Source organism: Paractinoplanes polyasparticus (assembly GCF_019710575.1).
Lineage (GTDB): Bacteria > Actinomycetota > Actinomycetes > Mycobacteriales > Micromonosporaceae > Actinoplanes > Actinoplanes polyasparticus.
The window spans coordinates 1-54863 of sequence record NZ_JAHWFK010000030.1 but is presented as its reverse complement, the minus strand read 5'-3'; the positions used below and the strand labels follow the sequence as shown (position 1 = coordinate 54863).

Sequence of the window (54863 nt, the reverse complement as noted above, 5' to 3'; positions counted from 1 at the left end):
CCATGCCCGCTGCTATACCCCGCGACGCAACATCGCCACCATGCGTCGCTCCCGGCGCAGCAGCACAGCCGGATCCCGCACGCCGAAGAAGCAGACCCGGGCGGCCGCTCGCACGCCGTACTCGAAGACGCCGCCCCTGGGCAGGCCGGCCGCCGGCACGTCGACGAGCGCGGCGCCCCGCAGCCCGAGCACCTTGCCGGCCAGGAACCGGGCCCGCGGCAGATGCCAGGCGTGCGTGACCAGCCCGAGCGGGCGCCCCGGACCCAGCCGGAGCCCGTCGAGCAACCCGTCCGCCGCCACGTGCAGCAGGTTCTCGAGTGTGCTGCGCGACCGGCACTCGATCCGGACGACACCGGGATCCAGCCCCAGCTCGACCGCGGTCGCCCGCATCAGGTCGGCCTCGCGGCAGCCCGGCGGCGGCTCCACGGCGCCCGATCGAGCCTGCTCCCAGCCACCGGAGAACACGACCCGTTCGACGTACGGATAGGAAACCGCAGCCCGCACCCGGGCCAGACTGCCGGCGGAGAGACCGGAGCCGTCCAGCCCGTTGCCGAGAACCAGCAGCGCGGCCGCTACGCGATCTGCTGCCACCAGCCGTCCACCGCGGGTGGGTTGTCGACGTCGACGCGCTCGCCCGGGCGCGGCACCGCGAGGCGGACGTCGCGCGCCTTGGCCTCACGCCAGGTGCGGTCGGCCGGCTCGGGCCAGTCGTGCAGGGCCAGGTTGAACGTCGCCCAGTGGACCGGGATCATCAGCCCACCGCGTACGTCGACGTGGGTGGCCACGCCGTCCTCGGGGAACATGTGGATGTCGGGCCAGTTCTCGCTGTACGCGCCGATCTGCACCAGCGAGACGTCGAACGGGCCGTGCTGCCGGCCGATCTCGGCGAAGCCGGGGAAGTAGCCGGTGTCGCCCGAGTAGAAGACCTTGCGGGTCGGCCCGTTGATGACCCAGCTCGCCCAGAGCGTGCCGTCGCGGCCGAACCCGCGCCCGCTGAAGTGCCGGGCCGCGGTGGCCACGAACTCGAGGCCTGCCACGCGGTGGGTGTCGTTCCAGTCCAGCTCGACGATGCGGGTGGCCGGCACGCCCCAGCGCTCGAGGTGGGCGCCCACGCCCAGCGGCACCAGGAACGGGGCGGCCTGCAGGTCGACCAGGTTCTGGATGGTCTGCATGTCGAGGTGGTCGTAGTGGTCGTGCGAGATCAGCACGGCGTCGAGCGGCGGCAGGTCGCGCAGCGCGACGGGCGGCTCGTGCAGGCGCTTGGGGCCGGAGATCTGCGACGGCGAACACCGCTCGCTCCACACCGGGTCGAGCAGGACGCGCTTGCCCTCGATCTCGACCAGCGCCGACGAGTGGCCATACCAGGTGACGTGCAGGCCGTCGGCCGTTGCCCCGGGGTCGGGAGTGACCACCGGGATGGGCAGGCGCGGGTGGCGGCGCTCCCGGTCGCGCAGCGTCTCGGCGAAGATCCTGGGCATCGACGAGGCGGCGAGCATCGTGGCCGGGACCGTGTTGCGGAACTTGCCCTCGGCGAACTGGGGCGAGGCCTGCATGCGGGCGAGCCGCTCACCCTTGGCCCGGGCCCCCATCTGGCGCGGGATGTCCCGCGCGACCCACACCGCCGCCGCGCCCAGGGCCAGCGCGATCAATGATCCCGTACGTCCTCGCTTCGCCATCCGCCCAGTCTGACGGGCCGGGCTGGGGTCCCGCCAGCGGATGCCAGGTGTGACACACTGCTCAGCCGTGACTGTCGACACCCTTCAGAGCCAGCAGCAGCTGATCATCCGTCAGCGCGTGCGGCTCATGGTCAACCAATACGAGATCCACGCCGTCAACCAGGACGGCCAGGAAGCCGGCATCCTCGCCTTCGCGCAGCAGAAGCGCATGGCGTTCAAGGAGCAGGTCACCCTCTACACCGACGACACCAAGCAGGTGCCGGTCTTCGGCTTCAAGGCCCGTCAGCGCATCGATCTGGGCGCAACCTACGACGTGACCGACGCCAACGGCGCCCCGATCGGCCAGTTCAAGAAGATTTTCAAGGAGTCGCTGATCCGCTCCACCTGGCGTCTGGAGCAGCCCGGCTTCGGCGAGATGGTCGGCCGCGAGACCAACCAGCTGGTTGCGATCCTGCGCCGCTTCGTCGAGTCGCTGTCCTGGCTGCCCTACCACTTCGACTTCGTGCTGGCCGACCGTCCGGTCTTCTCGGTCGTCAAGAAGTGGGGCCTGCGCGACCGCTACGTGGTCACGATCCACGACCCGCGCGTCGACCGTCGCCTGGTCGCGGCGATGTCCGTCGCGCTGGACGCCCTCCAGGCCCGGTAACCTTCCGGGGATGGACGATCCCCGGGCTCAGCGCCTCTTCGGCGACCGGCTGGTCGCCCCCGGCGACCTCGCCTCCAGCCCGTTCCGCGTCGACCGCGACCGCATCGTCGCGTCGCCGTTCTTCGCCCGGCTCGCCGGCGTCACCCAGGTCATCAGCCCCGGGGGCGCCGGTCTGCTGGTGCACAACCGCATGACCCACAGCCTCAAGGTCGCCCAGGTCGCCCGGGCCATCGCCGAGCGCGTCGACCCCGGCCTGGCCGACAAGCTGGGCGGCTGCGACCCCGACGTCGTCGAGGCGGCGTCCCTGGCCCACGACCTGGGCCACCCGCCGTTCGGCCACCTCGGCGAGCGGGTGCTCGACCGGGTCGCCCGCCAGCGGCTGAAGCTGCGCGACGGCTTCGAGGGCAACGCCCAGTCGTACCGCATAGTCACCAGCACCGAGAGCCGCGGCCAGGCCACGCTCGGGCTCAACCTGACCAACGCCGTGCGCGCCGCCATCCTGAAATACCCGTGGACCCGCCGCGACCCGCAGCGCTTCATGGATCCACCCCCGCGGGGCGCCGCGCCGCCGCCCGACGATCCCGACGGCGGTTCGCTGAAGTTCGGGGCCTACTCGACCGAGTCCGACGACATGCGCGCCGCCCGCGCTCCCTTCGCGGGCCGGGTCGCCGACTGGCAGCAGACCGTCGAGGCCTCGGTCATGGACACGGCCGACGACATCGCGTACGCCATCCACGACCTCGAGGACGTGCACCGGGTCGGCGTGCTCCAGCAGGGCGCCGTCGCCACCGAGCTGATGGCCTGGCAGCGCTGGGGCGCCCGGACGGATCTGACCCGGGCCGGCGGGGCCATCGAGTCACTGCGCCGCCAGCTGCACCGCAAGGACGCCTGGATGGCCGACGACGACGCCTTCGCGGCCGCCGTCGAGCTGGTGCGGGCCGAACTCGTCGACGGCCTGCTGGCCCGCCCGTTCGACGGCTCGCTCGACGCCGAGTCCCAGGTGGCGGCGTTCTCGGCCACGTGGACCAGGCGGCTGGTCGAATCGGTCGAGACGATCGCCGACCCCGCCGTCCGCTCCGGCCACGTCCAGCTGGCCACGGCCCAGTGGCACGAGGTGCAGATCCTCAAGTTCGTGCAGAACCGCTTCGTGCTGGCCCGCCCCGATCTGGCCCTGCACCAACGCGGTCAGGGAAGGCTGGTTGCGTCTTTGGTTGACGCCCTGATGGCCTGGCTCGTCGATCCGGACGAGGAAGAACGCATCCCCAGCCGCCTCCGCGATCTCGTCGAACTGGCCGAGGCAGAGCTGCCGGCGGGCACTCCTGAGCGCATGGACCGCGCGCGCGGCCGCGCCGTCGTCGACTTTGTAGCAGGCCTCACGGACAACCAAGCGGTCGGGTTGATGCAGGCGCTCTCGGGCAAGAGCCGCCAGCTCTGGACAGACGCGTTCGTTCTTTGAAAAGCAAGATGTCGTAGCGGGGTGGTGGGTGCGGACCGTCACTCCCGTCGAGGGCCCGGCCGAGCCGAGCAGGGCGCTGGCGCGCCCTGAACGCTCGGCGCGACCGGGCGACCTGAGTGAGTGGTGACGCGCGAACCGCGCGGACCAGGTGCAGCACGAGCCGGGCGGCGCAGCCCGAGTTACCTGTGGATACGCAGCCGGCCGCAGCCTGTGGACAACCGGCTTGCCGGCCGGGAAGCGGCGTAGGGTGATCCCACCCTGAGGGCGGGGGAGGCGGCGGCCGGTTGGCGTCTGTTTTGCCGATCTTGGGCAAAAGGAAAGGCCGCCCGGTCGGGCGGCCTTTCTCATGAAGTGCTTCAGGCGGTGCGGCGGCGACGGGTGTACCAGATCGACGCGGCGCCCGCGGCGACCAGCAGGCCGCCGAGGGAGATGACGGTGCCCATCGGGGCGCCGGTCACCGGGAGGGCGCCACCGGCGCTGACCCCGCCGCCGGGGGGCGACGTGGCCGGGAGCGCGCCGGTCGGGGTGCTGGGCGTGACGGACGGCGTGACAGACGGCGTGACCGTGTCGACGCTGGCGGTGGGCGTCGGGCCGTAGCCGGGGTTGCCCCGGGTCGGGGTGTCGGTGTCCGGGGTGTCCGTGTCGTCGACGTCCGGGGTGCCGGCCGGGGTGACCGTGGCCGGGGTGGTCGCGGCCGGCGTGCCGTAGCCGCCCTGCCCGCGGGTCGGCGCCTCGTCGGTGGCGTCCGGCTCCTCGCCGTAGCCGGTGGCGGCGACAACGGGGCGCGCGGCTTGGTCGATGGCGGCCTCGGAGGCCAGGGCCGGGGAGACACCCAGCGCGAGAGCGGCGGCGAGGCCGACGGCGGGCAAGCCGACGGCGACGATCCGGCTGATTGAACTCATGAGGAGTTTTCCATTCCTAGTGCGGTGTTCTCGGTCCGCAGGGGAGCTTAGCGGCAAATGCCCGATTTACCCATTAAGAACCCTCGGCGGGTCATCATCCCGAAAGACCACCGAAACGGTGACTCCGCCATAGATGGGACAAAGCGAACATTTTGCCCTCAAATTTCGGGTCGGCGGCGAACAAACCTCCGCTGTACGGAGCTCGGAGCTGCACACTCGCACCGGAGTCGAGATAGACCGACACCACCGTCCGGCCGCCCCGCCGCTCCGCCCGCAGGTCGACGACCTCGTTCCAGGTCGCGATCCCGCCGTTGAAGACCGAGACCGTACGAATCCCCCGCGCGCTGATCTGCGTGCCGGTGAACCGCCCCACGAACACCCCGATCAGACCCCCGGCCACCGTCGGCCCGGCCAGCGCGGCGACCCACACGAGGCCGGGCGAAGTCAGCACCGCCGTGACTATCAACACCCCGATCGCAGCCAGGGAGCCCAGGTAGAGACCCCGTCCGAGGGCTTGTTGCCAGGTGGGGCGGAAGGTAGCCGCCGCTGCATCTTCCATGCCCGGGTTCAACGGAGACGCGGACCACTCCGCCCGCACTTTGAGTGCGACGTACTTTTGTTGTATGGCACAGAACGAGACCACCCTGCCCACCACCGAGGAGGAGTGGCGCGTGCGCCTCTCCCCCGACGAGTTCCGCGTCCTGCGCCAGGCCGGCACCGAGGCGCCCTGGTCCGGGGAATACGTCGACACCAAGGCCGAGGGCATGTACGAGTGCCGCGCGTGCGGCGCCGCCCTCTACCCGAGCGACTACAAGTTCGACTCGCACTGCGGCTGGCCGTCGTTCGACGACGCCATCCCGGGCGCGGTCAAGGAGATCAACGACTTCTCCCACGGCATGGCCCGCACCGAGATCCGCTGCGCCCGCTGCGACTCCCACCTGGGCCACGTGTTCCGCGGCGAGCACATGACGGCGAAGAACACCCGCCACTGCGTGAACAGCCTCTCGATCAAGCTGGACCCGAAGACCGCCTGACGCCCGACCGCCACCGGCACCCCCAGAACGGTGCCGGTGCGCACCCCGAGCGCCGCGCCAGTGCGCACCGAGCGCCGTGCAAGTGCGCACCCCGAGCGCTAGCTGGCCGGCCGGCCGTCGCGGCCCTCCGCGCAGAGAGAACCGCCCGCGGCCACGTGCGGGTGCCGGTGGACAGTTCCCCTGCGAGCAGCCACCGACAGGCTTAGCGTCGGCTTCATGGACTACCAGATTTCGGTCAAGTGCGAGCAGCTCGCCGAGTGGTACGTGCGCGTCAAGGGCATCGCCGACGCCCATCACGGCCACGCCACCGGCGACCACCTGAAGGCCATCGCCGACGAGATCCACGACATGGTCCCCACGGAATGGTGGGTCAGCCAGCCCCAGCCCCTGGACAACCGCGTCCGCAGTTGACCTTGAGAGCGCAACCACTCACGCACGTCGCCGTGGCGGGGTGAGCGCTCTGGGCGCGCCAGCGCCCTGCTCGCCGCGCCGCGGCCCTCGACGTGAGTGACGGTCCGTACCGACCACCCCGCCACGACAGCCTGCTCTTGATCTTGATGTTGGCCTAGGGTCATTCGCATGCCGAAAGCCGCAGCAGAAATCCACGAAATCGCCGGCCATGAGGTACGCCTGACCAGTCCCGACAAGGTCATGTTCCCGCAGCGGAACTACACGAAGCGGGACGTCTTCGACTACTACCTCGCCGTCGGCGACGGGATCATGCGCGCGCTCCGCAACCGCCCGACGACGCTGCAACGCTTCCCCGACGGCGTCGAGGGCGAGGCGTTCTTCCAGAAGCGGATCCCCCAGCGCGGCGTGCCCGAGTGGATCCAGACGGCCCAGATCAAGTTCCCCAGCATGCGTACGGCCGTCGAGCTGTGCCCGGCCGACCTGGCCCACGTGGCCTGGGCCGCCCAGATGGGCACCGTCGTCTTCCACCCGTGGCCGGTCCGCGGCGACGCGCCCGACAACCCCGACGAGCTGCGCATCGACCTCGACCCCCAGCCCGGCAACTCGTTCGCCGACGTGGTGGCGACGGCCGGCGTGCTGCACGAGGTGCTCGACGACCTGGGCTGGACCGGTTTCCCGAAGACCTCCGGGGGCCGCGGCGTGCACGTCTACATCCGCATCGCGCCCAACTGGTCGTTCGTCGACGTCCGCCGGGCCGCGATCGCCCTGGCCCGCGAGGCCGAACGCCGCCGCCCCGACCTGATCACCACCGCCTGGTGGAAGGAGGAGCGTGGCGAAAGGGTGTTCCTCGACTTCAATCAGATGGCCCGCGACCGCACGATCACCTGCGCCTACTCGCTGCGAGCCAACGCCCGGGCCACCGCCTCGGCCCCCGTGACCTGGGCCGAGCTGCCCGACGTGGAACCGGACGACTTCGACCTGCGCACGCTCCCGAAGCGTTTCGCCGAGGTCGGCGACCCGCACGCCACCATCGACGACGTGGCCCACGACCTGACTCCCCTGCTCGAGTGGGTCGAGCGCGACGAGAAGAACGGCCACGGCGACATGCCCTATCCCCCCGACCATCCCAAGATGCCGGGCGAGCCCCCACGCGTGCAGCCCAGCCGCAAGAACGCCGCCAACTGGCAGAAAGACGAGTGACGCTCCGCCGCCGAACCGACCCCACCGCTCCCAAGGGGGAGCCCCCGCAGCCATTGTCGCGAAAAACGCGGGACCGTGCGGCGGCGCCCGGGCCCGATCTGTGGACAGCGGGCGAGTGTGGAAAACGTCCAGCGGCCGGTCGATCTACAGCGCGAGCTTCATGCCCTCGTGGGAGGCGACGAAGCCGAGGCGCTCGTAGAAGCGGTGGGCGTCGTCGCGGCGCTTGTCGGTCGTGAGCTGGGCGATGCGGCAGCCGCGTTCGCGGGCTCGGTTCAGGGCGTACGCCATGAAGTCGCTGCCCAGGCCGGAGCCGCGCCGATCGCCCCGGACGCGGACCGCTTCGATGGTCATCCGCCGGGCGCCGAGGCGGCTCAACCCCGGCGTGAACGTCAGCTGGCAGGTGGCGACAACCTCGCCCTTGTCGTCCGCGACGATCAGCTCGTTGTTCGGGTCGGCGTCGATCTCCTCGAAGGCGGCCCAGATCGCGGCGTCCACGTCCTCGGCCACAGGCGCGTTTCCGAAGCCGCGGGCCCGGCTGATGTCGTCGTCGGCCAGCAGCTGAAGCACGGCGGGCACGTCCAACCGGGTGGCGGTGCGAAACTCCATCGCGGCAGTCTCACACAGCCGATCGCCGACGCCCCACCGCGGCCACCTCTCCGCAGCCCGAACACGGCACCTCGCCCCCGCAGCCCTCCCGCAGGCACCTCGCCGCAGCTCTCCCGCAGGCACCTCGCCGCCGCAGCCCTCCCGCAACACGAACATCGGCACCTCGCCGCCGCGGCCCTCCTGCAGTCCGAACATCGGCGCCTCGCCGCCGCAGCCCACCCACAGCCCGAACATCGGCACCTCGCCGCCGCAGCCTTCCTGCAGCGGAACATCCGCGCCGATTTTCTGTCCGAGGGGACCTACGCCGGAGGGCGTTGCTCGGGCACCATGTCGCCATGAAGGTGCTGCTCAAACCGTTCCTGCCGGCCTACCGCGGGATCGTGTGGCTGGCCAACTCGCCGGGCACGCTGATCCTGGCGTACGCGATGCTGATCGTCGTCTGCGGCGTGCTCTATCACTTCTTCGAGAAGGAGGAGTCGATCGGCGACGCGATCTGGTGGGCCATCGTCACCGCGTCGACCGTCGGCTACGGCGACATCTCACCCGAGACGTGGCAGGCCCGGGTGCTGGCCGGGCTGCTCATCTCGATCATGGTGCTCCTGGTGATTCCGCTGATCACGGCACACTTCGCCAGCAAGCTGATCGTCGACTCGGACGCCTTTCACCACGAGGAGCAGGAAGAGCTGAAGGCCAACCTGCGCCACGTACGGGCGTTGCTCGAAGCCCTGGCCGAGCGCGAGGGCATCACTTTGCCGGACAGCGCAGCCCCTCCTGCGGCACCTTCAGATCGATGAGGTAGCCGTCGACCGCCTTCACGATGCACGGCGTGCTCGGGTAGGCCGTGTGGCCCTCGCCCTCCCAGGTCAGCACCTGCCCGACGCCCAGCATCGAGGCCAGGTCGGCCGTGTTCTCGTACGGCGTGGCCGGGTCACCCGTCGTGCCGACCACCACGATCGGCGGGGCGCCGGCGGCCGCGCCGGCCGGGTAGGGGTCGCGCTTGCCCGGCCAGACCGCGCACGACAGCATGCCGGTGGCCAGCGCCGCCCCGAACATCGGGTATTTCTGCCGCCACTCGCCCTGGAACCGGCGCACCTCGTCGATCGTGGGCGCGTCGTCGGTGTCGGCGCAGTTGACCGCCATGTTGGCGTCGAACAGGTTGCTGTAGGTGCCGTCGGGCTTGCGCTCGGCGTACTGGTCGGCCAGCGAGAACACGAGTTTGGGGTTGCCCTGCTTCAGCTCGTCGATCGCGTTGGCCAGCTTGGCCCAGCCCGACTCGGTGTAGAGCGACGAGATCACCGCGTAGAAGACCCAGCCCGAGGTGGCCTTGCGACCGTCGGCGCCCGCGATCGGCTTGGTGGTCGCGGTGGCCAGCGCGTCGGTCACCGCCTTGCGCGCGTCGGGCGCGATCGGGCACTTGTCGGGCGTGGCCTTGCACCAGTTGGTGAAATTGGTGAACGCGCGCTCGAAGCCCTTGGCCTGGGTCTCGGAGCCCTCGACGAAGTTCTGCTTCGGGTCGACCGCGCCGTCGAGCACCATCGCGCGGATGTTCTTCGGGAAGAGCTGGGCGTAGGTGGCACCGAGCAGCGTGCCGTAGGAGTAGCCCAGGTAGCTCAGCTTCTCGTCGCCGACGGCCTGGCGCAGCGAATCCATGTCGCGGGCGGCCTGCTCGGTGGAGAAGAAGGGCAGCTGGTCGCCGTACTTGGCGCCGCACTCGCTCGCGATCCGCTTGTTCAGCGTGACCAGCTTGTCGAACTCGGCCAGGCTCCGCGGGTCGGGCGGGGCGCCGAAGCTCGCGTCCTGGTCGGCCGGGGAGATGCACTTGACCGGGTCGGAGCGGCCGACGCCGCGCGGGTCGAACCCGATGATGTCGAACCTGTTGGTGATCTCGGTGGGCAGGCCGCCGAACGCCTCGCCGAAGGACAGGATGGCCGCCAGCTCGACACCGGAGCCGCCCGGGCCGCCCGGGTTGAGCAGCAGCGAGCCGATGCGGCCGGACTGCTTCGACGACCGGATGCGGATCATCGCGATCGAGTAGGTCTCGCCGTTGTTCTGGTCGTTCCAGTCGCGCGGCACGCTGACCTTGGCGCAGTCGTAGGTCATGCCGGGGGCGGTCTGGCCGACCAGGTCTTTCGGCACGTCAGGACAGGGCTGCCAGTCGGCCGTGCCGTTCGTGGCGGGAGCGCCCGACGAGGTGACCGGGCCGGCCTCGCTGGACCCGTTCGGTGCGAAGGTGGGCACAGTGCACCCGGCGGCGACGGTCAGGACCGCGGCCAGGACGGCGATCACCGAGCGGGAACGACGCTGCACGTTGCTGACCTTTCGACGGCTGGTTTGCTGAGGGAAAGGCTAGCCGGTCGGTCTGACAAGAGTCTGTCAGCGGCTCGTGAGCACCTCGGCCAGGTCGAACCGCACCGGACGTTCCAGCTGCTCGTAGGTGCAGCTGCGCGGGTCACGGTCGGGACGCCACCGTTCGAACTGGGCGGTGTGCCGGAACCGGACACCCTCCATGTAGTCGTAGCGCACCTCGACCACCCGCTCGGGTCGCAGCGGCGTGAAGGACAGGTCTTTGCCGTTGTTCCAGCGGCTGACCTCGTTCTTGCGCGGCGTGCGCTCGCCCTGCAGGTGGGACGCCCAGTCCCACGGGTGCCCCTCGAAGCCGGTGACCAGCGGCTGCAATTCACCGAAGAGCTCTTCGCGTACGGCGATGGGGAACGCCCCGATGACGCCGACCGACGCCAGCACGCCCCGCTCGTCGTAGAGCCCGAGCAGCAGTGAGCCGATCCGGTTGTCGGCCGACTTGTGCACCCGATAGCCGGCGACCACGCAGTCGGCCGTCCGCTTGTGCTTGATCTTGCTCATGACCCGCTTGTCCGGCTGGTACAGCAGGTCTCGCGGCTTGGCGATCAGCCCGTCGAGGCCGGCCCCCTCGAACTGCGCGAACCAGCGGGTGGCGGTCTCGAGGTCGTCGGTGGCCGGGGTGGTGTAGATCGGGGGCTTCGCGTCCTTCAGCACTTCGAGCAGGCGGGCCCGGCGCTCGCCGAACGGCGCCTCGGTCAGGTCCTCGTCGCCGATCGCGAGCAGGTCGAACGCCACGAAGCCGGCCGGGGTCTGCTCGCTGAGCAGCTTGACCCGGCTCGCCGCGGGGTGGATGCGCTGCTGCAGCGCCTCGAAGTCGAGCGTGTTGCGCGCGGTGTCGGCCACGATGACCTCGCCGTCGATCACCGCCCGGGGCGGGAAGTTGGCCCGCACGGCCTCGACGACCTCGGGGAAGTAGCGGGTCATCGGCTTCTCTTTGCGACTGCCGATCTCGACCTCGTCGCCGTCCTTGAAGATGATCGACCGGAATCCGTCCCACTTGGGCTCGTAGATCTGGCCCGGCGGGATCGTGGCGACGGGCTTGGCCAGCATCGGCTTGACCGGCGGGTTGATCGGCAGCTCCATGCCGCCAGTCTGCCGCGTTCTGCGTTCTTCGGGTGCCCCCCAAAGATGATCGGTGTGGCGACCACTCTGGAAACGGTGTAATCATGTAATCAGCCTTAGGAGGTAAGCAATGCGATTCCGCACCGCACCACCCGGACGCGTCGAGCCACCGAACGCCGAGGACGCTCCGGCCTGGGTCACCGGCGCGATCCCGGACGGCTGGTTCACCGAGCGGCCCGAGATCGTCATCGACCGCGACGAGATCATCATCTGGGGCCGCGTGGCCGCGCCTGAGCTCGGCGCCGACGCCACTGACGCCGACCGGGCCGCCGCCCACGCCGGCCGCATCAACCAGTTCCGCGAGGACACCCGCGAGGCCCGCATGCGTGTGGCGCGGCAGATCGAGCACCGCTACCAGCGCAAGGTGGCGTGGGGCGTCCGCTGCGGCGACACCAACGAGCTGTTCACCCATCTCGCCGCCCCGGTCATGACACGTCTGCGCCAGCCCGAGCGGCAGATCCTCGACACGCTGGTCGACGCGGGCGTCGCCCGTTCCCGGTCCGAGGCGCTGGCGTGGTGCGTCAAGCTGGTCGGCCAGCACACCGACCAGTGGCTGGCCGACCTGCGCCAGGCCATGACCAAGGTCGACGAACTCCGGAAGCAGGGGCCGGACGGCGTCTAGCTAGTGTTACGGGGTGCTACGTCAGGTCACCGCGATCCGGTACGTCACCCCGTTGCGTGAGGGCGGTTCGCTGCCCGGCGTGGTCGAGGCCGACGACCTCGGCACGTACGTGGTGAAATTCCGCGGCGCCGGGCAGGGCCCCCGCGCGCTGGTGGCCGAGGTGATCTCGGGCGAGCTGGCCCGCCGCCTCGGGCTGCCGGTGCCCGAGCTCACCGTCGTCCACCTCGACCCGATCGTCGCCCGGGCCGAGCCCGACGAGGAGGTCCAAGAGCTGATCAAGGCGAGCGCCGGCACCAACCTGGGCATGGACTTCCTGCCCGGCGCGCTCGGCTACGACCCGCTGGTGCACCCGGTCGAGGGCGGTCTGGCCTCCCGGGTGGTCGCCTTCGACGCCTTCGTCGAGAACGTCGACCGCAGCTGGCGCAACCCGAACCTGCTGATCTGGCACGGCGACCTGTGGCTGATCGACCACGGCGCGACGCTCTACTTCCATCACAACTGGCCGCGGGCCTCGGCTGTCGTGCACCGTCCGTACAAGTGGGACGATCACGTTCTGAAGCCGTACGCGACCGAGCTCGCCACCGAGGGCCCGGCCCTCGCCGCCCGCCTGACCCCCGGGCTGCTGGCCGAGGTGATCGCCCTGGTGCCCGAGGAGTGGCTGGAGGAGGGCGACCGCGAGGCCTACCTGCAGCATCTCTCCGCCCGCGCCGAGCAGCCGGAGGCGTGGCTGCCGTGAGAGTCCCCTACGAGTACGCGATCATCCAGGCCGTGCCGCGGATCGAGCGGGGCGAGCTGATCAACGTCGGCGTCGTCCTCTACAGCCAGCGTCTCGACTTCCTGGCCGCCCGCACCGACCTGCGCGACGACCGCCTGCTGGCCGTCGATCCCGGGGCCGACGTCGCTGCCATCCGCGCCGCGCTGGCCTCGTGGGACGCCACCTGCACGGGCGCCGGGGCCGCGGCCGGCATCAGCCAGGGTGAGCGCTTCCGCTGGCTGGTCGCCCCGCGCAGCACCATCCTGCGGGCCGGCCCGGTCCACATGGGCCTGGCCGCGGACCCGTCCGAAGAGCTCGACCGCCTGGTGAAGCTGCTGGTCAGCTAGGCGTCCGGCCGGCCGGGACGCTGGTGTCGGCCGGCGCCGGAGTGGCCGTGTCGAGGGCGACCAGGTACGGCGGCCGCTGCTGCGAAGCCATGTAGATGCGGCCAACGTACTCCCCCAGCAGGCCGAGGCAGATCAGCTGAATGCCGCCGAGCAGCAGCACGGCGATGTAGAGCGACGTCCACCCCGGCACCACCCCGCCGCTTCCCCAGGCGACCAGCGCCGTCACGATCAGCGCCACGCAGAGCAGGAAGCTGAACAACCCGAGCCAGGTCGCGAGGCGCAGCGGAGCCGCGGAGAAACCGGTCACGCTGTCGAAGGTCAACCGGACCATGCGGGACAGCGGATATTTCGTACGCCCGGCGACCCTTTCCTGCCGGGCATAGCTCACCTCACGGCTCGAGAAGCCCAGCGACGGCACCACGAGGCGATAGACGGGCCGCGGTTCCGGCAGCGAGTTCAGCACGGTCACGACAGCCCGGCTCATCAGCCGGAAGTCCCCCGCCTGGTCGCTGAGCGACGGCCCGACGAGCCGCCGCATCATCCGGTAGTAGAGGCCGGCCGAGTTCCGCTTGAACGCGGAGTCGGTGCTGCGGTCGCTGCGCACCCCGTAGACCACGTCGACCTGGTCGCGGCGGGCCAGCGCCAGCATCTCGCCGATCACCTCGGGCGGGTCCTGCAGGTCGGCGTCGATGCTGACCACGTACTCGCCCCGGACCGCCTGGAAGCCGGCCCGCAGCGCCGTCTGGTGGCCCACGTTGCGGCGCAGCGAGACGACCCGCAGCTGGGGCCAGTCGGCTCGCAGTTGCAGCAGCCGGGAGACCGTGGCGTCGGTGCTGCCGTCGTCGACCGCCACCACCTCGTACTCGGTGCCGAGCCCGTCCAGGGCGGGCCGCAGCCGGGCCACGAACTGGTCAACCGCTTCGCGCTCGTTGTACATCGGCGTGACCACCGAAAGCAGCATGACGACCTCTTCCTGACCGTCGAGTCCGATCCGCACCCCTTGATCATGAATGCATCTCGGCTTCGGCCGCTCAAGAAGCTGGGGTCAGCTCCTCGACCACGAAACGCAGACCGCCCTCAGCAGTCTGCCAGCCGGACGACGATGTGACGACCCACCGCTCGTCCAGCTCCGGCGCGAAGGTATCGCCGCCCTCGACGTCCAGGTCGATCCGGGTCCGCAGGATGTGCCCGGCCACCGGCAGGAAGGCGTGATAGACCGCCTCGCCGCCGATCACCCACACGTCGCCGCTCAGGTCGACCTCGGCGACGGAACGGGCCACCTCGGCCCCCGGCGCCGACCAGGCCTGGTCACGGGTGAGCACCACGTTGCGGCGACCTGGCAGCGGGCGGAAGCGCGCCGGCAGCGAATCCCAGGTGACCCGGCCCATGACGACGGTGGCGCCGTTCGTACGCTGCCGGAACATCTTCTGGTCCTCCGGCAGCCGCCAGGGGATCTCGCCCTTGGCGCCGACCACCCGGTCGCGGGCCTCGGCCCAGATCAGGTGGACCGTCATACGGCGACGGGGGCGCGCAGCGCCGGGTGGTGCTTGTAGTCGACCACGGTGAAGTCTTCGTACTTGTAGTCGAAGAGCGACGCCGCCGGCGCGATCTCGAGCCCCGGGAACTCGTACGCCTCGCGGGAGAGCTGCTCGTTCACCTGCTCGACGTGGTTGTTGTAGATGTGGCAGTCGCCACCGACCCAGATGAAGTCGCCCGGGAGCAGGCCGGCCTGGTCGGCCACCATCCGGGTGAGCAGCGCGTAGCTGGCGATGTTGAACGGCACGCCCAGGAACAGGTCGGCGCTGCGCTGGTAGAGCTGGCACGAGAGCCGGCCGTCGGCCACGTAGAACTGGAACATCGCGTGGCACGGCGCGAGGGCCATCTCGGGCAGGTCGGAGACGTTCCAGGCCGAGACGATCATGCGGCGCGAATCGGGGTCGCGGCGCAGCGTCTCGAGGATGCCGCTGATCTGGTCGACGTGGCCGCCGTCGGGCGTGGGCCACGAGCGCCACTGCACGCCGTAGACCGGGCCGAGCTCGCCGGTCGGTGACGCCCACTCGTCCCAGATCGTGACGCCCTGGTCGCGCAGCCAGCCGACGTTGCTCTCGCCGCGCAGGAACCAGAGCAGTTCGACGGCGAGGGACTTGAAGTGCACCCGCTTCGTGGTGATCAGCGGGAAGCCGGCCGACAGGTCGTACCGCAGCCGCTCGCCGAACAGGCTGACCGTGCCGGTGCCGGTGCGGTCGCTCTTGGGGGTGCCGGTGTTCAGGACCCGGCGCAGCAGGTCCTCGTATTGGGTGTCGACGGCCATGGCCAAGAACCTACCCGCCACGCGGCCCGGCCCCGCACAACGGCGGGCCGGGACGCGCGGCGCTGCCCGGTATGCGGCCGGCAACCGGGCTCCCGTCGCCGCCACCCCCAGGTGGCCGGGGTGGCGGCGACCGACCGGCACAGCCTGTCAGCTCGCCCAGGACTCCGACATCTGGGGGATCTGCTGGTTGAGGGCCTGCAGATCAGCTTGCTGCCCGTTCGGGGCGGCGCCGTTGCCGTGGCCGGCGACGAAACCCAGCTCGATGCCGATCTGCTGCCAGCGCTCGTAGAGCACCTGATCCTGCAGCAGGGCCCGGACGTCGTGGTGCGACGAGCGCAGTTCCTCGAGCGCCGCCTCATAACGCGCGACCCGCGTATGCAGGTCCGAAGTCTCGTACGTGGTCATGCAGCCAGATTAGCGAAAGATGAGTAGTTTTATTCGCTTTTCAGCTTCGCTGCGATGCGGATGATCCGCTGCGCCAAATGGTCGAGAGCGGCCAGCTCGGCGTCTCCGAGCGGATTGTCGTTGTTGCCCCCGGTCACGTGCGAGACGCCGTACGGGTTGCCGTCCACGAACTTCAGCGCGTCGGTGTAACCCGGGGGAACGAGAATGCCGCCGAAGTGGTAGATCGTGTTGTAGAGCGCGAGCAGCGTCGACTCCTGGCCGCCGTGCTGCGTCTGGGTCGCGGTGAAGCCCGCGTACGCCTTGTCGGCCAGCTGGCCCTGCATCCACTGCGGGCCGAGCGTGTCCAGGAACTGCTTGAGCTGGCTGGCCACATTGCCGTAGCGGGTGGGCGAGCCGAACAGCACGGCGTCGGCCCAGACCACGTCGTCGGCGGTCGCCTTGGGCTCGTCCTTGGTCCGGTCGAAGTGCTGGCTCCAGGCCGCGTTGGAGGCGATCGCCTCCGGCGGGGCGAGCTCGGCCACCTGACGCAGCCGCACGTCGGCCCCGGCCTTCTGCGCGGTCTCGGTCAGGCGCTCGGCCATCTTGTGCAGCGTCCCGGTGGACGAGTAATAGATGATCGACAGTTTCACGTCGGCCACGATGGGCCCCTCTCTGGAGATCTCCTGCCCAGTCAAGCAAGGTCCCCAGCAGGGTTGCGCCGAAACGCTAAACCCGGAGCTCGCAGCCGTGCGGGCCGACACCGTCCGCGCTCTCGTCGTCGAACCAGACGCCGTCCGTGCCCAGGTAGCGGAACCGGTAGTGGCCCGGCGGAACGGTGATGCTGATGGTGCGGGTGCCGTCGCGGCGCGGCTTGAGCTCGTGCCGGCCCGGCTCCCAGTCGTTGAACGTGCCGACCACGCTGACCGGGCCGGACGGCTGGCTGACGGGCAGGCAGAAGGTCACGCGCGTCTTGTTCCCGAAGAGTCGGTTCTTCTTGATCATCACGACCTCCACAGCTCAGGCTTCCATCTCTACAACGGCTGCCCGCGATACGGGTGACGCCGCACCGCATACTCTTTCGGCATGCAACCGGACCCTCATGACGAACTGCGCTCGGCGACGTTTCGCGATCTCGACACGACCACGCTCTACGGCCTTCTGAAGCTGCGGTCGGACGTCTTCGTCGTCGAGCAGGAATGCGTCTACGCCGATCTCGACGGCCGCGACGACGAGCCCGGCACCCGCCATCTGTGGTTCACCCGCGACGGCGAGATGCGAGCCTACGTACGCGTTCTGGACGACGGCGACGTGCAGCGCATCGGCCGCGTGGTCACCGCGAAGTCCGCCCGGGGCGCCGGGCTGGCCGGTCGCCTGATCGAGGAGGCGCTCACCGTCATCGGCAACCGAACGAGCGTCCTGGACGCCCAGTCGTACCTCGTGAAGTTCTACTCCCGCTACGGCTTCGAACCGACCGGCCCGGAATTCCTCGAGGACGGCATCCCGCACACCCCGATGCGCCGCCTGCCCAGTTAGAGCCTGTTTCGTGGCCGCGTCGAGGCCCAGCTACCAAACAGACCTCAGGCCGGTCGCCCAGCCGTCGGCCACCGAGCGTCGGCACCGGCCGCAGTCGTCGCCGTTGTCGACGAAGAGGGCGGTGAGCAGCGCCGGCCCGTGAGCCAGGGCTTCGCGGGGCAGCCGGCCGGCGGCCACAAAAGCGACCCACGCCCGTGCCCGACGATCCAGGTCCGCGTGGCCGGCGTCGACGGGTCGACGTCGAGGCGGAACCGGCCCGCCGCCCGCGCGCTCGTCGGGAGCTGCCGGCCGGCGCGTTCGACACCGGCCCGGCTCGTCGGGTCAGGCCGGTGGCGGGGCCGGTAGGGCCTCGGTCAGCTGGTCTACCAGCAGACTTATCTGCCAGTTGCGGGCGCCGAAGCCGCGCAGGGTGTCGCCCACCGTCTGGGCGGTGACCTCGTCGGGCGGGGACCAGGCCAGGCGGCGGACAAAATCGGGGCTGATCAGGTTTTCCGGGGGCAGGTTGTTGGCCTCGGCGGTGGCGACGACCACGGCCCGGCAGCGGGTCAGGCGGGCGGCGGCCACGGGGTCGCGTTCGGCCCAGCGGTGCGGCGGGGGCGGGCCCTCGACCGGCAGGTTGATCGGCAGCGCGTCGTCGGGCAGGGCCCGGGCCTCGTCGAGTGCGTCCAGCCACACGCGGGCCAGCCGGCGCACCGAGCGGCCACCGAAACCGGCGATGGCCAGCAGGCTGCGCTCGTCCTTCGGGTCGGCCTCGGCGGCGGCGACGATGGCGGCGTCGGGCAGCACCCGGCCCGGGGCGGAGTCGCGGCGGGCGGCCACGCCGTCGCGGGCGTACCAGAGCGCCCGGACCCGGGACTGCGCCCTCGCACCGCGTACGCGGTGTATTCCGGAGGTTCGCCGCCAGGGGTCGGGGCGCGTCTTGGGCGGGCGGTCGGCGCTCGCCACCAGGGCCGCGAACTCCTCGGCAGCCCAGGCGCTCTTGCCCTGGCGGTCGAGCTCGGCCGCCAGGTGGTCGCGCAGCTCGGTGAGCATCTCGACGTCGAGCGCGGCGTAGGTGAGCCACGACTCGGGCAGCGGCCGGGTCGACCAGTCGGCCGCGGAGTGGTGCTTCTCGAGCGAGTAGCCGAGCAGCTGTTCGGTCAGGGCGGCCAGGCCGACCCGCTCGAACCCGGCCAGGCGCGCGGCCAGCTCGGTGTCGAACAGGCGGCGGGGCTTCAGGCCCAGTTCGGCGAGGCAGGCCAGATCCTGGCTGGCGGCGTGCAGCACCCATTCGCTCTCGGCCAGGGCGGCGTCGAGGGTGCGCAGGTCGTCCAGGGGAAGCGGGTCGATCAGCGCGGTGCCGGCGCCGGCGCGGCGCAGCTGCACGAGGTAGGCGCGCTGGGTGTAGCGGTAGCCGGAGGCTCGTTCGGCGTCGACCGCGACCGGTCCGGAACCGGCGGCCATGCGGGCCACGACGTCGGCGAGCTCCTCGGCGGATTCCACCGGGCGTGGGGTGCCCTCACGGGGCGCGGTGAGCGGGACAGGTTCGGGACCGCCAGCCGTCGGGTCGGGCGAGTCGGCGTGCGGTCGTCCGTCCCTTTCGGGCTCCGGCGTGTCCCGACGGCGCAGGGGTGCTTCGTCGGTCACTCCGATACCGTACGGGGACACCTCCCCGGCTGCTTGCAGCCGGGTCCCGGCGCGCCGTTTCTCGATCGACATCCGACTGATCCGAGCGGCGGTTTTCTCCGTACTACTCCGCGCAGCGCCGATACCCGGGAGGCCGCGCCGGATGACCATGACCTACGAGCCGTTCACACCCGCCGGCTCCGACGAGCAGCGCCGATACGATGGCCGGCGCCGCGCGGAGCAGCCGCCGGAGGCCCCGGAACGGGGTCAGTGGGGTGAACCGGCGCGGGATCAGCGCTGGTCCGAGCCGGTTCCGGCCGACCCGTGGGCAGAGCCGGCAGCCCAGCCGGGCTGGAGCGAGCCGGCGCCTCAGCAGGCGTGGGAACCGGCTCCGCAGCAACGAGCACCCCAGCAACGAGCGCCTCAGCCCGAGCCGCGCGTGCAGCAGTGGGGCGGCGACCAGCACTGGGAGCCGGCCGCGCCGCTTCCCCGGCAGCGGCACACGGGCGAGCAGCCGGCCTGGCACACCGGCCTGACCCCGGCCGTCGAGGCCCCGGCGTACGAACCCGAACCCACCCCGCGGCGGGCCGGCGGCACCCGGCTCAAGCCGGCCATCATCGGCGTGGTCACCCTGCTTCTGCTGGTGGCGGGCTGGCAGGCGTACCGCATCGAGGGAATGAGCCGCCACAACCAGGACCTGGCGGCCGTGCTCTCGGCCGAACAGGGCCGCACCGACCAGCTCGAGAAGAAGCTGGCCGGCGTCTTCGACCCCGAGGCGGTCTCGTCCGGCGTGCTGCCCAGCGTCTTCCGGGTACGGGCGGGCGGCTTCACGGGCACCGCGTTCGCGGTGGGCAAGAAGGCCACCGGTAACCAGGCCAACCTCATCACGAACTACCACGTCGTCGCCGAGACCTGGACCGACGGCGGCCGCAAGGTGTCGCTGGAGCGCGGCAGCACCCGGATCAGCGCCACCATCGTCAAGGTCGACAAGGGCAAGGACCTGGCACTGCTGCGGGCCAACCAGAAGATCGCCGGCCTCGGCACCTCGACCAACCAGGTCAAGCCGGGCCAGCAGGTCGTGGTCGTGGGCGCCCCGCTCGGCCTGGACGACTCGGTCACCACCGGCGTGATCAGCGCCTACCGCCCGAACGACGCCGACGGCCCGACCGTCCAGTTCGACGCCCCGATCAACCCCGGCAACTCGGGCGGTCCCGTGGTCAACGCGAACGAGCAGGTCGTCGGCGTGGCCACGGCCAAGGCGAAGGACGCCGAGGGCATCGGCCTGGCCATCCCGATCAAGACAGCCTGCGACACCCTCAACGTGTGCTAGTACAACCAAGCTCGAATTTCGCCCGGCGATGACTTGGGCGCCGAAAATGGCTAGCGAAGCGAGGCCATTTTCGGTGTCCAAGTCATCGGCCTCTCGGGGCGAAATTCCCGCCGAGCGAGCAGCGAGGCCATGTATCAGCCCACGCGCTGGGCGCGGTCGCCCAGAGCGGCCACGCCCGGCGGGGGCAGGCCCGCCGTCGAGGCGAGCATCGCGCACCAGCCCTGCAGGTGGGCGCCGAAGTCGTCGCCGGTGGGGGTCCAGGACGCCCGCACCTCGAGGTCGGCCGTCGGGGCGGGACCGGCCAGCTCGCCGAAGCGGGTGGAGGTCGTCTGCGTGATCGTGCCGCCGATGGCCGTGTAGGCCGCGGCGTGCTGCTCGAGCGCGTCGGTCAGCCACGTCCAGGCCACCGCCGACAGCATCGGGTCACCCGCCAGATCGTCCTCGAGCTCGGCCGTGACCAGCGTGACCAGCCGGATGTTGCCCTGCCAGGCCTCGTGCCCGGCCGGGTCGTGCAGCAGGATCAGCCGGCCGCCGGCCACCTCGTCGCCCGCGCGCAGCACGGTGGCGCTGATCGCGAACGCGTAGGGCGCGAGCTTCTGCGGGGCGGCAACTTCTTCGAGCAGGATCTCGGGCCGTGGCGCCGCGGCCCGCAGAGCGTCGACCGCGCGGGCGAACGCCGGAGGAACAGCGGAGGGGGACGCCATGAGGAAAGACTATGCCGCCGCGCGTGCCCGTAGCCGATCGGCGCGCCGAGCGTGTCGTGGCACGATGTCGCAGTGACTTCCGTTGTGACTGATTCGCCTTTTGTCCGGGCCTGCCGCGGCCTCGACGTGCCGCACACGCCGGTCTGGTTCATGCGGCAGGCGGGCCGGTCGCTGCCCGAGTACCGCAAGATCCGCGAGGGCATCGGGATGCTCGACTCGTGCCGGCGACCCGACCTGGTCACCGAGATCACCCTGCAGCCGGTGCGGCGCCACAACGTCGACGCGGCCATCCTGTTCAGCGACATCGTGGTGCCGATCGCCGCGGCCGGCATCGATCTCGACATCGTGGCCGGCACCGGCCCGGTGGTGGCTTCACCGATTCGGACGGCGGACGACCTTCGCCGTCTCCAGCCGATCACCGCGGATGACGTCGGCTTCGTGGCCGAGGCGGTGCGTCTGCTGGTCGGCGAGCTGGGCACGACCCCGCTGATCGGGTTCGCCGGGGCGCCGTTCACGCTGGCCAGCTACCTCATCGAGGGCGGGCCGTCACGCACCTACCTCAAGACCAAGGCCATGATGTACGCGGCTCCGGAGCTCTGGAACGCGCTGCTCTCCCGCCTGGCCGACATCACACTGGCCTTCCTGCGGACGCAGATCGACGCCGGGGTCAGCGCCGTCCAGCTGTTCGACTCGTGGGCCGGCGCCCTGAGCGAGGCCGACTACCGCGAGCACGTGCTGCCGCACTCGGCCCGGGTGCTGCAGGGGCTGGCCGACGCCGGCGTGCCGCGCATCCACTTCGGAGTGGGCACGGCCGTGCTGCTGCGGGCGATGGGTGAGGCCGGCGCCGACGTGGTGGGCGTCGACTGGCGTACGCCGCTCGACCAGGCCACCGGGATCGTCGGTCCGGACCGGTCGTTGCAGGGCAACCTCGACCCGGCGATCCTCTTCGCCGGCTGGGACGTGGTGCGCCGCGAGGCCGACCGGGTGCTCGCGCAGGGCCGGGCCGCCCCGGGCCACGTCTTCAACCTCGGCCACGGCGTCATGCCCGAGACCGACCCCGACATCCTGACCCGGCTGGTGGCCCACGTCCACGAGGCGTCGGCGCGCTAGCTCACATCGGCTGACCCCGCGGGCGGCGCGGGCGTGTCGCCTGGAATGGTGGAAAGCGTGCGGAAGCGGGTTGCGGTCATCGGCGGCGGCATCGCCGGGCTGGCGGCCGCCCTGCGGCTGCGCGACCTGAACCCGCCCGACACCGAGATCATCGTGTACGAGCAGAGCGGCGCCCTCGGCGGCAAGCTGCGCACCGGTGAACTGGCCGGCGTCACCGTCGAGCGCGGCGCCGAATCCTTCCTGATGACCGGCAGCGACGGCACCGAGTCGGCCGCCGTGGCTCTGGTCCGGCGGCTGGGCCTCGAGGGCGCCCTCGTTCATCCGCTCCGGGTGCCCGCCGCGCTGGCCCTCGGTGGCCGGCTGGTTCCGATGCCGGCCGGCACTCTGGTCGGTGTTCCCGGCGACGTCAACGCGCTCGGCGAGGTCGCCCACGCGGCGCCCGGCCGCGACGCCGACAACGGCCGCCCGCTGCTCGCCGCCGGGCAGGACGTCGCGGTCGGCGCGCTGGTCCGTGAGCGCTACGGCGACGAGGTCGTCGACCGGCTGGTCGACCCGATGCTCGGCGGCGTCTACGCCGGGCGCGCCGACCGGCTCTCGCTCGATGTCGCGATGCCGCAGCTGGCGCGCACGGCCCGGGTCGAGCACACGTTGAGCGCCGCCGTCCGGGCCGCGCAGGCCGCAAGCGGGCGGGTGCCCGGAAAGCCGGTGTTCGGCGCGCTCGAAGGCGGGCTGAGCCGGCTGGTCGGCGCTACGGCCACGGCCGGCGGCGCCCGCATCAGCCTGGGCCTGCCCGTCCGCGAGCTGGCCCGCACGGCGCACGGCTGGCGCCTGCTGCTGGGGCCGGTCTCCACCCCGCCCGGGTTCTCCGCGCCGTCCGCAGGCCCGGACGCCCGTGACAGCAGAGGGCCGCAGACCGACGACGTCGACGCCGTGGTGCTGGCCGTCCCGGCCCGGCCGAGCGCCCGGCTGCTGGCGCCGGTGGCGGCGGCCGCGTCCGAGGCGGTCGGCGGGCTCGGCTACGCGAGCGTCGCGCTGGTCGCCCTCGCGTTGCCGCCGGGCACGCCGCTGCCCGAGCTGAGCGGATTCCTGGTGCCGCCGAGCGAGGGCACGCTGGTCAAGGCGGCCACCTTCGTCACCCGCAAGTGGGACCGGCCCGAGGGCGGCCCGGTGATCGTGCGGTTGTCGCTGGGCCGGGCGGGCGAAGAGGAACGTCTGCAGTTCGACGACGCGGTGCTGATCGAGCGGGCGCGGCGCGAGCTGGGGGAACTGATCGGCGGGGAGCTGCCGCCACCGGCCGCCTCATGGGTGCAGCGCTGGGGCGGCGGGCTGCCGCAGTACGCGCCGGGCCATCTCGACCGGCTGGCCGCCGCGCGGGCGGCGCTGCCTGCGGGTCTGGCGCTGGCCGGTGCGGCGTTCGACGGGGTCGGCATCCCGGCCTGCGTCGCGAGCGGCGAGCGGGCGGCCGAAGACGTGAGTAAGACGATGTCCGCATGACCGGCCGCGCCGCAGTGTGCGGCGGCCCCGGCGAGCAGGCCAACGGAGGGTGAGCGAGGCATGAGCGAGCAGACGAACGCGGCCCGGATCAACGAGCTGAACGCGACGATCCGCTACACGATGTGGTCGGTGTTCCGGGCCCAGGCGCCGCTGCCGGCGCTGCGGGACGAGCTGGCGGGCGAGGTCGACGGCCTCTTCGAGCAGCTCTCCGGTAAGGACGTGACGATCCGGGGCACCTACGACGTGTCCGGGCTGCGCGCCGACGCCGACGTGATGATCTGGTGGCACTCGGCCTCGCCGGACGCGCTGCAGGAGGCCTACTCGCTGTTCCGCCGCACGGCGCTGGGAAAGCACCTGGCTCCGGTCTGGTCGCAAATGGCCCTGCACCGCCCGGCGGAATTCAACAAGAGCCACCTGCCGGCGTTCCTGGCCGGTGAGGAAGCGCGGCCCTACATCTGCGTCTACCCGTTCGTACGCTCCTACGAGTGGTACCTGCTGCCCGATGAGGAGCGGCGCCACATGCTCGCCGAGCACGGCCGGATGGCCCGCGGCTACCCCGACGTGCGGGCCAACACGGTCGCGTCGTTCGCGCTCGGCGACTACGAGTGGATGCTGGCCTTCGAGGCCGACGAGCTGTACCGCATCGTCGACCTCATGCGTGACCTGCGCGCCTCGACCGCCCGCCGGCACGTGCGCGAGGAGGTCCCGTTCTACACGGGCCGCCGCCGCTCGATGAGCGAGATCGTGGCCGCCCTCCCCTGAGAGTGGCCGCCCTCCCCTGAGAGTGGCCGCCCTCCCTTGAGAGTGGCCGCCCTCCCTGAGTGTGGCTGCCTTGCACTGAATCCGGTGCTGCTTCGGCACCGGCGTCGCCCCGGCCCGGCCGTCCCACGCGCGGCCGGGACGGGGTCAGCCGAAGCCGCCGGCGCCCCAGTTGGACTTTCCGCGACCGTCGTCGACGCCGCAACGCTCGCACTGCGTGTAGCGGCCGCCCTCAGCGTTCGAGCGCCGCACCCACTTGTGCCACCCGACGCGGCACCTGAACGGCTTGCCCATAGCGTGAAGCTACGCTCACCCTGAGATCGTCGGTCTCACCCGAACGGGCATCACCATAAGCGTGCTGAACAGCCCAAACGCGGCTTTTAGGGTTGAGCGCAACCGCTCACGCACGTCGCCGTGGCGCGGCGAGCGCTCTGGACGCGCCAGCGGCCAGCTCGTCGCGTCGCGGCCCTCGACGGGAGTGACGGTCCGCACCACCCACCCCGCTACGACATGATCTTGATTTGCTTTGTGAAGTTTCACGGACCGGGTGGCACCCCTTAGTTACTGACGAGTAGCATTCACTCACCACCGCGCTAGGAGGTCCCGTGCCCCGTGAAGTACGTGAGGTCGTCTTCGTTGACGGCGTCCGCACCCCGTTCGGCAAGGCGGGCGGCATGTATGCCGAGACCCGCGCCGACGATCTGGTCATCCGCTGCATCCGCGAGCTGATGCGCCGCAATCCCCAGCTCCCGCCGGATCGGGTCGACGAGGTCGCGATCGCGGCCACCACCCAGATCGGCGACCAGGGCCTGACCATCGGCCGCACCGCCGCGCTGCTGTCCGGCCTGCCCAAGACCGTCCCCGGCTACGCGATCGACCGCATGTGCGCGGGCGCGATGACCGCGGTGACCAACGTGGCCGGCGGCATCGCGATGGGCGCCTACGACGTGGCGATCGCCGGCGGCGTCGAGCACATGGGCCGCCACCCGATGGGTGAGGGCGTCGACCCCAACCCGCGCATCATCGCCGAGAAGCTGGTCGACCCGTCCGCGCTGGTCATGGGCTCGACGGCGGAGAACCTGCACGACCGGCTGCCGCAGATCACCAAGGAGCGGGCCGACCGCTACGGGCTCAACTCGCAGCTCAAGACGGCCAAGGCGTACGCCGACGGCAAGCTTCAGCCCGACCTGGTGCCGGTCGCGCTGCGCAGCGCCGAGCAGGGCTGGGGCCTGGCCACGGCCGACGAGGCTCCGCGCGAGACGTCGATGGAGAAGCTGGCCACCCTGAAGACCCCGTTCCGCCCGCACGGCCGGGTGACCGCGGGCAACGCGGCCGGCCTGAACGACGGCGCCACCGCGGCCCTGCTGGCCAGTGAGGACACGGCTCGCGAGCTGGGCCTGCCGGTCGCCATGCGGATGGTCTCGTTCGGCTTCGTCGGCGTCGAGCCCGAGATCATGGGGTACGGCCCGATCCCGTCGACCGAGAAGGCGCTGAAGAAGGCCGGCCTGACGATCGACGACATCGGCCTGTTCGAGCTGAACGAGGCGTTCGCGATCCAGGTGCTGGCGTTCCTCGACCACTACGGCATCGCCGACGACGACCCGCGGGTCAACCCGTGGGGCGGCGCGATCGCCATCGGCCACCCGCTCGCCTCGTCCGGCGTCCGCCTGATGACGCAGCTGGCGCGGCACTTCGCCGAGCACCCGGAGGTCCGCTACGGCCTCACCGCCATGTGCATCGGCATCGGCATGGGCGGCACGGTCATCTGGGAGAACCCGAACTGGGACGGAGAGGCGAAGTGATCGAGCACCCGAACGAGGTCGTCACCAAGGCGCTCGTCCGTTTTGTCCAGGTCGGGGCCAAGCAGGCGGCGCTGATCACGCTCGACAACGGTTTCGATCACAAGAAGCCGAACAGCTTCGGGCCCGGTGGCCTGAGGTCGCTCGACGAGGCGATCACCGCTGCCCTCGACGCAAAGCCGGCATTTATCGCGTTGACCGGTAAGCCGTACATCTTCTGCGTCGGCGCCGACATCACCGGGATTCCCTATCTGACGTCACGGGAGCAGGCGGTGGAGCTCGGCGAGCTGGGCCACCGCGTGTTCGCCCGCCTGAAGTCGAGCACGATTCCGACATTTGCTTTTATCAACGGTGCTGCGCTCGGTGGTGGCCTCGAGGCTGCGCTGCACTGCCACTACCGCACGGTCTCCGGTGGCGCGGCGGCGCTGGGCCTGCCCGAGGTCGCGATCGGCCTGGTCCCCGGCTGGGGCGGCAGCCAGCTGCTGCCCAACCTGATCGGCGTTCCCGCCGCGGCCCAGGTCATCCTGCAGAACCCGCTCACCCAGAAGGTGCTGCGGCCCAAGCAGGCCGTCGAGCTGGGCGTGGCCGACCAGCTGTTCGAGCCGGCCGACTTCCTGGAGCGCTCGCTGGAATGGGCGGCCGCGGTCGTCGACGGCGAGCTGACCGTCCAGCGGCCCGAGGTCGACAAGGACATGTGGGAGGGCGTGCTCTTCTTCGCCAAGCAGCAGCTCGACGAGAAGCTGCACGGCGCCGTCCCGTCGGCCAACAAGGCCCTGGAACTGCTCGCGCTGGCCAAGGACGCCTCGTTCTCCGACGGCACGGCAGCCGAGACCCAGATCCTGGCTGACCTGATCATGGGCAACGAGTCCCGCGCCAGCCTGTACGCGTTCGACCTGGTGCAGCGCCGGGCCAAGCGCCCGGTCGGCGTGCCCGACAAGTCGCTCGCCCGCAAGGTCACCAAGGTCGGCATCATCGGCGCCGGTCTGATGGCGTCCCAGCTCGCGCTGCTCTTCGTGCGCCGCCTCCAGGTGCCGGTCGTGCTCACCGACCTCGACCAGACCCGGGTCGACAAGGGCGTCCAGTACGTCCACGACCAGATCGACAAGCTGGTCGGCAAGCGGCGACTCGACGAGGGCGCCGCGGCCAAACTGCGCGGCCTGGTCAGCGGCTCGGTCGACAAGTCGGTCTTCGCGGATGCCGACTTCGTGATCGAGGCCGTCTTCGAGAACCTCGACCTCAAGAAGCAGATCTGGGCCGAGCTCGAGAAGATCGTCACGCCCGAGGCCGTCCTCGCGACGAACACCAGCTCGCTGTCGGTGACCGCCATGGCCGACGGCCTCGAGCACCCCGAGCGGGTCGTCGGCTTCCACTTCTTCAACCCGGTCGCCGTCCTGCCCCTCCTCGAGATCATCAAGGGCGAGCAGACGGACGACGCCACGCTGGCCACGGCGTTCGCGGTCGGCAAGGAGCTCAAGAAGTCGTCGGTGCTGGTCAAGGACGCCCCGGCGTTCGTGGTCAACCGCCTGCTGACCCGGGTCACCAGCGAGATCTTCCAGGCCATCGACGCGGGCACCCCGCTCGAGGTCGTCAACGAGGCCCTGGACCCGCTGGGCCTGCCGATGCGCCCGATCGCCCTGCTGCAGCTGGTCGGCCCGGCCGTCGGCTACCACGTGGGCGAGACGCTGCACCAGGCGTTCCCCGACCGGTTCGCCGAGTCGGCCAACCTCAAGAAGATCGTCGACGCCGGCCTGCCGGTGATGGTCGACGACGAGATCAACCCCGAGGTGGCCAAGCTGGTGGCGGGCGGTGCCGCGCCGCTGTCAGCCGATGAGGTACGAGCCCGGGCGCTCGACGCCCTGGCGCAGGAGATCCGCATCATGCTGGACGAGGGTGTGGTCGCCGAGGCGCAGGACATCGACCTCTGCATGATCCTCGGCGCCGGCTACCCGTTCCACCTGGGTGGCGTCACGCCGTACCTGGACCGCAGCGGCACCTCCGAACGGGTGACCGGCCGGCGGTTCCTGCCGCAGGGCGTGGCGAGCCTGCCCGCCTGACGTTTTCCGTCCGATAACCGACGCCCCGCGCCTTCCGGCCCGGGGCGTCGGCCGTTTTGCCCAGATGGCCCGCCCCACCACCGCGAACGGGGGACGTAGTCGATTGCTCACTACCGATAGGCTCGCGCGGTACCCGATTCCTGGAGCTCTTGATGTCGCAGCCCCCGTACCCCGGCCAGCCCTATCCCGGTGAGCCCTCCTCCGGCCAGCCGAACCAGGGTCAACCGCCTTACCAGCCCTATCCGGGGCAGTCGCCGCAGGAGCCGCCGGCCTATCCGCCGACCACGGCCTACCCGTCCTCGGGCCAGCCCGACTACGGTCAGCCGACGCCGCCTCCGCAGTACGGCCAGCCTCAGCCGCAGTACGGGCAGCCCCAGTACGGCCAGGGCGACTACAACCAGCAGCCGCAGTACGGCGCTCAGCCCGGCTTCGGCCAGCAGCCCGGCGGCTACGGCACGCCCCCGCCGCCGAAGAAGAAGTCCAAGGTCCTGCCGATCGTCCTGATCTCCGTGGCGATCGTGCTGGTGCTCTGCATCGGCGGCGTCGTGGCCCTCTACATGGTCGGCAAGAACGCGGCCGACGACGCAACCGACGCCGTCAACAACCTGCCCACCAGCACCTCGACGGCCGCGCCGACCGATGAGCCGACGACGGCGCCCCCCACCCGGGCCGCCGCCAACGTGACGATCACCGAGCCGGCCACCCTGGGCGGCCGCAAGTAGCTCACGTCGGCCCAGTTCGCGGCGATCGCCGAGCAGCTCAAGGGCGGCCTCGAGACCGTGCCGGGCGCGACCAACACGGTCGGCGCCCTCTACGGCGACGTCGCCGACCAGGACATCGTGATCGTGGCCGCGGCCGAGGCCCCCATCAAGAACCCGAAGGCCGAACTCGAGCAGACCTTCTACGGCGCCGGCATCGGCGGCCTGAAGATCGACAACATCACCACCGCCCCCACCGGCAAACTCGGCGGCGCCGCGAAGTGCGGCAGCTCCGAGACCTCGGGCGTCGACATGGCCATCTGCACCTGGGCCGACGAGGGCAGCGTCGGCATGGTCATCTGGTACTTCAAGTCCGTGAGCAAGGCCAAGGCCGAGTTCCCCAAGCTCCGGGCCGAGATCGAAAAGAAGAGCTGACGAGTCAAGCCGACACGCCGCCGAACACGATCACAGAGTCGCATCGCCTCCGGAACGGACCGATCACGGTTCCCGCCCCGGGGGCGATTCGTCATGTCCAACCGTCAGGATGGGCCGCGGCGCGAGCCGAGCCCCGACTGGCGAGGAGAGTCCGGTGATCCTGCAACAGCTACGACGTGTTCGCTGGGCCGTACGGGCCACGCTGCTGCTGGGCGTGGCCGCCTCGGTCGTGGCCAACGTCCTGCACGCCCGGGACAACCCGATCAGCCAGGCCATCGCCGCCTGGCCCCCACTGGCCCTGCTGCTGACCGTAGAGCTGATCTCCCGCGTCCCGGTACACCGCCGCTACCTGGCCGCGACGCGCCTGATCGCCACAGCCATCATCGCGGGCATCGCCGCCTGGGTCTCCTACTGGCACATGGTCGGCGTAGCAGCCCGCTACGGCGAAACCGGCGCGTCCCCCTACCTGCTACCCCTCTCGGTGGACGGCCTGATCGTCGTGGCCAGCATCTGCCTGGTCGAACTGGCCGGCCGCATCTCCACCCTGGAACGCGCTGAGCACGAGCCCACTCCGGCTTCCTCCCCCGTTCCCGGCCCCGCCCCTGGCCCCGTTTCCGTTCCCGTTTCTGCCTCCACTTCCGCGGCGGCGCCGGAACCGGTCCCCGGCCTGATCCCCAGCCCGCTGAGCGCAGCCCACGCCCGAGTGAACGGCCCGTCAACGCGAGGCTCAGGCCCACTCAGCCCCACCACGGCGGCCGCACTGGCCGAGGTAGCGGCCGCCCTCCCCCGCCCCACGCCCAACACCGCCCGCGCGGCAGTGGGCACCGGCCGAGCGGTCCCAGCCCAGCGATCGAGCACCGCACCGAGCGGCCGCGCAGTAACCGGCCGCGCAACCTCGAGCACGAGCGAACACCCGACAGTCACCAAGCCTCGCCGCACCCCGGCCGAGACAGTCGCCCTGGCCGCGCAAATCAAGGCCGCCCGTCCCGACCTCTCCGAGGCCGAACTGGCCGCCGAACTCGGCATCAGTCCGTCCCGCTGGCGCTCCATCCGCCGCGAGGCAGCGTAGGCAGCCCGAGCCGACAACCACAGTTCGCCCGACGGCGCATTTCGTCCGGCTGCAGGTGTCGGTGGAGCTGCTGCACCGCCACCGCTACTGCTGCCGACTGCCGGCTGGCGCCACTCCCGCTGCCCCAGCATCCGCACAATGACGCCGCCTGCCGGAAATCACGTTGCCCATTCATCTGCGAGCGAAGTTCACAGAAGCGTCGCAGCGCGGGGCGGACCAATCATTTACGCGTCGAATCTCAAGGCCCCTGCCGAACGGCGAATCCTCCCGCAACATACATTCCACCGATCGCTTCTCGGCCGACATAGAGCTGCGAAGGCACCCACCCATTGCCGCAACTGGGCGCACCCAGCCCGACCACGATGCGCCACGCCCGGCAGCCATCCCCAGCCACCCACCCAGCACAATTGGCAGCACGACGCCTAACTAGCCCCCGACGGCCTATGGCTGGCAGGCGCAGGCATGCATGCCGCCAATGGCGGTTATGTCGGTTAATCACTCCGGCGGGACGGGGCCGCCTCAGCGCCCTGTATTCCGAGTTGCACACGCTCGGCGAGGTACACCGCTCCAGCATCATGGGCCGGGTGGTGACCGGCTATCGTGCGGCTGACGCGGTGCTGCGTCACTCCAGTGCCGTTATCGGACGGCTGCTCGGTGTGCCGGCCGCCGGAGATGCTGCGCTACGACTCGCCCGTACAGGCCTCCGCACGAGTCAGCACGGCGGCGCTCACCTTGCCCGATGGCACGCTCGTGCCGGAAGACCGGTTCATGCTCGTCATGCTCGGCGCCGCCAACCACGACCCCCGCGTGTTCACCGACCCCCACCGGCTGATCCTCACCCGCGCCCAGGCCACCCCGTTGAGCTTCGGCAACGGCATCCACTTCTGCCTCGGCGCCGGACTCGCTCGGCTGGAAGCCCGCATGGTATTCACAGAACTGCTGGGCCGGTTCAAGACGATCGAGCTGGCCGAGACGCCGCAGCGGCAGGCTTTCACGACGATCTGGGGCCTTAGCCGGCTTCCGTTGCGGATGCGTTGACCGGGTGGGCCGACAGCATGCGCCACCTTTCGAGCAAGACACGCTGGGGCGCCGACTAAGCGATCCCCAACCCCTTGGCCCGAGGCACCGAAGCAGAAGCAGCCACAACCGGCGTGGCATCCGCAGTAGGCAGCGAAACAGTCACCTCCAGCCCACCGCCATCCTGAGCCACAGCCGACACAGTCCCCCCATGGGCATCACAAACCGCCCGCACAATAGAAAGCCCCAACCCAGACCCCCGAGACCCCGTACGCTCCCATCCCCCACGACGGAACGGCTCGAACAACCCAGGCACATCCCCCGGCTCCACCTCATAGCCGGTGTTGCCCACCACCAGCCGGGCCTGCCCGTTGATCGTCGAGGTGCGCAACCACAACCGCCCCAGCAGGTGGTTGTAGCGGATCGCGTTCTCGATCAGATTCCCCGCCAGCCGGTCCAGCAGCGACGGATCCCCCACCACCGGCGCCGGCTGCAAATCGGTGGTCACCTCGAGCTTCAACCGTTCGGCTTCGGCCTTCACGGCCGACAGGGCCGTAGTCGCGCTCATCGACAGGTCGGCCGGCACCTTGCGTACCAGTCGCCGGCCCGACTGTGCTTCGGAGCGGGCCAGCACCAGCAGCGCGTCCACCAGGCCGTTGGCCCGTTCCGACGCGTTGCGGACCACCTTGGCCATCCGGCGGTATTCGGCCACGTCGGCCTCGTCGTCGCTGAGCGTCACGTCGATCTCGGTGCGCATCACGGCCAGTGGCGTGCGCAGCTCGTGGGAGGCGTTGGCCACGAAGCGCTTCTGGGATTCGAACGCGCCGGCCAGCCGGTCGAGCATGGCGTCGAACGTACGGGCCAGTTCGGCCACCTCGTCGTCGGCGCCGGAGTATTTGATCCGCTGGTCGAGGGTCTCCTCGCCCAGCCGGCGCGCGGTCTGCGTGACCGTGTGCAGCGGCCGCAGCGCCCGGCCGGCCACCGCGTACGCCCCGGCGATGCCGATGATCCCGATCGCCACCAAGGCGACCAGGCCCTTGACCAGCATCTCGCGCGACGCCTGCTCGACCAGCCTCTCCTGCCAGCCCTGGGCGTCGACCACGGCGCCGTTGGTGAGCGTGACCGTCGAGCCGGGCTGCAGGTCGACGCCGGGGTGCATCACGTCGCCGACGAGCAGCCAGGCCAGTACGACCAGGATCGCGCCCGCGCCGACCAGCAGGATGCCGTTGAGCAGGGTGAGCCGGAGCTTCAGGGTGGGCCGCAGGGTGAAGCCCGGGCTTCGTTTGGCCCGGCCGGGGTAGACCGTCATGAGAGGACGACCGGTTCGGGCACCCGGTAGCCCGCGCCGACGACGGTCTCGATCAGCGGCGGATCGCCCACCTTCTTGCGGAGCGTCATCACGGTCACCCGTACGGTCGTGGTGAAGGGGTCGGTGTTGGCGTCCCACACCCGTTCCAGCAGCTCTTCGCTCGACACCACGCCGCCCCGCGCCTTGAGCAGCTCTTCGAGCACGCCGAACTCCTTGTTGGTGAGTTCGATCGGGGTGCCGCCGCGGGTCACCACCCGGCGGGTCTGGTCGAGCACCAGGTTGCCCACGGTGAGCACGGGCGGGGCGGCCGGGGTGGCTCGCCGGCCCAGCGCCTGCACCCGGGCCACCAGCTCTTCGAACGCGAACGGCTTGGCCAGGTAGTCGTCGGCGCCGAGCTGCAGCCCCTCGACGCGGTCGGCGACCGTGCCGCTGGCGGTCAGCATGAGCACCCGGGTCAGCGCGCCCGACTCGACCAGGGCCGCGCAGATCTCGTCGCCGTGCATGCCGGGCAGGTCGCGGTCGAGCACCACCACGTCGTACCGGGTCACGTAGGCCATTTCGTGTCCCTGCAGCCCGTCGTACGCGACATCGACCGCCATCCCCTTGCGGCGCAGCCCGCGCGCGATCGCGTCACAGAGGTTCCGCTCGTCCTCGACCACCAGCACCCGCACCGCAGTTCCTCCGTCAAGCTCGCCGGTCACAGCCTCGCCGACCCGAGGTGAACCGGACGTGAAGAGGCCGCAGGTTGAAGGCTACCGAAGCCTCCACAGGGCGACGTTCGCGTCGACCAGGCGGCAGATGAGCAGACCGGCGGCGGCCTGGCAGCTGTTGGACACGTCGTCGGCCGTGCCGAGCAGGCGGACCGAAAGGGTGGCCGGGTCGAGGATCGCGTAGTGCAGCAGGTACGAGCCGCGCACGTCGAGCTTTCCGTAGAACCGCCCGTCCCCGGTGCCGGCGAGGTACTCCCAGCGGCCGAAGTTGCCCCGGACCTGGCCGGTCGCCGGGTCGAGCACCCACAGGCCGGGCTCGTCCAGTCCCCGCTCGGCCCGGGTGGCCAGCAGATAGTCGCCGACCCCGTCCGCGTACGCGTATTGGGAGGACCGCCACAACTCGCGCCCCGTCGCCGGGTCGATCGCCGTCATCCCCCGCTGATGCTGAAAGGTGCAGATCAACCGGCCGCAGCCGGCCTGCATCCAGCTCGTCGACAGATCGGCCCGGGTGTGCCAGAGCGGCGTCAGCCCGGGCAGCCGGTACGCCCCGAAGCCGGCCGCACCCTCGTCGGCCATGACCAGGTCGTCGACCGGCCAGACCAGCCCGTTGGCCCGTCCGGGGCGCGGCGGCAGCGTCCGGGTGGCGATCAGCGCGCCGGTGTGCGGGTCGCGGCTCTCCAACCGGCCGGAATCGCTCAGCAGCACCAGCCAGCTCGGGAAGTCGCCCTCCCAGCCGGTCTCGGCGATGTAGCCGTCCGCCGGCCGGGGCAGTTTCCAGCGGGTGGCGCCGGTCCGCAGATCGACCCCGAGCACAGCGTCGTCGGTGCCGAGCAGCACCAGGTTGTCGGGCGCGGAAACGGCGATCAGCCGGGCCGTGCGCCGCCACCGGATGTGGTCCGTGCCCTCGGTGACCGCCACCGCGGCCCAGATGCCGCTCGCGTCGACCTGGTACGAGACGACCATCGTGCCGCCCACGAGCAGCACCTGGTTGATGCCGCCCGAGACGGTCACCGTGGTGGTGCTGAGCAGCCGCGCGGCGGGCAGGGTGAAGTTCCGGACGACGCGCCGGCTCACCTGCGACACGAGCGTCGCCGAGCCGCTGACCAGCAGCATCCGGTCGCCGCTGAGGAACGTGGTGTCGCCGAGCCGGGCCGGCACGATCGTCGGCGAGGGACGGACCGGCACCGGCGCGCCCGCCGTGACCAGGGCCAGCAGGGCAATGGACAGCAACGCCAGCAAGGCCCGGCGCGGAACCAGCCGGTCGGCCTGGGCGGCCTCGGGCGGTGCCTCGCGGGGCACCTCGCCGAGTTCGATGACTCCGTTCGCCACGGCGCACCCCCGCCCATTGTGGCGCTGGGTGGGTCAGGCCCGATAGGCCCAGATTCGCAGACCGCCGTCCGTGCGGCACACCACGTGCTGCTCGTCGGAGGCGCAGTCGCTGACCGGGCCGCCGGTCTCGCCGAGCGGCTGGATCACGTCGCTGCGCGGGAGCACCACGCCGAAGGTGCTGGCGCCGGCGTCGAGGCCGCGCCGCAGCACCATGGGCTGGCCGGGCCGGCCGAGCACCTCGTTCTGCCAGCCGGTCAGGTCGACCCGGGTGGCGCCGGTGGCCGGGTCGGCGAGCCGCATCGGCAGCCCCGACTCGCTGTTCCACTCGATCACGTACCCGTCCTGCTTGCTCAGGTCGACGTCGTCGGGGGCCCGCCAGCGCGCTTGCCCCGTGCGGGGGTCGAGCACGTCGAGCTTCCGCCGCTCGCCCGAGCAGAAGAGGCCGGTGCAGCTGGCCGGGTCGACCATTGTTGCGGGCACGGGTCGCGACCAGCGCCGCTCGACGGTGTCGGCCGAGTAGGCGACCTCCTCGGTGACGATGCCGTCCCGGCCGTACGCGACCGCCATGAGCCCGTCGACCAGGGCGCCCCCGGACGGCCCGGCCCCGTTGACCGGTGGCAGCGGCGTGGCCCGCACGACAGCGCCGGTCGTACCGTCGATGCGCTGGAGCCGGTCGGACGAGAGCATCAGCAGCGCCGGCTCGTCGCCCGGTGCGACCGTCACGCTCACCGCCCCGCGCGCGCTCACGGTCCAGAGCGTCCGGCCGGTGCCGAGGTCGACGCCGCGCACGTCGGTGCGCAGCGGGGGCTCGGTGTGCGGTACGCCGGTGGCCGAGAAGAACAGCTGGCCGGGCTCGCCCGACGCCTGGTCGTAGACCGTGCCCGGACGGAACTCGTGCTGCTGCACCACGCCGGCCCGGCCACCCGGCAGCGGCGTGATCGTCGCCGGCGACGTCCACCGCGTCCGGCCGCTGCCCGCGTCGACGACGGAGGTGACGTTCCGGTAGGAGAAGAGCACCACGTCGGCCGCCTGCTGGGCCTCGAGCCCGCCCCAGCCCATGTCGTCGGGGTCGGCGAGGGTCACCCGCAGTTGGTTGCGCCACAGCTCCCGTGGGGGCTCGGCGATGCTCCAGGCGGTGGTCACCCGCTCGGAGCCGTGCACCGCGACGGTGTAGACCCGGCCGCCGGTGAGCTGGAACGGCGTCTCGGGACCGCCGGGCGCGGGCACGGCGCCGAGGTAACGCCAGAGCACGGGGTGGACCGGAGCCGCCCCGCCGATGGCGAGCACGAGCAAGGCCGCCAGCACCAGGCCGGGGACGCGGTAGCGGTGCGCGGGCGGCGGCGCGGTGAGCGTCGGGTCGGGCTGGGCGGTCAGGTCCAGCTCGATCACCGCCAACGCCTACCCCTTCCGGTCGTACGCCCAGACGACAAGCTGGCCGTACATCGAGCGGCACACCAGCCGCCCGGGTGCGGCCTGGCAGTCGCCCGTGCCGGCCGGCAGCGGTCCCAGCAGCCGTGGCTGCGTCTCGCCCGGCTGGGCGACGGCGACCATGGTACGGCCTCCGACCTCTTCCGAACGGGTGACCAGCAGGTGGTCCTCGTGCTGAACACCACTGGAACCGGCTGCGCCGTAGATCGGGCGCCAGCCGGTGAGGTCGACCTCGAGCTGCCCCGTGTCCGGGTCGATCAGGCCGAGCGGCTGGGTGTTCTCGGCCGACCCGTAGGCGACGAACTGGTTGCCGAACTGCTGGACGCCCCGCCACTGCGGGTTGGTCCAGCGCACGTCCCCCGTCGCCGGGTCGATCGCGCGCATCCCGTCCGGTCCGGTGAGGCAGGCCAGAATCCCGCACGCCTCGATCTCGTAGTAGCCGTCGGCCGGTTGTGACCACAGGTTGCGCAGGGTCACTCCGTCGTACGCCGAGAACTCCATGTTCGGCCGGCCGGGGTGCCGCAGCAGGATCGTCCCGTCGACCACCACCGGGTTGCTCGGGTCGTAGTCGGCCGGCGGCACCGCGGCGGTGGCCAGCCGCTCCCCGGTGACCAGGTCGTGCACGGCCATCGTGCGGTCGTCGTGCACCAGCAGCATGCGGGTGCCGGAGTCGCCCGGGCCGGGCAGCCCGACCAGCACGGCGCTGGACGGCACGTCGACGGTCCAGCGGGTGCTCCCGGTCAGCGGGTCGATCGCCTCGACCGGCCCCTGCACCCGCCGGGCGGCCCCGCCCATGCTGCGGGTGGGCGAGGCGGCGAGCAAGGTCGGCGACCCGGCCAGGGTGACCACGGTGCCCGACCGGCTCCACCGCTCGCTGCCGTCGGCGAGCGAGATCGCGGTGGTGCCGGGGTCGCGCGAGCCGATGGTCCACGGCCGCATCAGGATCAGGCCGGAGCCGAGCCGCAGCCGGAAGGCGGGGGCGGTCTGTCCGGCCTCCCACTGCGTCCCGCCGTCGCTCAGGTTGTAGGCGCTGAGCATGCCGAAGGTCTGGGCCAGCAGGCGGCCGTCGTCGGTCAGCGCGTACGCGTCGGCCGGCCCGACCTGCAGGCTGAACACCTCGGTGAGCGGCGCCTTGGCGGGCGCCATCGACGAGCCCGCGGTGAACAGCACGAGCGCGGCCAGGACGGCGGCCGGGAACCAGATCGGGAACACCGAGCGTTGCGGCGAATCGTACGAATCAGGTTCTCCGCGTTCGAGACCCAGATCGATGATCACCGTGTTGCTCTGCACCGTCATGTTCCAAAGGTAACGAGCAGATAACGGTGATGCCCCGCGCTGGTCCGGTTCGCGGGGCTATCGCCGAATTATCGGAGCCGTGAATCACGCTTTGCGCTGAAGCTCCGGCTGGTCGGCCAGCTTCGACACCCACTCGGTGACGTCGCGGGAGATGTCCTGCGCGGTGAGGCCGAGTTCGGTCAGGAGCTCGGCCCGGGTGCCGTGCGGGTGCCACCCGGCGGGCACGCCGAAGTCGCGCAGCGGCACCTCGACACCCGCGTCGCGCAGGGCGCCGGCCACCGCATCGCCCACACCGCCGGCCCGCACGCCGTCCTCCAGCGTGACGACCAGACGGTGCTGAGCGGCCAGGCCGGTCAGCTCGATCGGCACCGGGCGGACCCAGCGCGGGTCGACCACGGTGACCCCGAAGCCCTGCCCGGCCAGGCGGTCGGCCACCTCGAGGCCCAGCCCGGCGAACGAGCCGACCGCAACCAGGAGCACGTCCTTGGTCTCGTCTTCGCGCAGCACGTCGACCTGGCCGACGCGGCGCACCGCGGCCAGAGCGGCCGGCACGGCGCCGGTCGGGAAGCGGACGATCGTCGGGCCGTCCTCGACGGCGACCGCCTCGCGCAGTTCCTCGCGCAGCGTGGCCTCGTCGCGAGGCGCCGCGATGCGCAGGCCGGGCACGACGCCGAAGACGCTCATGTCCCAGATGCCGTAGTGGCTGGGGCCGTCGGGGCCGGTGATGCCGGCCCGGTCGAGCACGAAGGTGACCGGCAGCTCGTGCATCGCCACGTCGAGCAGCACCTGGTCGAAGGCCCGGTTGAGGAACGTGGCGTAGACCGCGACCACCGGGTGCAGGCCGCCCATGGCCAGGCCGGCCGCGCTGGTCACCGCGTGCTGCTCGGCGATGCCGACGTCGTACGCCCGCTCGGGGTACTTCTTGGCCAGCGCGGCGATGCCGGTCGGCTCGGCCATGGCGGCGGTGATGCCCACCACGTCGGGCCGCTCGTCAGCGATCTTGACCAGCTCGTCGGCGAAGACGTTGGTCCACTTCAGCTTGGCCGAGGCGAGCAGCTTGCCGGTCTCGGCGTCGAAGCTGCCCGGGCTGTGCAGGCAGTCGGCCTCGTCCTGCTCGGCGGGCCGGTAGCCGTAGCCCTTGCGGGTGACCGAGTGCACGATGACCGGCGCGTCGAAGCCCTTGGCCCGGCGCAGCGCCGATTCCATGGCCTGCTGGTCGTGGCCGTCGACCGGGCCGATGTACTTGATGCCGAGGTCCTCGAACATGGGCTGCGGGCTGACCGCGTCCTTGATGCCGCGCTTGACCGCGTGCAGCACCTCGTAGACCGGCTTGCCCACCACCGGGGTCGAGCCCAGCGCGTCCTTCACCAGGTCGAGCACCTTCTCGTAGCCCGGGTTGAGGCGCAGCGTGGAGAGGTGGTCGGCCAGGCCGCCGATCGTCGGCGCGTACGAGCGGCCGTTGTCGTTGACGACGATGACCAGGCGGTTCTTGGCCGCGGCGATGTTGTTGAGCGCCTCCCAGCACATGCCGCCGGTGAGTGCGCCGTCGCCGACCACGGCCACGACGTGCCTGTCCTCGCCGCGCAGGGCGAACGCCTTGGACATGCCGTCGGCGTAGGACAGGGCGGTCGAGGCGTGCGAGTTCTCGATGAAGTCGTGCTCGCTCTCGGCCCGGCTCGGGTAGCCGGTCAGGCCGCCGCGCTGGCGCAGCAGGTCGAAGCCACCCTGCCGGCCGGTGACGATCTTGTGGACGTACGCCTGGTGACCGGTGTCGAAGAGCACACGGTCGCGCGGCGAGTCGAAGACCCGGTGGATGGCCAGGGTGGTCTCGACCACGCCGAGGTTGGGACCCAGGTGGCCGCCGGTGCGGGACACCTTGGCCACCAGGAAATCGCGAATCTCCGCCGCCAGGAGGGTCAGCTGCTCGGGGGTGAGGCGCTTGAGGTCACCCGGAGAGGTGATGCTGGCCAGGATGCCGTCAGAGGCGGAGACGTCGCTCATGGGGTCGAAGTCTATCGGCGTGGGGCGACAACGCATCCCGTCCGAAGGGCCGCCCCCAGCTCCTACACACAACCGACACATGTGCGTGACCTGGGATCTTGCGGTGATCTACCGCACAGTAACAACCCGGTATCAAAGACTGGGGCAGCGTCGGGCAGACTTGGGGCACGCGACTGGCGGCACCGGGGATGGATCGACCATCGGGGAGCCTGTCACGGGGAGTCGACCGCCTGGGCCCCCGTGCGACAAGGGGGTCGCATGTCCGCACGCCTACTTCCCGGCGCTCCGGTCGCCGAGGCGGTCCTGGCCGACGTCTCCGAGCGCGCTGCCAAGCTGAAGGCCCAGGGCGTCACGCCCAGCCTGGCCACCGTGCTCGTGGGCGACGACGACGCCAGCGCCGGCTACATCCGCATCAAGCAGCGGCAGGCAGCCGAGCTGGGCTTCGAGTCCCCGCACCGGCACCTCTCCGGCGACACCACCCAGCAGCAGTTGCTCGAGGTGATCGCCGAGCTGAACGCCGATCCGAGCGTGCACGGGGTGCTGATCCAATACCCGATCCCGGCCCACCTCGACTACGACGCGGCGCTGCAGACCCTCGACCCCGACAAGGACGTCGACGGCATGCACCCGCTCAACATGGGCCGCCTGGCCGTCGGCCTGCCCGGCCCGCTGCCCTGCACCCCGGCCGGCATCGAGGCGCTGCTGGCCCACTACGAGATCCCGGTCGCCGGCCACGAGGTCGTCATCCTCGGCCGGGGCGCCACGCTGGGCCGCCCGCTGGCCATGCTGCTCGCCCAGAAGCGCCCGACAGCCAACGCCGCCGTCACCGTGGTGCACACCGGCGTGCCGGACTGGGCCCGCTACACCAAGCGGGCCGAGATCCTCATCGCCGCCGCGGGCGTGCCCGGCATCATCCAGCCCGAGCACGTCCGCCCGGGCGCGACGGTGATCGGCGCCGGTGTCCGCTACGAGGGCAAGCGCCTGCTGCCCGATGTGGCCGAGGAGTGCGCCGAGGTCGCCGGAGCCATCACCCCGCGCGTGGGCGGGGTGGGCCCGACGACGGTGGCGATGCTGTTCCGCAACGCGATCACCGCCGCCGAGCGCGCTGTCGCTACAGCAGCGTGACCTTCCCGGTGTCCAGGTCGTAGCGCGCGCCGGCCACGCCCAAGTGGCCGGCCTCGACCTTCTCGCGCACGATGTCGCTCTGTGCGAGGAGCGCGGCGACCTGGGCCCGCACGTTGGCCAGGACGCCGTTCTCGACGGCGTCGCCGGGCTGCGCGAGCACCGGCTCCACGATCGGGCGCAGGGCGTCGACGATGGCGGCGATGTGCCCCGGCGCCTCGCCGCCCGAGCGGATCAGGTCGACGGTGGCCGAGACCGCGCCGCAGCGCTCGTGCCCGAGCACCAGCAGCAGCGGCGGGTCGAAGTGCTCGACGGCGTACTCGATGCTGCCCAGCAGCAGGTCGTCGACGATGTTGCCGGCCACCCGGTTGTCGAAGATGTCGCCCAGCCCCTGGTCGAACAGGATCTCGGAGGCGACCCGGGAGTCGGCGCAGCCGAGCACGACCGCGAACGGGTCCTGGGCGGCGGCCAGCCGGTGGATGGCCGCGACGTTCTGGTGCGGGTGACGGGTGTGCCCGGTGACGAAGCGGCGGTTGCCGCGCAGCAGCTCCCGTACGGCCTCGTCGAAGGTCGCGGGTGGCGCCGGGGCAGCCTCGGCGGAGGAGGCGGGAACGACGGTCGCGGCGAGCGCGGTCGCGCCGGCGGCGAGCAGGGAACGGCGTCCGAGTGACAACAGATTCTCCGATCGTGGCGGAAGCGATCGGAGTTTATGGATAGCTGTCGCCGGCTCACCCATGACAGATGTCATGGGTGGGCTGTCATGATCGTGACAGCAGCGCGACGCACTCCACGTGCTGGGTCATCGGGAAGAGGTCGAAGGCCCGCAACGCAGTCAGGCGCCAGCCCAGCTCCTGGAACGTGTTGATGTCGCGCGCCAGCGAGGCCGGGTCGCAGGCCACGTAGGCCACCGCGCGGGGCGCCGCCGCCACGACCGCACGCACGACCTTGGCCCCGGCGCCCGCCCGGGGCGGGTCGAGCACGACGAGGTCGACCGGGCCGGTCACCCGGCGGCGCAGCAGCGCGGAGTCGACCCGGGCCTGCACCACCTCGGCGTGCGGCAGGTCGGCCAGATTCGTCCGGGCCGAGGCCACGCCGGCCGAGGAGGACTCGACCACCGTCGTACGGCCGTGGGTGTGCCCGGCGACGGCCGCCGCGAACAGCCCGGCCCCGCCGTAGAGGTCCCACATGCTCTCGCCCTCGGCCGGCCGCAGCATCTCGACCACCGCCGCCACCAGCGTCTCGGCCGCCGCCGGATGCACCTGCCAGAAGCCCTCCGGCGGCACCCGCCAGGTGCGCCCGGCGGCCCGTTCGGTCACCTCGGCCGGGCCCTCGACGAGCTGCCGACCGCCGCCGCCCAGCGTCGTGCCCTCAGCCGGGTCGTCCGGCGGCAGCAGGCCCCCGGTGCCGGTCGGGCGGGCCAGTACGGTCACGTCGCCACCGGTGGTCGCCACCGCCTCCAGCGCGTCGGCCTCGGGCCATTCCCGCCGCAGCAGGTCGAGCTTCTGGATCGCGGGATGCGCGATGCGGCAGCGGTCGATGTCCACCACCTCGTGCGAGCGGTGCTTGAGCAGCCCGGCCCGGCCGGCCGCGTCGACCGCGTACCGCACACGGCTGCGCCAGCCCAGCAGCCCGCCCGGCAGTTCCTCGACGTGCACCTCCCGGCGCAGTTTGGCCAGCCGCCGCAGTTGCTCCTCGACGACGGACGCCTTCCATCGCCGTTGCGCCTCGCCCGAGGCATGTTGCAGGTCGCAGCCGCCACAGGCGCCCGGGCGGGCGTACGGGCAGGGCGGCTCGACCCGGTCGGCCGAAGCCTCGTGGATCTCGACCGCGTCGGCCCGCAGGAAGCCCTTGTGCAGCTCGGTGATCTCGGCGGTGACCCGCTCGCCGGGCAGCGCGTGCCGCACGAACACGACCTGGCCGTGCTCGCCGCCCACCCGCGCGACGCAATGCCCGCCGTGGGCGGGGGCGCCGACGGTGAGCTCGACGCGTTCGCCCTCTTCCAGTGAATTCACGAGCGCGACTCCGTCTCCTGGTCGACCGGGGGCTCGGCGGCCCGCACGCGGGGCCCGCGGGCCGGCACCCGGGTCAGGTTCTGGTCGAAACGGTCGAGGTCCCTGTCCTGGCTGGAGCGCAGCTGCCAGGGCACGCTGGTGACCATGACGCCCGGCTCGAACAGCAACCGGGCCTTGATGCGCAGGGCGCTCTGGTTGTGCAGCAGATTCTCCCACCAGCGGCCGACCACGTATTCCGGCACGAAGACGGTGACCACGTCGCGGGGGGAGCCGCGGCGCACGCCCTTGACGAAGTCGATGATCGGGCCGGTGATCTCCCGGTACGGCGAGTCGACGACGGCGAGCGGCACCGGGATCTGGCGGCGCTCCCACTCGTCCTGGATCGTCCGGGTGTCCTTGTCGTCCACGTTCACGGTGACCGCGGTCAGCGTGTCGGGCCGGGTCGCCTGCGCGTACGCCACCGCGCGCAGGGTGGGCATGTGCACCTTGCTGACCAGCACGACCGCGTGGTTGCGGGAGGGCAGCACGGGCCGCTCCTCGGTCGGTTCCAGCTCGCGCGCCACCCTTGTGTAGTGCTTGCGGATGGCCACCATGAGCCCGTAGATGGCCACCATGGCGGCGATCGCGATCCACGCGCCGAGCAGGAACTTCGTGATCAACACGATGATCAGCACGGTGCCGGTGAGGCCCATCCCGAACGTGTTGATGGCCCGCGACCGCATCATCCGGCGCCGCTTCTCCGGGTCGCGCTGGGTGCGCAGCAGCCGGTTCCAGTGCCGGATCATGCCGGCCTGCGAAAGCGTGAACGACACGAAGACGCCCACGATGTAGAGCTGGATCAGCCGGGTCGTCTCGGCCTGGAACGCCACCACCAGGATCATCGCCGCGATGGCCAGGAAGATGATGCCGTTGCTGAAGGCCAGCCGGTCGCCGCGGGTGTGCAGCTGGCGGGGCAGGTAGCGGTCCTGGGCGAGGATCGAGCCGAGCACCGGGAAGCCGTTGAACGCGGTGTTGGCGGCCAGGAAGAGGATCAGGGCGGTGACCGCGCCGACCACGTAGAGCAGGATCGACCCCGACCCGAAGATCGTCTCGCCGAGCTGGGCGGTGACCGGATGCTGCACGTAGTTCGCCGGGCCGGACACGATCTGCAGGGTCGGGTCCTCGACGTACTGCAGGTGGGTGGCCCGCGCCAGCAGCACGATGCCGACCAGCATGACGATCGAGAGGCCGCCCAGCAGCATCAGCGTGGTCGCGGCGTTCCGGCTCTTGGGCGGCTTGAACGCGGGCACGCCGTTCGAGATCGCCTCGACACCGGTGAGCGCGGCGCAGCCGGACGAGAACGTGCGAAGCAGCAGATAGGCGAAACCGAAGCTGGTGAGATGGTCCTCCTCGGCCGCGATGACCAGGCCCGCGCTGGGCGCCCGGAGGTCCTCGCCGAGCACGTAGATCCGGAACAGCCCGGTGAGGATCATGCCGACGATCACAACGATGAACGCGTACGTCGGCACCGCGAACGCCGTCCCCGACTCCCGCAGCCCGCGCAGGTTGAGCGCGGTGAGCAGGGCGATCGCGCCGACCGCGAAGGCCACCTTGTGCTCGGCGACGAACGGCACGACCGAGCCCAGGTTGGTCACGCCGGCCGTGGTCGACACGGCCACGGTCAGGATGTAGTCGACCAGCAACGCGCTACCCACGCCAAGCCCGGCCCGCGGGCCCAGGTTGACCGTGGCGACCTCGTAGTCGCCGCCGCCCGAGGGGTAGGCGTGGACGTTCTGGCGGTAGCTGGCGACCACGGTGACCATCACGACCGCGACGGCCAGGGTGATCCAGGGCGAGATGTAGTAGGCCCCGGCCCCGGCGATCGACAGCGTCAGCAGGATCTCGTCGGGCGCGTAGGCCACGCTCGAGAGGGCGTCGCTGGCGAAGACCGGCAGAGCGATGCGCTTGGGCAGCAGGGTGTGCTGCAGCCGGTCGGAACGGAACGGCCGGCCGAGCAGCAGCCGCTTCGCGAGGGAGGTCGGACTGGCCACGAGTGCAAAGCGTACGGCCGCACCTCGAGGCCTGTGCCCCGCCCCGCCCACCGGCTCTGGCGGCCGCATGGCAATCTCTCACCAGGAGCACGATCCGGGGAGGGCACGACACGTGCACGTGTTGATCATGGGGTGCGGGCGGCTCGGTTCGACGCTCGCTCACAACCTCGAGGAACGGGGCCATTCGGTCGCCGTCATCGACCAGAACCCGGACGCCTTCCGCCGCCTGGGCTCCGACTTCCGCGGCACCACGGTGACCGGGGTCGGCTTCGACCGCGACGTGCTGCGGGCGGCCGGCGTCGAGCGGGCCGACGCGTTCGCGGCCGTCTCCAGCGGCGACAACTCCAACATCATCTCCGCTCGGCTGGCCCGCGAGACGTTCGGCGTCTCCCGGGTCGTGGCCCGCATCTACGACCAGAAACGGGCCCAGGTGTACGAGCGTCTGGGCATCCCCACCGTGGCCACGATCCGCTGGGCGGCCGACCGGATGGTGCGCCACCTGGTCCCCGAGGGCACGGTCGAGGTGTTCCGCGACCCGACCAGCGTGGTCTCGATCGTCGAGGCGCCGCTGCACCGCGACTGGGTCGGCCGCACGCTCAAGTCGCTCGAGGAGCTCTCCGGCGCCCGGGTGGCCTATCTGATGCGGTTCGGCATGGGCACCCTGGGCACCCCGTCCACCGTGCTGCAGGACGGCGACCAGGTGTTCATGCTGGTCACCGACGAGACGGTGGGCGCCGTGCTCGACGTCGCCTCCGGCGCGACCAGTGAGGGGCTGTGACCATGCGGATCGCCATCGCCGGAGCCGGCAACGTGGGCCGCTCGATCGCGCAGGAGCTGATCGGCAACGGCCATCAGGTCATGCTCATCGAGCGCCAGCCCCGCCAGCTGCGGCCCGAGCGGGTGCCCGAGGCCGACTGGGTGCTGGCCGACGCGTGCGAGCTGAGCAGCCTCGAGGAGGCCGACGTGGCCGGTTGCGACGTCGTGGTGGCGGCCACCGGCGACGACAAGGCCAACCTGGTCGTCTCGCTGCTGGCCAAGACCGAGTTCGCCGTGCCGCGCGTGGTGGCCCGGGTCAACCGGGCCGAGAACGAGTGGCTGTTCACCGAGCAGTGGGGCGTCGACGTCTCGGTCAGCAAGCCGCGCCTGATGGCCGCCCTGGTCGAGGAGGCGGTCACCGTCGGCGACCTCGTCCGCCTGATGACCTTCCGCCAGGGCGAGGCCAACCTGGTCGAGATCACCCTGCCCCGGAACGCCCCGTACGAGGGTCAGCCCGTCCGCGACGTGCCGCTCCCCCGCGACTCGGCGCTGGTGGCCATCCTGCGCGGCAAGCGGGTCATGGTGCCCACGGCCGACGACCCGCTCGAGGCCGGGGACGAGCTGATCTTCGTCTGCACGGCCGAGGTGGAGGACCAGATCCGCGCCGTCGTGCTCGGCAGCGAGGGCCGCGAGCTCGGTTAGGCGGTGGTCTCAGCTGCCTTCTGCTCGCTGGTCACGCGGTGGATGGCCCACGCGGTGAAGGCGAACGTGGCGGCGTAGATCGGCCAGCTGATCAGGATGCGCACGATGCCGAGCGCGTTCGCCTCGCCCATCTGCCACAGCACGAACTGGATGCCCGCGCGCAGGCTGAGCGAGACCACCCAGACCAGGGTGAGCCACTGGAACGTCTTGAACAGGCGCGCGTTGCCGAACCAGTCCTGCTGGCCCTTGTTGGCCATGATGCCCCAGACGTAGCCGATGATCGGCTTGCGGACCATCACGCTGATCAGCAGCGCCGCCGCCTGTGCGAACGTGAGCAGGATGCCGGGGAGGTAGAAGTCCTCGGCGTTGCCCGTGCGCCAGGCCAGGAAGGCGCCGATCGCGATGCCGAAGAGACCGTTCACCGCATGGCGTACGGGCTGCTTGCGGGCCAGCCGGAAGGCGCCGATGGCCAGCGCCGTGAAGACCGCGCCGCCGATCGCCCAGTACAGCGCCGTACGCTTCTCGAGCCCGGCCACGGTGTCGCCGAGGATCACGTTGAGCATCACGAAGGTCAGCACCGGAAGGCTCGACTCGATCAGCCCGCGGACCCCGCCGAGCTGCTCCGAGATCTGCTCCGACATCGAGGGGAAGGGTTCCTCCCCGTCGTCCTTCTTCGCGGGCTCCGGCACCGGATGAAGGTCGAGATCCTCGACGACCTCCTCGGCGAGCCGTTCCTCCACGGTTTCGTGCGCGGCGTGACGCGGCTCGCTGCCGGGTGTCACCGGGGCGCCTCCAGCTCGTAGTACGGGTTGTAGATGACCTTACGGTCGTCCCTGATCGCGATGCGGCCGCGCGCGGTGAGCTGGCGGCCGGGCTCGATGCCGGCGATCGACCGACGGCCCAGGAAGATCAGGGTCACGACGTCGCTGCCGTCCCAGAGGTCGGCCTCGAGCGTCGGGAGGTTGGTGCGGGGAGTGTATGCCACCGTACGCAACCGTCCGTTCACCGAGACGACCTGCCCCCGGGAGCACTGGCCGGCCGGCATCGCGCCGCACTTGGCCACCTCGCGCTGAAGATCCCGCGCGTCGAGCTCGGAATCGGTGGCGGTCAACCGGTCGAAGAACCGGCGCAGGCCGGTGCGCTCGTCGGTGGTCATGACCTCTCCTCGCCCCACACGGGATGAACGGCACGGATCAACGCCGCGCCGCCCCTACAAGGTACGCCCTGGGTGACCACTGTCACGAGCCGCTAGGCGGGCCGGCTGCCGTTCGTCGCCGGGCCCTGCTCCTGCTCTGCCTGTTCCTGCTGGGCCTGCTCGGTCATCTCCTTGGGCAGCTGCAGCGGCAGCGCCTCGCGGACCGGGCGGGCCTCGTTGTCGCGGACGACCACCAGACCGGACAGAACCTCGCCCAGCCGGCCCTCACGGGACGGATCGGCCGCGGCTGCGCCCTGGTAGAGCGCGCGAACCATCCAGCGCGGCCCGTCGACCCCCACGAAGCGCACGTCGGCCGGTCCCTCCGGGGTGTTCACCCGGGCGGCCAGCTCGACGCCGTACGGCCCGTCGATCTCGCGGGGCGCCACGCCGTCGGAGGTCATCGCCCCGGCGATCTCGGCCCGCACCTCGTTCCAGATGCCCTCGGAGCGCGGCGCCGCGAAGACCCCGAGCTGGAGCGCGCTCTCGCCGTCGACCAGCACGATCTGCTCGACCGCACCGTCGGGGTTGGCCTGCACCCGCACCTCGACGCCGTCGACGGCCGGGATCTGCAGGCTGCCCAGGTCGAGCCGCTGCACGTCGTCGGGGGCGTAGCTCGCGTCCCACGGGCCGCGGTCGGGCGGCGGGGGCTCGTCGCCGGCGGCCAGGCTCTGCTTGAGCGCCTCGGAGGGCGCCGCGTCGGTCGCACGTACGTGCTTGGGGCCACCGCGCTTACGGGAGAACATCTCTACTGACCTTCCATCTCATGCCTGTCGGGTGGGCAGCGCACTGTGCCCGCCCGTCGACCCGTGGCCACCGGCGCCGCGGGAGGTGTCGTCGAGCTCGTCGACCACGTGGAACGACGCCCGCTCGACCCGCTGGACGACCAACTGGGCGATGCGGTCGCCGCGGGAGATCTTGACCGTGCCGGCCGGGTCGTGGTTCACCAGGATCACCAGAATCTCGCCGCGGTAACCGGCGTCGACCGTACCCGGCGCGTTGAGCACCGTGACGCCCAGGCGGGCGGCCAGACCGGAGCGGGGATGCACCAGGCCGACATATCCCTCCGGGATGGCGACCGCGATGCCCGTCCGCACCTTGGCACGCTGCCCGGGCGCCAGTTCGACATCCTCGGCGGCAACCAGGTCGGCCCCGGCGTCGCCCGGGTGCGCGTACGCCGGCAGCGGCAGGTCCTTCTCGAGAAGGCGGATCGGGATCACTACGTCGGTCAAGGCAAAGATTCCTCACTGGCGCGGCGGCGGGCGGCACTCACCCTGCCATCCTGCCGTGCCCCGTCGCGGAGGCGCGCCGTACCCTTCCAGGGTGACACCGGAGTCCTCCACGCGCACCACCGCGGCCCCCGCTTACGCCGAGCGGCTGCACCTGACCTGGTGGATCTGGCCGGTCATGCTGCTGGTCGTGGCGATCCTCGCGGTCGAGGTGCTGCTCGGCTTCCCCGACATGCCGGCCTGGGCGCCCTTCGCCGTCCTGGTGCCGCTGGCCGTGGCCGGCATGATCTGGACCAGTCGCATCCGGGTCGCCGTGATCGACGACGAGTTCCAGGTCGACGACGCCCGGCTGCCGCTCGAGTTCGTCCAGGACGTGGTGGCGCTCGACGCCGAGGGCAAGCGCGAGGCGCTGGGCGTGGGCGCCCACCCGCTCGCGTTCGTGGTGCAGCGCCCGTGGATCGGCCCGGCCGTCCAGGTGCTGCTCAACGACCCCGACGACCCCACGCCGTACTGGATCGTCAGCACCCGCCATCCGGTCGAGCTGGCGACGGCGCTGCTCAGCCGTCGATGACCTTCTGACGGCTCTTCCGCAGGTCCTTCATGATGTGTTCGCCCAGGTTCCGGGTGGCCCGCCGGTTCAGATAGCCGGCCACGGCCGCACCCGTCAGCAACGGGCCCAGGGTGGTCAGGTTGCGCCCGAACCGCTTCAGCAGGGTGCTCTGCAGCTCTTTGCGCGCGGCCGTGCCGAGCACCGACGCCACCCCCACGCCGGGCACCAGCGGATTGACCCCGCGCTGCTGCGACCAGGCCTGGATGAGCGCGCCCGCCCGCTGGCCGAGTCCGCCCCGGATCGGCTGCCCGTAGATCTCGTGCAGCTCGCCGACGAGCTTGAGCTCGATCGCCACCACGGCGACCGTCTCGGCCGCGAGCAGCACCGGGGCGGTGAGCAGGGTCGGCGGCGCGACCCATTCGACCGCGGCGACGCCACCCCCGGCCGCACCGACGCCGGCCGTCGAACGGGCCGCGTTACGGATCAGGCGATCGGCCAGGTCGTCGTCGCCCAGGCTGGGGAAGTGCCGTCGCAGTGTTTCGATGTCGCGGACGGGCACATGCGGCGCGACGTCGGCGACGACGTCCCCCATCCAGCGCATCGCGGCCGTGGGCTTGAACAACTGACCGAGCCCCCGCCGGCGGATGTCCCCCACGAGCCGGCCGAGAAGTTGCCGCCGACCGGCCGGTTCCAGGTCGTCGGCGGTGAGAGCGGCGACGGTGGCACCGAGCTCGGCGTCGACCGCGGCCAGCTCCTGGTTCTTGGCAGTCGTCTGCTCCAGGGCCCGCGAATCGCTCGTCTCGGCGGTGTGGTCGGTTCCGCTCATCGTTGTCCTCCCGTCGTCGCCCCCGGGGCTCATGCCTCCATGGTGATGCCCCGTGTCGACCCCGGGTCAAACCCGGCGACGGCCTGACGCCCGACCGCGAACCGCGGCCGGGTTGTGGTGCACTGCGCGAGTGGCCTGGTCAGGCGCACTCGCGGCAGATCAGCTCCCCGTTCCGCTCCGCGGCCAACTGGCTGCGGTGATGAACGAGGAAGCAGCGAGCACAGCGGAACTCGTCGGTCTGCATCGGCAGCACCTTGACGGTGAGCTCCTCGTCGGCCAGGTCAGCGCCGGGAAGCTCGAAGCTCTCCGCCACCTCGACCTCGTCGACATCCACTGAGCCCGACTGCGAGTCGGCGCGGCGGGCCTTGAGCTCCTCGAGGCTGTCCTCGCCGAGGTCGACCTCATCGCGACGCGGAGCGTCGTAGTCGGTGGCCATCGGTCTTCACTCTCCTGTATCGATGTGTCACTTGGCGTTAGTAACGCCAGCGACGTTGTTTCGGTTCCCGGTTCCGCCGGACGATTTCCGACACTGCCCCTGACACGCCGAACACCCCCGGTGAGCGGGGAACACTACCGCTGTTGCGGCAGTGATGTACGCGCACGGGCGGCCCATTGTTCCCGATGTGACCGAGGCGACATCAAGGTAGGGGTAGCAGCCTCTGGATCATCGTCGGCGCGCCGGAAGTATTCCCTGTTTCCGCGTGCCTGGCGCACAGACGCTAACCTCTCGACAGGTCCTACCCCTTCCCCGGGCGGGCCACAGACCCCCGGCTGCACCTATTCCAAGAATCACTGGAGCCAACCCCATGAGCTTTGCGCGCGTACGAGCGCTCGTCGTCGTCGGCGTGCTTGCCGTGGCCGCGGTGGTGTTCGTCATCGTCGCGCTGGTCAAGGACACCCAGGGCGGCCCGGCCGCCGGCGAGGGCTGTCCGGCCGGAGCGCCCCTCGCCGACGTGACCCTGCCCGATGATCCCGCCGAAGTCACCGTCAAGGTGCTGAACGGCACGGATACCCCCGGGCTGGCCGACAGCGTCACGAACGAGTTCAAGAACAGGCGCTTCACCACCCAGAAGCCGGCCGAGAGCAAGTCCAAGCTCAAGGGCGTCGCCGAGATCCGCTACGGGCCGGACACGGTCGGCAAGGCGCAGCTGCTGCGGGCCTACTTCCTGGCCCAGTCGAAGATGACCTACAGCGCCAAGCGCAAGAACGGGGTCATCGAGATCGTGATCGGCAACCAGTACCGCCAGCTCGCCACCACCACCGAGGTCAACCAGTCGCTGGTCGAGGTCGGCGAGCCCACGCTGCCGCCCGGCGCCTGCGTCAAGCCCGCCGACAAGGACTCCTAGCCCTAGGCGCCGCCGGTGGTCCTAGGCGCCGCCGGCCGCGTCCAGGGCGGCCAGGGCGTCGTGCAGGGGGCCGTGAACGGCCGGCGGGGCGGCTATGAGCATGTCGATGCCGGGGGCGACCCCACCGAGGCCGGAGACCACGATCCCGGCCTCGGTGGCAACCAGACCGCCCGCGGCCCAGTCCCACGGGTTGAGGCCCTTCTCGTAGTACGCGTCGAGCGTGCCCTCGGCGACCGCGCACAGGTCGAGCGCCGCCGAGCCGAAACGCCGGATGTCGCGTACCTGGGTGATCAGGCCGGCGAGCACCCGTCCCTGATGCTCGCGCCGCCTCGCGTCGTACCCGAAACCGGTGCCGACCAGAGTCTGGCTCAGACTGCCGGGGGCCGAGCCGTGCAGCCGCTTCTCGCCCCGCCAGGCGCCCCCGCCGAGGGTCGCCGTCCACTCGTCGTCGTTGGCCGCGTTGACCACCACGCCGGCCACCACCACGCCCTCCAGCTCGGCGGCCAGGGAGACCGCATACTGCGGCAGCCCGTACAGGTAGTTCACCGTGCCGTCGATCGGGTCGAGGATCCAGCGCACGGCGCTCGTGGCGCTCGTCGCCGAAGTCCCGTACTCCTCACCCAGCACGTCGTCATCGGGACGGGCCGCTCGCAAGGCCTCGATCACCTGGCGTTCGACCGCCTTGTCGGCCGCCGTCACCACGTCGGTGGCGGTGCTCTTGGTCTGGACATCGCCGATCGCCTCGGCCCGCATCCGCCGCGCGGTGGCCGCGGCCTCGCGGGCCACCCGGACCGCGAGCCCTAGCAAAGCGCCGGGTGTCGATGGGGTCGAAGCCGCCGAAAACTCACTCACGTGTACGCCCTTTCCGCCGTTAGCATTCTCTCGCCGGCCCTCATCACCGAGGTCGGCGGCCCCCGCGGCGTGCTGCGGCGGGAGGATCTCGCCCGACGGCGCTACAATTCACCCCTGCCCACCGCTTCGCGGACACCACAGCACCGATCGTCCGCGTCCCGGGGGTCCCCACACCAACACCGGCCAGCCTCCTCGCCGTGCGCTGCGCTGGGCTCATGGCCGTGCAAATCCTCGCCTCCGGAAGGTCTTTCGTGACAGAAGCCCACCAGAACGGTGCCGACGTTCGTTCTCTCACCGAGGCCCTGATCGCCCATGCACAGGGTGCGGGCGGGCAGCTCACGTCGGCCGAGGTCGCGCACACGCTCGAGTCCGCCGAGGTGAATCCGGCTCAGGCCAAGAAGATCCTGCGCGGGCTCGTCGACGCCGGTGTCACCGTAGTCGTCGACGGCTCGGTGAGCACCCGCCGCAAGGTCGCGGCCGCCCGCGCCGCCACCCCGGCCTCCAAGGCCACCACCGCCAAGGCCGCCCCCGCCCGCAAGGCGACGCCGGCGCCGAAGCAGGCGGCCGCCGCAGTCGAGGCCGGCGAGGCAACGCCCGCCACCGCGGCCAAGAAGGCTCCCGCGAAGAAGGCCGCCGCCAAGGCCGTCCCCGCCAAGAAGGCGGCCGGCCCGGCCAAGGCCGGCAAGCCCGGCGAAGAAGGCGCGCCGGCCGAGGGCGAGATCGACCCCGAGGAACTCGCCGCCGAGATCGAGGACGTTGTCGTCGAGGAGCCGGCCGCCATGGTCGCCGCAGCCGCGACCGACGCCGCCAGCTCGGCCACCGACGGCGACTTCGAGTGGGACGACGAGGAGTCCGAGGCGCTCAAGCAGGCGCGTCGCGACGCCGAGCTCACGGCCTCGGCCGACTCGGTCCGCGCCTACCTCAAGCAGATCGGCAAGGTCCCGCTGCTCAACGCCGAGCAGGAGGTCGAACTGGCCAAGCGGATCGAGGCCGGCCTCTACGCCGCCGAGCGTCTGCGTGCCTGCGACGAGGGCGAAGAGAAGCTCGAGCGCAACATGGAGCGCGACCTGCGCTGGATCGGCCGGGACGGCGAGCGGGCCAAGAACCACCTGCTCGAGGCCAACCTGCGTCTGGTCGTGTCGCTCGCCAAGCGCTACACGGGCCGCGGCATGGCGTTCCTCGACCTCATTCAAGAGGGCAACCTGGGCCTCATCCGCGCGGTCGAGAAGTTCGACTACACCAAGGGCTACAAGTTCTCCACGTACGCCACCTGGTGGATCCGCCAGGCCATCACCCGCGCCATGGCCGACCAGGCCCGCACCATCCGCATCCCGGTGCACATGGTGGAGGTCATCAACAAGCTCGGCCGCATACAGCGTGAGTTGCTCCAGGACCTAGGGCGCGAGCCCACTCCTGAGGAGCTGGCCAAGGAAATGGACATCACCCCCGAGAAGGTGCTGGAGATCCAGCAGTACGCCCGGGAGCCGATCTCGCTCGACCAGACGATCGGCGACGAGGGCGACAGCCAGCTCGGCGACTTCATCGAGGACTCCGAGGCGGTCGTCGCGGTCGACGCGGTGTCGTTCTCGTTGCTGCAGGACCAGCTGCAGCAGGTGTTGCAGACCCTGTCCGAGCGCGAGGCGGGCGTGGTGCGGCTCCGGTTCGGCCTCACCGACGGCCAACCGCGCACGCTGGACGAAATCGGTCAGGTGTACGGGGTGACCCGCGAGCGCATCCGGCAGATCGAGTCCAAGACGATGTCGAAATTGCGACACCCGTCCCGCTCCCAAGTCCTGCGTGACTACCTGGACTAGGGCATTAGGTCAACAATCAGTGTCCGAATGGTCACCACCCGTACATCATCGGGTGGTGATCAGACCGTTGTGCAGAAGTGATCGTTGACGTGGCACCCTTGGATCACGGCACACTTAGAGCCCAGCACGTGTGACCTCGGTCCCCCCGGGGCACAGTGGGAAGGCCGCAACGGTGCAGGGTGTTGCACGATGGTGAGCAGTAGCCGAGGAACGTGTTCATCGGTTCGAACAGAGGAGGAAGGCGATGACCCCGACTCTCACGCCGCCGGCGGGAAGTGTGGCCGGCACCGCAGCCGATGAACGGTGCGACCGCTGCAATGCAGCCGGAAAGCTCCGTTTGACCCTGGCTGGTGGCAGTGAGCTGGTGTTCTGCGGACACCACGCCAACCGGTACGCCGAGGACCTGGTGAAGATCGCAGTGCAGTTCACCGCAGACCCGGAATTCACCTGGCGTGGCGCCGACATGATGTCCAGCTCCAACTGAATATCCCCGTTCCCCCGACCCAAGCTTGAAAGGGGCGCCCACGGTGTGGGGCGCCCCTTTTCTATGTCCCCGCAAGCTTTCGAGCACTCACACCTCACGGCGTGCCCACTTGCCCCTGAGCGCCTGTACCCGCGCTTGAGCCCCCGCACCCACACCGACGGGCGGGCGCCGCATCCACTCTCAAGCGCCCACACGCGCTCCTGCGGGCCCTACCCTGCCCGTAGGCGCCCACGGGCAGGGTAGGGCGCCCACACGCGCTCTTGCGGCGTTTACAGCAGCCACCGCCCCACGCCCGCTCCTGAGCGCCACACGCGCTCCTGCGGCGTTTACAGCAGCCCTCGCTGCCCCACGGCCCGCTCCTAAGCGCCACACGCGCTCCTGCGGCGTTTACAGCAGCCCTCGCTGCCCCACGGCCCGCTCCTAAGCGCCACACGCGCTC

60 protein-coding genes and 1 riboswitch (1 of these 61 running past the window's edge) are annotated in these 54863 nt (G+C 71.1%); of the genes, 27 read left to right on the top strand and 33 right to left on the bottom strand.

The genetic code is table 11. The features are described 5' to 3' along the window. The 3 genes in view from KXC43_RS26170 to KXC43_RS26160 are tightly spaced (at most 8 nt apart) and all read right to left on the bottom strand, a layout consistent with a single transcriptional unit that may run on beyond the window. A protein-coding gene (locus KXC43_RS26170) for a glycosyltransferase family 2 protein (RefSeq protein WP_221378801.1) crosses the window boundary here: on the bottom strand, positions 1-4 show its 5' portion. 665 nt of this gene lie to the left of the window's left edge; only the first 4 of its 669 coding nucleotides appear in the window; it begins with the start codon at positions 2-4; its stop codon lies beyond the left edge, outside the window. Positions 5-12: 8 nt separating this feature from the next. Beyond that, complete coding sequence (locus tag KXC43_RS26165; protein ID WP_308129258.1) at positions 13-591, bottom strand: YdcF family protein; 579 nt, start codon at positions 589-591, stop codon at positions 13-15. Then, positions 573-1676, bottom strand: a complete 1104-nt coding sequence (locus KXC43_RS26160) for an MBL fold metallo-hydrolase (RefSeq protein WP_221378800.1) — start codon at positions 1674-1676, stop codon at positions 573-575. The genes KXC43_RS26165 and KXC43_RS26160 overlap by 19 nt, the downstream gene beginning before the upstream one ends. Before the next feature lie 67 nt (positions 1677-1743). Here KXC43_RS26160 and KXC43_RS26155 point away from each other — a divergent pair, with 67 nt between their 5' ends. After that, positions 1744-2322 carry an LURP-one-related family protein gene (locus KXC43_RS26155; protein WP_221378799.1) on the top strand — a complete coding sequence of 193 codons (579 nt, stop codon included), beginning with the start codon at positions 1744-1746 and terminating at the stop codon, positions 2320-2322. 10 nt (positions 2323-2332) lie between these two features. Further along, on the top strand, positions 2333-3778 hold the full coding sequence (locus tag KXC43_RS26150) for a deoxyguanosinetriphosphate triphosphohydrolase family protein (protein ID WP_221378798.1): 1446 nt from the start codon (positions 2333-2335) through the stop codon (positions 3776-3778). Between the two features lie 356 nt (positions 3779-4134). Here the strand turns inward: KXC43_RS26150 and KXC43_RS26145 are convergent, their stop codons facing one another. Together KXC43_RS26145 and KXC43_RS26140 are read right to left on the bottom strand one after the other, a co-directional pair. Next, positions 4135-4680, bottom strand: coding sequence for a hypothetical protein (locus KXC43_RS26145; RefSeq protein ID WP_221378797.1), 546 nt, complete (start codon positions 4678-4680; stop codon positions 4135-4137). A gap of 94 nt (positions 4681-4774) precedes the next feature. Then, complete coding sequence (locus KXC43_RS26140; protein ID WP_221378796.1) at positions 4775-5239, bottom strand: hypothetical protein; 465 nt, start codon at positions 5237-5239, stop codon at positions 4775-4777. A 64-nt stretch (positions 5240-5303) separates the two neighbouring features. Here KXC43_RS26140 and msrB point away from each other — a divergent pair, with 64 nt between their 5' ends. From msrB to ligD, 3 genes are all read left to right on the top strand, one after another. Beyond that, the gene (gene msrB, locus KXC43_RS26135) at positions 5304-5714 is read left to right on the top strand and encodes a peptide-methionine (R)-S-oxide reductase MsrB (protein WP_221378795.1); all 411 of its coding nucleotides are present in this window, start codon (positions 5304-5306) and stop codon (positions 5712-5714) included. Between the two features lie 216 nt (positions 5715-5930). Beyond that, positions 5931-6125, top strand: a complete 195-nt coding sequence (locus KXC43_RS26130) for a hypothetical protein (RefSeq protein ID WP_221378794.1) — start codon at positions 5931-5933, stop codon at positions 6123-6125. Positions 6126-6293: 168 nt separating this feature from the next. Next, on the top strand, positions 6294-7325 hold the full coding sequence (gene ligD / locus KXC43_RS26125; RefSeq protein ID WP_255644849.1) for a non-homologous end-joining DNA ligase: 1032 nt from the start codon (positions 6294-6296) through the stop codon (positions 7323-7325). Positions 7326-7469: 144 nt separating this feature from the next. Here the strand turns inward: ligD and KXC43_RS26120 are convergent, their stop codons facing one another. Then, positions 7470-7931 carry a GNAT family N-acetyltransferase gene (locus KXC43_RS26120; protein ID WP_221378793.1) on the bottom strand — a complete coding sequence of 154 codons (462 nt, stop codon included), beginning with the start codon at positions 7929-7931 and terminating at the stop codon, positions 7470-7472. 335 nt (positions 7932-8266) lie between these two features. Between KXC43_RS26120 and KXC43_RS26115 the strand changes: the two genes are divergently transcribed. Further along, on the top strand, positions 8267-8725 hold the full coding sequence (locus tag KXC43_RS26115; RefSeq protein ID WP_221378792.1) for a potassium channel family protein: 459 nt from the start codon (positions 8267-8269) through the stop codon (positions 8723-8725). On the opposite strand, the gene KXC43_RS26110 is transcribed toward KXC43_RS26115, so the two are convergent. Beyond that, positions 8676-10238, bottom strand: a complete 1563-nt coding sequence (locus tag KXC43_RS26110; protein WP_221378791.1) for an alpha/beta hydrolase — start codon at positions 10236-10238, stop codon at positions 8676-8678. The two genes, KXC43_RS26115 and KXC43_RS26110, sit on opposite strands and share 50 nt — an antisense overlap. A 66-nt stretch (positions 10239-10304) precedes the next feature. Continuing rightward, positions 10305-11372 (bottom strand): ATP-dependent DNA ligase, encoded by a 1068-nt coding sequence (locus tag KXC43_RS26105; RefSeq protein ID WP_221378790.1) that lies wholly within the window; start codon positions 11370-11372, stop codon positions 10305-10307. Positions 11373-11481: 109 nt separating this feature from the next. Between KXC43_RS26105 and abmR the strand changes: the two genes are divergently transcribed. The 3 genes from abmR to KXC43_RS26090 are packed head-to-tail and all read left to right on the top strand — an operon-like array spanning position 11482 to position 13134. Beyond that, positions 11482-12033, top strand: a complete 552-nt coding sequence (gene abmR / locus KXC43_RS26100) for an ATP-binding transcription factor AbmR (protein ID WP_221378789.1) — start codon at positions 11482-11484, stop codon at positions 12031-12033. A gap of 13 nt (positions 12034-12046) precedes the next feature. Continuing rightward, positions 12047-12769: a HipA family kinase gene (locus tag KXC43_RS26095; protein WP_221378788.1), complete on the top strand. Its 723-nt coding sequence runs from the start codon at positions 12047-12049 to the stop codon at positions 12767-12769. Beyond that, positions 12757-13134, top strand: coding sequence for a DUF3037 domain-containing protein (locus KXC43_RS26090; RefSeq protein ID WP_308129257.1), 378 nt, complete (start codon positions 12757-12759; stop codon positions 13132-13134). Before KXC43_RS26095 ends, KXC43_RS26090 begins: the two co-directional genes overlap by 13 nt. Here the strand turns inward: KXC43_RS26090 and KXC43_RS26085 are convergent. The 6 genes from KXC43_RS26085 to KXC43_RS26060 all read right to left on the bottom strand — a co-directional run bounded on the left by KXC43_RS26085 (position 13127) and on the right by KXC43_RS26060 (position 16831). After that, positions 13127-14131: a glycosyltransferase family 2 protein gene (locus KXC43_RS26085; RefSeq protein WP_308129256.1), complete on the bottom strand. Its 1005-nt coding sequence runs from the start codon at positions 14129-14131 to the stop codon at positions 13127-13129. The genes KXC43_RS26090 and KXC43_RS26085 overlap by 8 nt on opposite strands. A gap of 34 nt (positions 14132-14165) precedes the next feature. After that, positions 14166-14648, bottom strand: a complete 483-nt coding sequence (locus KXC43_RS26080) for a dihydrofolate reductase (RefSeq protein ID WP_221378787.1) — start codon at positions 14646-14648, stop codon at positions 14166-14168. Next, on the bottom strand, positions 14645-15445 hold the full coding sequence (locus KXC43_RS26075; protein WP_221378786.1) for a thymidylate synthase: 801 nt from the start codon (positions 15443-15445) through the stop codon (positions 14645-14647). Before KXC43_RS26075 ends, KXC43_RS26080 begins: the two co-directional genes overlap by 4 nt. Before the next feature lie 147 nt (positions 15446-15592). Continuing rightward, a complete protein-coding gene (locus tag KXC43_RS26070) occupies positions 15593-15850 on the bottom strand; it encodes a hypothetical protein (RefSeq protein ID WP_221378785.1) in 258 nt (85 codons plus the stop codon). A 29-nt stretch (positions 15851-15879) separates the two neighbouring features. Further along, entirely contained in the window at positions 15880-16488 is a 609-nt protein-coding gene (gene wrbA / locus KXC43_RS26065) for an NAD(P)H:quinone oxidoreductase (RefSeq protein WP_221378784.1), read from the bottom strand. A 67-nt stretch (positions 16489-16555) separates the two neighbouring features. Continuing rightward, positions 16556-16831: an isoamylase early set domain-containing protein gene (locus KXC43_RS26060; RefSeq protein ID WP_221378783.1), complete on the bottom strand. Its 276-nt coding sequence runs from the start codon at positions 16829-16831 to the stop codon at positions 16556-16558. Between the two features lie 81 nt (positions 16832-16912). On the opposite strand from KXC43_RS26060, the gene KXC43_RS26055 reads away from it, so the two are divergent. Further along, entirely contained in the window at positions 16913-17362 is a 450-nt protein-coding gene (locus KXC43_RS26055; protein ID WP_221378782.1) for a GNAT family N-acetyltransferase, read from the top strand. Between the two features lie 321 nt (positions 17363-17683). Here KXC43_RS26055 and KXC43_RS26050 read toward each other — a convergent pair whose 3' ends face one another. Next, positions 17684-18988: a ribonuclease D gene (locus KXC43_RS26050; RefSeq protein ID WP_308129254.1), complete on the bottom strand. Its 1305-nt coding sequence runs from the start codon at positions 18986-18988 to the stop codon at positions 17684-17686. A 142-nt stretch (positions 18989-19130) separates the two neighbouring features. On the opposite strand from KXC43_RS26050, the gene KXC43_RS26045 reads away from it, so the two are divergent. Further along, complete coding sequence (locus tag KXC43_RS26045) at positions 19131-20297, top strand: S1C family serine protease (RefSeq protein WP_255644848.1); 1167 nt, start codon at positions 19131-19133, stop codon at positions 20295-20297. Between the two features lie 134 nt (positions 20298-20431). Here KXC43_RS26045 and KXC43_RS26040 read toward each other — a convergent pair whose 3' ends face one another. Then, a complete protein-coding gene (locus KXC43_RS26040) occupies positions 20432-21001 on the bottom strand; it encodes a DUF3000 domain-containing protein (RefSeq protein WP_221378780.1) in 570 nt (189 codons plus the stop codon). Positions 21002-21073: 72 nt separating this feature from the next. Here KXC43_RS26040 and hemE point away from each other — a divergent pair, with 72 nt between their 5' ends. The 3 genes from hemE to hemQ are packed head-to-tail and all read left to right on the top strand — an operon-like array spanning position 21074 to position 24367. Further along, positions 21074-22111: a uroporphyrinogen decarboxylase gene (gene hemE, locus KXC43_RS26035; RefSeq protein WP_308129253.1), complete on the top strand. Its 1038-nt coding sequence runs from the start codon at positions 21074-21076 to the stop codon at positions 22109-22111. A 45-nt stretch (positions 22112-22156) separates the two neighbouring features. Next, entirely contained in the window at positions 22157-23605 is a 1449-nt protein-coding gene (gene hemG / locus KXC43_RS26030; RefSeq protein ID WP_221378946.1) for a protoporphyrinogen oxidase, read from the top strand. Positions 23606-23665: 60 nt separating this feature from the next. After that, positions 23666-24367, top strand: coding sequence for a hydrogen peroxide-dependent heme synthase (gene hemQ / locus KXC43_RS26025; RefSeq protein WP_221378779.1), 702 nt, complete (start codon positions 23666-23668; stop codon positions 24365-24367). A gap of 144 nt (positions 24368-24511) precedes the next feature. On the opposite strand, the gene KXC43_RS26020 is transcribed toward hemQ, so the two are convergent. Continuing rightward, complete coding sequence (locus KXC43_RS26020) at positions 24512-24658, bottom strand: hypothetical protein (RefSeq protein ID WP_221378778.1); 147 nt, start codon at positions 24656-24658, stop codon at positions 24512-24514. A gap of 311 nt (positions 24659-24969) precedes the next feature. Here KXC43_RS26020 and KXC43_RS26015 point away from each other — a divergent pair, with 311 nt between their 5' ends. From KXC43_RS26015 to KXC43_RS25990, 6 genes are all read left to right on the top strand, one after another. Further along, entirely contained in the window at positions 24970-26166 is a 1197-nt protein-coding gene (locus KXC43_RS26015) for a thiolase family protein (RefSeq protein WP_221378777.1), read from the top strand. Continuing rightward, on the top strand, positions 26163-28217 hold the full coding sequence (locus KXC43_RS26010) for a 3-hydroxyacyl-CoA dehydrogenase NAD-binding domain-containing protein (RefSeq protein ID WP_221378776.1): 2055 nt from the start codon (positions 26163-26165) through the stop codon (positions 28215-28217). Before KXC43_RS26015 ends, KXC43_RS26010 begins: the two co-directional genes overlap by 4 nt. A gap of 152 nt (positions 28218-28369) precedes the next feature. Next, a complete protein-coding gene (locus tag KXC43_RS52410; protein WP_221378775.1) occupies positions 28370-28939 on the top strand; it encodes a hypothetical protein in 570 nt (189 codons plus the stop codon). Between the two features lie 57 nt (positions 28940-28996). Beyond that, positions 28997-29350, top strand: a complete 354-nt coding sequence (locus KXC43_RS26000; RefSeq protein ID WP_221378774.1) for a hypothetical protein — start codon at positions 28997-28999, stop codon at positions 29348-29350. A gap of 154 nt (positions 29351-29504) precedes the next feature. After that, on the top strand, positions 29505-30419 hold the full coding sequence (locus KXC43_RS25995) for a DUF2637 domain-containing protein (RefSeq protein ID WP_221378773.1): 915 nt from the start codon (positions 29505-29507) through the stop codon (positions 30417-30419). A 630-nt stretch (positions 30420-31049) separates the two neighbouring features. Next, positions 31050-31457: a cytochrome P450 gene (locus KXC43_RS25990; RefSeq protein WP_221378772.1), complete on the top strand. Its 408-nt coding sequence runs from the start codon at positions 31050-31052 to the stop codon at positions 31455-31457. 55 nt (positions 31458-31512) lie between these two features. Here the strand turns inward: KXC43_RS25990 and KXC43_RS25985 are convergent, their stop codons facing one another. From KXC43_RS25985 to dxs, 6 genes are all read right to left on the bottom strand, one after another. After that, positions 31513-32745 (bottom strand): sensor histidine kinase, encoded by a 1233-nt coding sequence (locus KXC43_RS25985; protein WP_221378771.1) that lies wholly within the window; start codon positions 32743-32745, stop codon positions 31513-31515. Further along, the gene (locus KXC43_RS25980; protein ID WP_133874990.1) at positions 32742-33416 is read right to left on the bottom strand and encodes a response regulator transcription factor; all 675 of its coding nucleotides are present in this window, start codon (positions 33414-33416) and stop codon (positions 32742-32744) included. The genes KXC43_RS25985 and KXC43_RS25980 overlap by 4 nt, the downstream gene beginning before the upstream one ends. Before the next feature lie 81 nt (positions 33417-33497). Continuing rightward, positions 33498-34784, bottom strand: coding sequence for an outer membrane protein assembly factor BamB family protein (locus KXC43_RS25975; protein ID WP_221378770.1), 1287 nt, complete (start codon positions 34782-34784; stop codon positions 33498-33500). Positions 34785-34817: 33 nt separating this feature from the next. Next, a complete protein-coding gene (locus KXC43_RS25970) occupies positions 34818-36173 on the bottom strand; it encodes an outer membrane protein assembly factor BamB family protein (RefSeq protein WP_221378769.1) in 1356 nt (451 codons plus the stop codon). Between the two features lie 9 nt (positions 36174-36182). Continuing rightward, positions 36183-37508, bottom strand: a complete 1326-nt coding sequence (locus KXC43_RS25965) for an outer membrane protein assembly factor BamB family protein (protein WP_221378768.1) — start codon at positions 37506-37508, stop codon at positions 36183-36185. An 84-nt stretch (positions 37509-37592) separates the two neighbouring features. Then, complete coding sequence (dxs, locus tag KXC43_RS25960) at positions 37593-39509, bottom strand: 1-deoxy-D-xylulose-5-phosphate synthase (RefSeq protein ID WP_221378767.1); 1917 nt, start codon at positions 39507-39509, stop codon at positions 37593-37595. Positions 39510-39668: 159 nt separating this feature from the next. After that, a riboswitch (ZMP/ZTP riboswitch) is annotated at positions 39669-39752 on the top strand. 15 nt (positions 39753-39767) lie between these two features. Between dxs and KXC43_RS25955 the strand changes: the two genes are divergently transcribed. Next, the gene (locus KXC43_RS25955) at positions 39768-40634 is read left to right on the top strand and encodes a bifunctional 5,10-methylenetetrahydrofolate dehydrogenase/5,10-methenyltetrahydrofolate cyclohydrolase (protein WP_221378766.1); all 867 of its coding nucleotides are present in this window, start codon (positions 39768-39770) and stop codon (positions 40632-40634) included. Here KXC43_RS25955 and KXC43_RS25950 read toward each other — a convergent pair. The 3 genes from KXC43_RS25950 to KXC43_RS25940 form a co-directional block, all read right to left on the bottom strand. After that, the gene (locus KXC43_RS25950) at positions 40621-41304 is read right to left on the bottom strand and encodes a carbonic anhydrase (RefSeq protein ID WP_255644846.1); all 684 of its coding nucleotides are present in this window, start codon (positions 41302-41304) and stop codon (positions 40621-40623) included. The genes KXC43_RS25955 and KXC43_RS25950 overlap by 14 nt on opposite strands. Positions 41305-41389: 85 nt before the next feature. Beyond that, the gene (locus tag KXC43_RS25945) at positions 41390-42643 is read right to left on the bottom strand and encodes a class I SAM-dependent RNA methyltransferase (protein WP_221378765.1); all 1254 of its coding nucleotides are present in this window, start codon (positions 42641-42643) and stop codon (positions 41390-41392) included. Further along, positions 42640-44673: an APC family permease gene (locus KXC43_RS25940; protein WP_221378764.1), complete on the bottom strand. Its 2034-nt coding sequence runs from the start codon at positions 44671-44673 to the stop codon at positions 42640-42642. Before KXC43_RS25940 ends, KXC43_RS25945 begins: the two co-directional genes overlap by 4 nt. Before the next feature lie 112 nt (positions 44674-44785). Between KXC43_RS25940 and KXC43_RS25935 the strand changes: the two genes are divergently transcribed. Together KXC43_RS25935 and KXC43_RS25930 are read left to right on the top strand one after the other, a co-directional pair. Further along, the gene (locus tag KXC43_RS25935) at positions 44786-45451 is read left to right on the top strand and encodes a potassium channel family protein (protein WP_221378763.1); all 666 of its coding nucleotides are present in this window, start codon (positions 44786-44788) and stop codon (positions 45449-45451) included. Continuing rightward, entirely contained in the window at positions 45448-46131 is a 684-nt protein-coding gene (locus tag KXC43_RS25930; protein ID WP_221378762.1) for a potassium channel family protein, read from the top strand. The genes KXC43_RS25935 and KXC43_RS25930 overlap by 4 nt, the downstream gene beginning before the upstream one ends. Here KXC43_RS25930 and KXC43_RS25925 read toward each other — a convergent pair. The 4 genes from KXC43_RS25925 to dut all read right to left on the bottom strand — a co-directional run bounded on the left by KXC43_RS25925 (position 46128) and on the right by dut (position 48555). Then, on the bottom strand, positions 46128-46913 hold the full coding sequence (locus tag KXC43_RS25925; RefSeq protein ID WP_221378761.1) for a DUF3159 domain-containing protein: 786 nt from the start codon (positions 46911-46913) through the stop codon (positions 46128-46130). The two genes, KXC43_RS25930 and KXC43_RS25925, sit on opposite strands and share 4 nt — an antisense overlap. Beyond that, positions 46910-47287 (bottom strand): OB-fold nucleic acid binding domain-containing protein, encoded by a 378-nt coding sequence (locus KXC43_RS25920; protein ID WP_221378760.1) that lies wholly within the window; start codon positions 47285-47287, stop codon positions 46910-46912. Before KXC43_RS25920 ends, KXC43_RS25925 begins: the two co-directional genes overlap by 4 nt. Positions 47288-47379: 92 nt before the next feature. Next, entirely contained in the window at positions 47380-48069 is a 690-nt protein-coding gene (locus KXC43_RS25915) for a DUF3710 domain-containing protein (protein ID WP_221378759.1), read from the bottom strand. A gap of 18 nt (positions 48070-48087) precedes the next feature. Then, on the bottom strand, positions 48088-48555 hold the full coding sequence (gene dut, locus KXC43_RS25910) for a dUTP diphosphatase (protein ID WP_221378758.1): 468 nt from the start codon (positions 48553-48555) through the stop codon (positions 48088-48090). Between the two features lie 91 nt (positions 48556-48646). Here dut and KXC43_RS25905 point away from each other — a divergent pair, with 91 nt between their 5' ends. Next, complete coding sequence (locus KXC43_RS25905) at positions 48647-49123, top strand: DUF3093 domain-containing protein (RefSeq protein WP_221378757.1); 477 nt, start codon at positions 48647-48649, stop codon at positions 49121-49123. Here the strand turns inward: KXC43_RS25905 and KXC43_RS25900 are convergent. Both KXC43_RS25900 and KXC43_RS25895 read right to left on the bottom strand, forming a co-directional pair. Continuing rightward, a complete protein-coding gene (locus KXC43_RS25900) occupies positions 49110-49928 on the bottom strand; it encodes a hypothetical protein (RefSeq protein ID WP_255644844.1) in 819 nt (272 codons plus the stop codon). The two genes, KXC43_RS25905 and KXC43_RS25900, sit on opposite strands and share 14 nt — an antisense overlap. A gap of 139 nt (positions 49929-50067) precedes the next feature. Continuing rightward, positions 50068-50364, bottom strand: coding sequence for a DUF4193 domain-containing protein (locus tag KXC43_RS25895; protein ID WP_221378756.1), 297 nt, complete (start codon positions 50362-50364; stop codon positions 50068-50070). Between the two features lie 370 nt (positions 50365-50734). Between KXC43_RS25895 and KXC43_RS25890 the strand changes: the two genes are divergently transcribed. After that, a complete protein-coding gene (locus KXC43_RS25890; RefSeq protein ID WP_221378755.1) occupies positions 50735-51274 on the top strand; it encodes a LytR C-terminal domain-containing protein in 540 nt (179 codons plus the stop codon). A gap of 21 nt (positions 51275-51295) precedes the next feature. Here KXC43_RS25890 and KXC43_RS25885 read toward each other — a convergent pair whose 3' ends face one another. Then, positions 51296-52126 (bottom strand): inositol monophosphatase family protein, encoded by an 831-nt coding sequence (locus tag KXC43_RS25885; RefSeq protein ID WP_308129252.1) that lies wholly within the window; start codon positions 52124-52126, stop codon positions 51296-51298. A gap of 215 nt (positions 52127-52341) precedes the next feature. Here KXC43_RS25885 and KXC43_RS25880 point away from each other — a divergent pair, with 215 nt between their 5' ends. Next, positions 52342-53940 carry an RNA polymerase sigma factor gene (locus KXC43_RS25880; protein WP_251803402.1) on the top strand — a complete coding sequence of 533 codons (1599 nt, stop codon included), beginning with the start codon at positions 52342-52344 and terminating at the stop codon, positions 53938-53940. Positions 53941-54184: 244 nt separating this feature from the next. After that, complete coding sequence (locus tag KXC43_RS25875) at positions 54185-54424, top strand: DUF7455 domain-containing protein (RefSeq protein WP_221378753.1); 240 nt, start codon at positions 54185-54187, stop codon at positions 54422-54424. Positions 54425-54863 lie beyond the last annotated feature (439 nt).

Coding starts and splice junctions, on each gene's coding strand:
- KXC43_RS26060 (WP_221378783.1), bottom strand. CDS start 16,831: ATGATCAAGAAGAACCGACTCTTCGGGAACAAGACGCGCGTGACCTTC.
- ligD (WP_255644849.1), top strand. CDS start 6,294: ATGCCGAAAGCCGCAGCAGAAATCCACGAAATCGCCGGCCATGAGGTA.
- KXC43_RS26020 (WP_221378778.1), bottom strand. CDS start 24,658: ATGGGCAAGCCGTTCAGGTGCCGCGTCGGGTGGCACAAGTGGGTGCGG.
- KXC43_RS25880 (WP_251803402.1), top strand. CDS start 52,342: ATGGCCGTGCAAATCCTCGCCTCCGGAAGGTCTTTCGTGACAGAAGCC.
- KXC43_RS26040 (WP_221378780.1), bottom strand. CDS start 21,001: ATGGCGTCCCCCTCCGCTGTTCCTCCGGCGTTCGCCCGCGCGGTCGAC.
- KXC43_RS26075 (WP_221378786.1), bottom strand. CDS start 15,445: ATGGCCGTCGACACCCAATACGAGGACCTGCTGCGCCGGGTCCTGAAC.
- dxs (WP_221378767.1), bottom strand. CDS start 39,509: ATGAGCGACGTCTCCGCCTCTGACGGCATCCTGGCCAGCATCACCTCT.
- hemG (WP_221378946.1), top strand. CDS start 22,157: ATGGTGGAAAGCGTGCGGAAGCGGGTTGCGGTCATCGGCGGCGGCATC.
- KXC43_RS26150 (WP_221378798.1), top strand. CDS start 2,333: ATGGACGATCCCCGGGCTCAGCGCCTCTTCGGCGACCGGCTGGTCGCC.
- KXC43_RS25890 (WP_221378755.1), top strand. CDS start 50,735: ATGAGCTTTGCGCGCGTACGAGCGCTCGTCGTCGTCGGCGTGCTTGCC.
- KXC43_RS25955 (WP_221378766.1), top strand. CDS start 39,768: ATGTCCGCACGCCTACTTCCCGGCGCTCCGGTCGCCGAGGCGGTCCTG.
- KXC43_RS26160 (WP_221378800.1), bottom strand. CDS start 1,676: ATGGCGAAGCGAGGACGTACGGGATCATTGATCGCGCTGGCCCTGGGC.
- KXC43_RS26130 (WP_221378794.1), top strand. CDS start 5,931: ATGGACTACCAGATTTCGGTCAAGTGCGAGCAGCTCGCCGAGTGGTAC.
- KXC43_RS25965 (WP_221378768.1), bottom strand. CDS start 37,508: ATGACGGTGCAGAGCAACACGGTGATCATCGATCTGGGTCTCGAACGC.
- KXC43_RS26140 (WP_221378796.1), bottom strand. CDS start 5,239: ATGGAAGATGCAGCGGCGGCTACCTTCCGCCCCACCTGGCAACAAGCC.
- KXC43_RS26070 (WP_221378785.1), bottom strand. CDS start 15,850: ATGACCACGTACGAGACTTCGGACCTGCATACGCGGGTCGCGCGTTAT.
- KXC43_RS25900 (WP_255644844.1), bottom strand. CDS start 49,928: ATGAGCGGAACCGACCACACCGCCGAGACGAGCGATTCGCGGGCCCTG.
- KXC43_RS26045 (WP_255644848.1), top strand. CDS start 19,131: ATGACCATGACCTACGAGCCGTTCACACCCGCCGGCTCCGACGAGCAG.
- KXC43_RS26120 (WP_221378793.1), bottom strand. CDS start 7,931: ATGGAGTTTCGCACCGCCACCCGGTTGGACGTGCCCGCCGTGCTTCAG.
- KXC43_RS25985 (WP_221378771.1), bottom strand. CDS start 32,745: ATGACGGTCTACCCCGGCCGGGCCAAACGAAGCCCGGGCTTCACCCTG.
- KXC43_RS26145 (WP_221378797.1), bottom strand. CDS start 4,680: ATGAGTTCAATCAGCCGGATCGTCGCCGTCGGCTTGCCCGCCGTCGGC.
- KXC43_RS25895 (WP_221378756.1), bottom strand. CDS start 50,364: ATGGCCACCGACTACGACGCTCCGCGTCGCGATGAGGTCGACCTCGGC.
- KXC43_RS26055 (WP_221378782.1), top strand. CDS start 16,913: ATGCAACCGGACCCTCATGACGAACTGCGCTCGGCGACGTTTCGCGAT.
- KXC43_RS26115 (WP_221378792.1), top strand. CDS start 8,267: ATGAAGGTGCTGCTCAAACCGTTCCTGCCGGCCTACCGCGGGATCGTG.
- KXC43_RS25915 (WP_221378759.1), bottom strand. CDS start 48,069: ATGTTCTCCCGTAAGCGCGGTGGCCCCAAGCACGTACGTGCGACCGAC.
- msrB (WP_221378795.1), top strand. CDS start 5,304: ATGGCACAGAACGAGACCACCCTGCCCACCACCGAGGAGGAGTGGCGC.
- KXC43_RS25875 (WP_221378753.1), top strand. CDS start 54,185: ATGACCCCGACTCTCACGCCGCCGGCGGGAAGTGTGGCCGGCACCGCA.
- KXC43_RS25920 (WP_221378760.1), bottom strand. CDS start 47,287: ATGACCACCGACGAGCGCACCGGCCTGCGCCGGTTCTTCGACCGGTTG.
- abmR (WP_221378789.1), top strand. CDS start 11,482: ATGCGATTCCGCACCGCACCACCCGGACGCGTCGAGCCACCGAACGCC.
- KXC43_RS26105 (WP_221378790.1), bottom strand. CDS start 11,372: ATGGAGCTGCCGATCAACCCGCCGGTCAAGCCGATGCTGGCCAAGCCC.
- KXC43_RS26080 (WP_221378787.1), bottom strand. CDS start 14,648: ATGACGGTCCACCTGATCTGGGCCGAGGCCCGCGACCGGGTGGTCGGC.
- hemQ (WP_221378779.1), top strand. CDS start 23,666: ATGAGCGAGCAGACGAACGCGGCCCGGATCAACGAGCTGAACGCGACG.
- KXC43_RS52410 (WP_221378775.1), top strand. CDS start 28,370: ATGTCGCAGCCCCCGTACCCCGGCCAGCCCTATCCCGGTGAGCCCTCC.